This window comes from Pseudoalteromonas sp. A3 (genome assembly GCF_025942345.1).
In the GTDB taxonomy this organism is placed as follows: Bacteria; Pseudomonadota; Gammaproteobacteria; order Enterobacterales; family Alteromonadaceae; genus Pseudoalteromonas; species Pseudoalteromonas atlantica.
Map to the genome: position 1 here is coordinate 57672 of NZ_JAPCKL010000013.1, position 57671 is coordinate 115342.

A 57671-nucleotide genomic window follows, 5' to 3' on the forward strand; every position below is an offset into this window, starting at 1 on the left:
AAATCCTTCATTATGAGTATGCATATGAGATGCGGCCTTTTTAACAACATTCAAGGGCAATTTTGAATGCTCGCTCAAAATATACTTAGGGAGTACCAAAACAGATCTGAATTACAAAATTAAATAACCTGAACTCTGGTTAAGAGATTTACTAACATATTTTATCATGATGATAGTTAAGCTTATTTTCTCTAGCCAGAGATTTTCAGTAAATTCAACGCAGTTAGCGCTTAAAATAGCTGCTAGTGATAGATTTATTATCCAGAGTTCAGGTTAAATAATAATTTTTCAACACACTGTCACATAACTCGATATACTTGTAACAGTAAAATTCAAATTTGAAGCAATAAAGAGTGAGCCAATTATGACAACTGCAAATGCGACTGAAGAACAAACCGTAATTTTAGGGCTAGGGGCAAAAAAACGACTCGCTTTTATGTTTGAAACCGTACAACAGTACAAACAAGTATGGATTTTAAACGACGATGATGGCTGCGTAATGCTTGCCAACGAAGATGACGACTGTGTACCAGTATGGCCAACCCGCGATTTTGCACAAGCTTGGGCCACGGGCGAATGGGAAGGCTGTACACCAAAAGCCATTCCGACTAAAGATTGGTTTAGCCGCTGGACACCCGGCCTTGAAGAAGACGACTTACTGATTGCGGTGTTCCCTACCGAAGAGGACGACGGCACGGTGCTTTTTCCTGATGAATTTGAAAGCCAGTTAAAAATTCCTAAAAAAAGAAAGTACTAAGTAGCCAGCATCACGTTATTTAGTTTATAAACGCGGCCTAAAATAGCCGCGTTTTTTATATCTGCTTTCTAAAATTTAAATAAGCCTCGGTTATAGCCTTGGCATCTTCTATTTGTGGGTAGTGCCCAAGTTCAACAAACCCTTGTACGCGCGCATTAGGTATTGTTTTTTTATAGTGCTCAAGCATGTGTTTACCCGATATTGGGTCTTGCTCACCTGCAATAAACGTAAGTGGTATATCGCTATTCATCATTGCCCCAACCCAGCGCTGTTCGTTTTGTTTTCGCTGTGTAATATATTTAATTAGCTTGGGCATCACACGTAAACCCTTGTTATAAATTAACAACGCCCAAAGGGTATCAATTACCATAGGGGCTGGTGGCGTGTTTTTGCCAAAAATAGTGATTAAATTTTTAGCAAACTTTTGTTTGCTCATTAGCTTAGGTACTAGCCAACCAAGTTTTGAAAGTAGCAGCTTTTGGATAAATAAAGGTTTATGTATGTGTGGAAATAACCCGCCATTTAAAAAGCATACACTGTGTATGCGTATGTCGCTTTGAGCAGCAACTTGCCTTGCTAATAGCTCTTGAGCCACGGTATCACCATAATCATGAGCTAATAGGTGTACATTGGTAATATCTAAACGCTTTAAAAATTGCGTGTATAAATCCGCTTGCTCTGTAATGTTATAAGCCGCATTTATTGGTTTATCCGAAAGGCCAAAACCCAGCATATCAAGTGTAATTAAAAAGTAGTGTTTTTTGAGCTCATCCCACATACCTTCCCAGTCCCAGCTTGCACTAGGAAAGCCGTGTATCAAAAGGAGAGCGGGGTTATTAGCATCCCCCGCTGTTTGAGTAAAAATTTGCTTGGCATTTATATCAATAAACTGCCCGTTTGATTGCCACTGTGAAAGCGTATACATAGGCTGCTACCCATTAACTTTTATTATTGTAATGGTTAGTTTTATCACATTGAGCTTTAATAAAAAGCCGATATTGAACGTAAATATCGGCTTTTGGGTAAAATTTAGTTTTTAAGCTTTAAGTGTTATCGCGCCATAAGTATTGGCAAGGTGGTGTTTGCTAGCATGTAGTTAGTCATACCACCAAAAATTTGCTCATGGATTCGCCTGTGAGTAAATGCGCCCATCACCACTAGATCAGCGTTATGCATTTGCGCTACCGACATAAACGCTTTAGCGGTCGATTGCCTGCCATTATTAAATGTTACAAACTCACTTTTAATATCGTGCTGAGCTAAATATTTAACCACTTCATGGCCGTTTGGCATTTTATCGGCGCTACTTGCGCTGGTGCAAATAACAACCTTTTTAGCCTGTTTTAAAAGCGGTAAACTGTAAGTGAGCGCACGCGATACCTCGGTGCTGGCGTTCCAGCCAATCACCACTGTTTTTATATCAAAGTGGGTCATTTGCCGTGGTACCAGTAATATAGGTTTACCACTTCGCATTACCGATGCCTCAAAGGTCGAGGTTGATTTACCACTTTTAGACTGCGGAATAATAATTAAATCAGCAACTTTGCCTTGCTCTGCAATTATTTCGCTGCGCACACCTATATTAATATGCCATGAAGCGCTTGGGTGCGTGGGATGCTCTGCGCTGTCGTCAGTGTATTTAACTTGCTGCTGGGCACATAAACTAACAAATTCGGTTTTTAAATTTGCCGATTCGGTTGTTGCAAAGCGCCCTGCTACAGAGTCTAACTCTTTTACCAATTTAGTTGGTAAGCCAAGCTGCCCTGTTGGCAAAAAGCGTTTTGGGTCTAAGTGCGTGTGATAAACATCAAGGTGCGCATTAAAATACTTAGCAACGGCTAAGCCCCCTTTTAAGCGCTCTGTTACATGCCCACTTGTAGAAAGCGGCATTAAAATAAGCTTAGGTGAAATCATAATTATATCCTTCTTAAGCCAGTGCCTTTTAGAGCGAATGTAAACCGTGCTAAGCGCTGCTTGTTTTGCTTAGCACGGCGGCGTTTACAGCTGCGTAAAGCTTGCCACTTCTTGTAGGTAACCGCTTGGTAAATCTAATACCATAAAGTGCGATAAAGTGAGTAAAAATGCCAACGCACACACTGTCAGTGTTAATGTTCTAGCAATTGATATACGTGCTTTTACAAGTAAAAATATTATGAAAAACAACGCTATCGAAATCACATAGCCCAGTAAAAAACACCCAGCTAATAAGCCACACAGCCAAAATACATAATGCCAAAGGCCAGTCACGCTTGAGTCGTTTACATACCCCGCAGAGACCTCATTATCGTAATTTACAGCATCGTCTACTTTATTAAGCAGCAGCTTGATCAGCACAACTGCAGAGAGTATTAACATGAACGAGCACACCACGGCAGGAAATACTCCTCCTAAAAATGTGCGTTGGAACGAGTCATACAAACCGTATGCAAACACTAAACAAACAAAGCCAGAAAACGCGATTTGTGGTTTAAGATTAGTTGGTTTTACCTCAGCATTAGCCGTGTTTTTATTGGCTTTTTCTTTTTTAGCTGCCTTAATAGAGTGGCGTGCTGCAAAGAAAATAGAAAGCGCGGTTAATGCACCAATAATAATCACACCCGGTTTTAATAAAAACTCTATGCCGTCAAACTGAATAGCTTGATAAAGGTAAGTTTCCATGCCGCTTGCCAGTACAAAGCCAATTAAAAATGCCGGACGCGGCCATCCAAAGCGCTTCATTAATACGCCTAAAATACCAATGCCAATAAGTGCGACTAAATCTCCTAAATCACGGGTTGCCTGAAACGCCGCAAAAAAGATCACCATAACCATAAATGGTGCCATGAGCGTGTAAGGAATAGTTGTTACCTTTGCTACCCATTTAGAAATTAGTAAACACGCGCCCGCGCCAATTACATTAGCAAGTGCCAGTGACCATACAATGGTGTAAGTAACATCAAGGTCAGTGGTGATCATCGCAGGGCCTGGCTCTAAACCAATTAATACCATACCACCTAAAAATACAGCCATGCTGCCAGAACCTGGAATACCAAATAATAAGGTCGGAATTAAGCCACCGCCTTCTTTGGCATTATTTGATGACTCAGGGGCAATAACACCGCGTATGTCGCCTTTACCAAAGTTTTCGGTGTCTTTAGAGGTTTGTACTGCATGACCATAAGAGATCCAATCAACTACGCTGCCACCTAGGCCAGGTAGTGCGCCAACAACACAGCCAATGGCAGCACAGCGCGTAGCTAGCCATTTATTTTTAACAACATCTTTTACGCCTTCAAACCATCCACTACCCAGCTCAGAAGCTTCTGAAATAGAGCGGTTTTGACGCAGTAAATCGATAATTTCAGGTAATGCAAATATACCTAAACCAACAACCACTAACGGAATACCATCCATAAGGTAACCGTTATCAAATACCATGCGGTACTCACCGGTTGCAGGAGCACCGCCAAGTGAGCCTAAACATAAACCTAAGCCACATGCGCTTAAGCCTTTTACTAGGCTATTACCGGCCAATACACCCACCATGCTTAAACCTAGCAAAGTAAGCATAAATAATTCGGCCGAGCCAAACGCTAAAATAACGGGGCGGGCAATCAATACAAACAGCGTTAAAATAATGGCACCAAAAAGACCACCAAATAATGACGAAGCAAACGCTGCTGAAAGCGCACGCGCTGCTTGACCCTTTTTAGACAGTGGGAAGCCGTCAAGCACTGTGGCTTGTGAGCCACTGGAGCCTGGAATACCCATTAATACAGAGGTGAAGGTGTCAGAGGTTGGAATAACCGCGACTAGGCCAATAAGCATAGCAAGCGCTGAAATTGGGTCCATACCATATAAAAATGGCAGTAATAACGATAAACCCGCTATGCCGCCTAAACCCGGAAAAATACCAATCAGCAAGCCTAAAAAAACGCCGCCGCATAAATACATTAAGTGTGTGGGGGTAAGAATAGTTTGTAGCGCAATTAAAAATGCATCTAACATACTGCTCTCCTTAGATTCAAAAAGTGGCTCACTAAATGCGAGCCACTGTGTGTACAACAAATCAACATGGTTTTTTAAAAACGCGCGTTGTAGTTTTCGGTTAGGTAATTTCTTACCCATTGTTTGTCAGTTTCAGAAATTGTCAGTGCTGAGCTCAGTGTGTTTACTGCATCTTCGTTTACAAGTTGTGGGTATTGGCCAAGTACTAATTCAGACTCTTCTTTAAAGTTGTCTTGATCAATGACGCGCTGTGCTGCATTGCGCCACTCTGCAATAACGTCATCTGGGGTGCCTTTAGGTAAAAACAGTCCTTTTTGCGCGGCAAAACCGGCTACAAAAAAGGTTTTCCATACGTTGTATTCAACGCCTGTTGGCTTTTTACCATGGATCATTTCGTATACTTCGCCTACGTGTGGTAAGTCAGGAAACGTTGGGTCGCGTACAATTTTGCCTTCTTTATTAAGTACGCCAAACGACATAAGCGGAATCGCTTTACCTTCATCAACTAGCGGCTGTACTTTTTTTAAGTAGGCAGAGGTAGTTTGAAAGTCGATATCTACCTCGCCACGTTCAAACGATAAACGCGCACTACCACGGCCCTTCATACCAAAAATGGCGTGAATGTCTAAATCAAGCATGTCGAAGGCTAATAACCCAACCAGGTCCATTGACGCAGCGCGTTGGCTACCAAATTTAAGTTTTTGACCCTGCAATTTGGCAAGCTCTGATGCGTTTTTAATACCCAGCTCTGGGCGCACATATACCACCGCACCTGTCGGTGTGGCCATAATTACGTTCCAACGTTTTACTTCGTATCTAACGCGTGAGTCGCCAAGTAAGTAAGGGATTTGTGTAGAGGCAGAAGTACTAAATACATTTAAGCCATTTGCTTTAGCGCGGCGCTCAAAGCGGTTAGCGCCTTTGGTAGAGCCACCACCTGGAATGTTTTTAACCACAACCACAGGTTTACCATTTAAATGCTGAGAAAAACGCGGACCAAAAAAACGTGCCCATGTGTCAGAGCCGCCACCTTCTTTAAAAGGCACAACCCACTCTACTCGCTCACCATCAAAGCTTACTTCGTCGTTATTGTTTGCATAAGCTGAGCTGATACAAGTGCTTGCTGCTAACACAACAAGCATTGCTTTTAGTCGATTAGGTGCAAAAGTACTTAATTTAATCTTCATAATTTGACCTCTGTTATTCGCTGCAATTATTTAAATAGGTCCTAATAACGTCATTGCATCTATTACGTAGATGAAAGTATTTCGTTAAAAGAAGTTAACAACAGCTAGACTAATAGCCGAAACTGTCATCTACCTGTCATCGACGCCAAACTATCCATTAATTTAAAGTTATTTATAAGGCATTGTTTTTAAATAAAAATAAATTTAGTTTTATTTATTTAAAGCATAAAAAAGCGATAACAGACAATCTGCTATCGCATTTTCGGTTGGTTTACTAAGGCTTAACACCAATTCGCTTAATTAAGTGAGCTATTTTGCCCATTGGTATAAGTTAAGCTATTTTGCTTTCATCCCATACTTTTGCAGGTATGTGTACTTCACCTTTAAATAACATTCTGGCTGTGCGCATTAACCCCGCCGATTTTATATCTAGCGTGTCGTTTTCAAAGCGCCCCTCAAGGAGTAAATCTATTTTACCGCTTGGGTGTTCAACCACTATATTTTGCTGCTCTGAGCTTTGTGGCGTAATTAAGTCGTACGCTACACTGCCTGGCAACATGCAACTAACACTCACGCAAATTGCCCCCGTTACAGAATGGCTGATATGGCAATTTTGCGGCACAAAGTAGCGCGAAGTTATCGTACCGCCAAATTGCGGCACCGACAGTAAGCCGACTTTAGGAATGACTTTTCCGGTTGCATCGCCAAGGCCCATTTTTAGTGACGCCTGCAGGCGAATGCTTTCTATTTTTTGCAGTAACTCTGTATTTGCATCAAGCTCTTGTTTAGTTTCAGAGCCTTTTACACCCAGTGATGGTGCAGGTATTAGTACCATTGGCATGGCAGCATCGACACAACTTACTTCTACGTCATCAAAGGTATCGCGTACAGAGCCTGTAGGCAGTAATTCACCGGTTTTAGTGCCACACACATCAAAAAACTTAAGTAAAATAGGTGCCCCAGAGCCTGGTACGCCATCAATAGTGGCATCGCCTTCGTACTCAACAAATCCGTTAGGCGTTTGTACAACAACTTCAATAAGGGTATTGGTATTTACATTTTTAACCCGTACCGTTGTTTCACCGTCGTTTGCAGTAACCAATCCGTATTCAATTGCCAGTGGTGCTGCACCAGATAAAATATTGCCACACGAAGGGGTTATATCGACTTCATTTTGCTCAATAGCAACTTGCGCAAATAGGTAATCAATGTCTGCATCGGGGTCGGTTGAGCGTGAAATAATGGCCGCTTTACTGGTTAGTGAGTTTCCTCCACCTACGCCGTTTACTTGCAGCGGGTCGCCTGAGCCCATTGCTGCAGTTAAAATTTCTTTGCGTTTATCCCACTCTCTCGGTAAATCGTTGGCTAAAAAATAAGTCCCGCGAGACGTTCCGCCGCGCATAATGACACAAGGTATTTTTTTTTGAATAGTCATAATAATCCAGCTTCTAAATCAATTTAAATGAGCAGTAACGGGTTAGTTATTACTTAAAATAACCACGCACTCTTGCACTTGCTCTTGCTTACTTTGCAAAGATTGAGGGGCAAAATTAGTATTACTTATTGCACTAGCAGCCGTGGCTGTTTGGTGGCTATTTGCACGAAAGTGAATGGCTCTCGGCGTAGGTTTTAACTGAGGTGTAGCGTGTGTTGAGTTCATCGTTTCGCCCTTTCAATGCAATTAAAAACAAGTAACGTCGTTATCAAAACGTTGCCCTTTTTTAAGAGTAAGGAGCCAAACTGTCACTAACCTGTCACGAAATAAAAATTGATTAAAAAATAACTTTTAAAAATTAAAAAACGCGCAGCATTTTCATGCTGCGCGTTAAAAGCCAATCGAAGGGGCGTTTAAAACTTAATAGTGTAATCTACATATACACGGTGATCTGCTCTGTCTCCTTTTACACCATCAACACTGCCGGTTTCATCTGTGGTGTAATCTAAAAATAACCAACGTAGGCTTAAGCCTTTTACAGCCGCTACTTTGTAGCGTGTATCAATGGCCCAATATTTTTCATCGGCTGTGCCACCTGCTTTACCTAAGCTTGAATTTTCTGCATCGCTGCCGCTGGTGTAATAAAACTTTGTGGTTAAACCCGGTGCCACTGCTTTTAGATCAACACCTAAGCGAGCCTGCCAAGTTGACTCATTTTGGTTTGTTAAATCGGCACCAATTAATGAGCGCGTGGGAAACGGGTTAGTCCCGTGATCGCCACTAAAGTTATCTTCAATCCAAGCATCGTTCACCTTGGTAAATGCGGCGCCTAGTGTCCAAATATCTTTTTTCCAATTGGCATCTAGGTAATAGGCAAAACCATCGTTTTCACTTTTAGTAACGCCTGAAACCGCACCTATTGCATCTTCATCATCTAAATCGCCACCCTCTGCGCCGGTTACAAATAAATCGCCATCGTCTTGTGAGGTAAATACGCCACTTGAAAGGGTTAACTTACTTTGATCGAGCTTAATAGCGTAACTGCCTTTAAGTCCAAGCTTTGATAAGTAGTCATGGGAGTTTAAATACTCCGCGTCTATTTTTAGCGCGTCTTTTTTGTAGCTTGCGCCCACACCCCAAATAACACTAATTGCGCCGTTATCTGACTGGTCGGTAGAAAAACCTTCCCACTTGTCGTCGTGGCGGCGGCTCCATTTATCGTAGGCGTAGCCATATACTTTGGTATTACCAAACTTGTAGTCACCAAATACACCTCTAAAAGTATTGGGAATTGCGCGGCTACCCGAGCTTTTTAACAACATGCTTTTGGTTTTTTGCCCGCCTATTTTTACATGGCCATTGTCGCCAAGTTTAACGTCGATAAAATATTGACCAAATTTAGAAAAACTATCGTCAACGCCGCCTTTTTCATCCCCTGCGGGTAAAATATTATTTTGTGCGCTGCCGGTTGAGTTGTAATTAAGTACCGTATAAGTAGAGACACCCATGCTAATTAAGTCATTAAAATAGCCCGATTGATAATTGAGCTCTATGCCTTGTGCAAACGTTGAGTCGTCGCTGGCGTCGTTATCGTAATCGCGGTCAAAGTAAATTGACCTTAGCTTAATATTAAATTCGTCTTGCTCTGTAAGCCCATTAAAAGAAGCGTACGAAGGAATAGAAACACAAGTTAATACTGCGCCTGTTACTGCAAATATTTTAGAGAACCGTTGAGCCATAGTTGTCTCCGCTACCTTGTTTAATTAAATTTATAGTTGTGTGTAGTGTGTATCAGTTTATTCATGTTGCAATTTACACGGCAAACCTGTCACAAACCTGTCACAAGATAATTACATTTTAGGCAATTGTATTTTTTAGCTATTAAATTAAAACTATAGCTTATCTTGCTATAAACGAAGGCATTTGCGTATTGTAAACGTTGCAGTAATTGTTTAGTGTCTTGCACAACTTAAAATTATATTTTTTAATTGCGACTTTGCGGGTGTGCTTAATGAGAATTTTAGCAGTTGAAGACGACGAAGTGTTAGGAGAAGCAATTTGCCAACGTTTCACCAAAATGGGCCAAGGTATAGACCTTGTAACCAGTGGTGATGTGGCTAATTCGCTGTTAAAACGCCATGAGTACGACCTTATTTTACTTGATTTAAACTTGCCCAATTTAAACGGTGAGCAAATATTAAAAAAGCTCAGGGCTCGCTCATCAAATACGCCTGTATTAATTTTAACGGCACGTGCCCAAGTAGAGCACCGCATAGAATTACTCGACTTAGGCGCCGACGATTACCTCACTAAACCCTTTGATTTTGGCGAATTAGAAGCCCGTTGCCGCGCCCTACTTAGGCGTAACCAAGGCCTAGGTAAAGACATTATAAGTTATGGCAACCTCGATTTTGACCGAAAATCATGCACGGTCACTATTGCTAAAGAACTTATTGACTTAAAACAACGAGAATTTAGGTTACTAGAAATATTTTTAACACATCAAGGCAAAGTGCTTAACAAAGATGAGTTACTCGATCACTTATATTCGTTTGACGACTCCCCCAGCCCCAACGCCATAGAAACCTACGTAGCAAGGCTTCGTAAAAAGCTGGTAAATAGCAGTGTTGATATAAAAACACTGCGTGGTTTAGGCTATCTTTTAGCAGAGCCTAATGAGTAGCAAAACCCTCCCCTCAATTCGCCGGCAGCTGCTTACAATAACCATTGCTTTAATGGTTATAATTACACTTATAACCTATTTTATGGCTAATAATTACAGTAAAAACGCCGCCCAAATTTCATACGATAGGCTACTTGCCAGTGCTGCTTTACAAATTTTTGAAAATACCCACATTGATTACCACGAAATTATTGTTGATTTACCCAGCGCTACATTCGAAACTCTCTCGATGGCCTCAAATGACAGATTGGTGTATCAAATAACGCAAAATCAAGGGGAACACTTAACCGGCTACAATGGCTTATATCAACACATTTTGCAAAAAGCCGACACTCAGTGGCAACGTGCAGAATATGACCCACGAGATAACCTACTAATACAATTTTGGGAAGGTGATTACAAAGGCGAAAATTACCGCTTTATTTTACTCTCAGATAAGCTTTATGAAGTGGGCGAATCGTTTGATGTAAATATTTTAATAGGCCAAACCACCCAAGCTCGCGATCAGCTCGCCTATGAAATGAATTTAAATGTGATACAAATGGTTATTTTAACGTTTGTAATAGCTATTGTGCTTATATTACTGGGAGTGAATCAAATTTTGCGCCCTATTTACAGCATAAATAAAAAAATACGTCGGCGCTCCCCTACTGACCTACGCCCTATTGATATGTCGGTTCCTAAAGAAATGGCCGATTTAATTTCAACTATTAACCATTTTATATCGCAATTAGAAGTTTCGCTTAATCATTTAAAACGCTTTACTGGCGAAGTGGCCCATCAAATAAGAACGCCCCTTGCAGGCCTTAAAAGCCAAGCGCAAAATGCCATTGAAGAAAGCGATGAAAAAATAAGAACAGAGCAGTTAAATCGTGTTTTATATTCAACAGATTTACTCGACAGCACCGTTACGCAACTGTTAAACCAAGCCACTCTTGCGCACCGCTTTCATAGCCAACCTTTAATAACGCTTTCGTTGCCGGAGCTGGTAAAGTCTGTGTGTAGAGATGTTGCGGTATCGGCGATTCAACGCGGCGTGATCATCACATATCAAGGTGACGATAATTTAATGATCAATGGCGATTCGTTTGCACTTAGCCAAATGCTACGCAACATTTTAGAAAACGCGATCAAGTTTAGCCCGCAACACAAAGAAGTTAATGTCTCTACCGAGCTTCACAGTACAGACAGTGGTTACATAGCCCGATTATGCGTGGCTGATCAAGGCGTAGGTGTACCCGATGCGCAAAAACAACATGTGTTTGAGCGGTTTTACAAAAGTAAAGGCGACCCACGTGCCGGCAGTGGCCTAGGCTTAAGCATTGCTAAAGAGGTAGCAGAGCATCATAACGCTGCTATTAAGCTGCTTGATAACAGCCCGTCGGGGCTTATTTTTGAAATAAACTTTCCGTTAATGCTAACCGAGGACGAACATTGAAACTTTTATCGCTGATTTATATTGCCGTTGTTTTAACGTGCCTTGTAGGCTCGCCATTCGTTGCTGCAAAAAAACCTTTAGTATTTCCGGCACAAAGCGAAAATAAATCCGTACTTAAAATATATGGCGGCGCTGACAAAATGGAAATTGCCCCTTTTTTATCGGCCTTTCAAAAAAAATACCCTTTTGTACAAATTGACTACTACGAGCTGAGTACTTTTGAAGTGTATAGCGAATTTTTAGCCGACGTTAAAAACCCGCCCGACGTATTATTAAGTTCAGCAATGAACTTGCAAGTAAAGTTAGTTAACGACGGTTACGCACAACCTTACAGCTCTGAGCAAACAAATAAGCTTCCTGCATGGGCTAAATGGCGAAATGAAGTATTTGGCTTTACCTATGAAACAGCGGTAATTGCATTTAATAAAGAATTTTTAGGCGAAGAGGCCGCACCAAGTAGCCGCAACGAGTTATTAGAGCTAATTCGTAGGCGCAGTGAGCAAATTAAAGGCCGCATTGGCATTTACGATATTACCCAAGTGGGCATAGGTTATTTGCTGTGGGCTCATGACCGCGAGCAAAGCTCAAGCTATGGCCGAATGCTTGAATCGTTTGGCTATCACAGTACGCGTGTATTTAGACGCAGCGCCGACATACTCAAGGCACTTTCAACGGGCGAGCTCACTGTTGGCTATAACATATTAAGCTCTTATGCGCGCACATGGGCGGCGCAGCACCCTAATATTATTGTGGTGCAACCTAAAGACTACACCTCGGTTATTATGCGCAGCGCCATTATTCCTAAACATGCTAAAAATGTCATTGGCGCACAGCTGTTTATTGATTACTTAGTGTCGGTACAAGGGCAAACAGACATGGCCAACTTTACTAATTTTGAGCCAATAAATAACGAAGTAAGAATTAAACAAAAACATTTACTTGATATATCAGAAGGTCAGCTGCGCCCCGTCCCCCTTGGTATAGAAATATTAGTGATAGACGATCAGATGAAGCGCCAAATAATCATTCAAGAATGGGAAAACGCGTTATTTGAGTACCAATAAATTCGGGACTTATACCATGTCATGTATTTAATGGAGCGACTTTAAGGGTAGATTGAGATTACCCACTAAATACATGTCTATTAGCGTATAACTAAGGTTTGGGCAGCAGGCATTAAAAAACCCAGTTATTGATATTCAATAACTGGGTTCAAGAATGATGGTGGAGGAAGAGGGATTCGAACCCTCGTTAGGGATTAACCTAAACACACTTTCCAGGCGTGCGCCTTCAGCCACTCAGCCATTCCTCCACGGTGTTGCTTAGCAACAGCGCGTTATAGTATGAAATAGGTTACACAGGTGCAAGGTCTTTTTAAATTTGTGCTGTCAAGTGTCTAATAATCAATCAGCAATTTACTTTAGGCATAAAAAAACGGTTAAACCTCAGGGTTTAACCGTTTTTATGCATTAGGCTAATTACTTCGCCATGCTAGCTGTAAAGTCTAACATGCGATTAAGTGACTTGAGCGCGCCTTCGCGTAAGTCCATATCTACAAACACTTCTTTACCACGAGGGTCTATCAGGGCTTCTTCAATCGCTTTTAAGCCATTCATTGCCATCCACGGGCAATGTGCACAACTTTTACATGACGCGCCTTCACCCGCTGTTGGGGCTGCAAAAAACTCTTTTTCTGGGCATAGCTGCTGCATTTTGTAAAAAATACCGCGGTCTGTCGCTACAATAAACTTATCGTTATCCATTGTTTGCGCAGCTTTTATTAGTTGACTGGTTGAGCCAACCGCATCTGCCAGTGCCACTATTTCTGCAGGTGACTCTGGGTGCACCAATACACCCGCATCTGGGTGCAGGGCTTTCATATCTTTAAGCGCTTTTGTTTTAAATTCATCGTGTACGATACATGCGCCGTTCCACATGATCATATCGGCGCCAGTATTTTTTTGAATGTAGCTACCAAGGTGTTTATCTGGGCCCCAAATAATTTTTTCACCTTGCTCATCTAGGTGCTCTACAATTTCAAGCGCGCACGATGAGGTTACAATCCAATCTGCACGGGCTTTAACCGCTGTAGAGGTGTTTGCATACACTACAACTTTACGATCAGGGTGCTGATCGCAAAACGCTGAAAACTCGTCAATAGGGCAACCAATATCTAACGAACAGGTTGCTTCTAGCGTTGGCATAACAACTGTTTTGTTTGGCGTTAAAATTTTAGCGGTTTCACCCATAAAACGTACGCCTGCAACGATGATCATGTCTGCATCGTGGCGAGCACCAAAACGTGCCATTTCTAATGAGTCGGCAACACAGCCCCCTGTTTCTTCGGCAAGTGCCTGAATTTCAGGATCTGTGTAGTAATGGGCTACCAGCACTGCATTTTTATCTTGCAGTAGTTGTTTAATACGTGCTTTATATTCGCCTTGCTCGTCTTTAGTTAACGGCGCTGGCTTAGGAGGAAAGATATAACCTTCAGGCATAATAGTTTGAGCTAGACTCATGTTCTCGACCACTTCATCTACAGTGCATTAATTACGGCAAATTATACGAGAATACACGGGTAAATAACAGCTATCTGGGCATGCTGTTTATAAATAAAAATAAGAAACTGATTTAAATAAAATAAGGGAAGAGTTGAGATTTTTTAGAAGTGGTGGGTCATGATGGACTTGAACCATCGACCAATGGATTAAAAGTCCACTGCTCTACCAACTGAGCTAATGACCCGCTCTAAATTCTGTGTAGAATTAACACGCTGCGTAAATCCGCCGATTAAACCAAACTTTATCTAAATAAAGAATGGTGGGTCATGATGGACTTGAACCATCGACCAATGGATTAAAAGTCCACTGCTCTACCAACTGAGCTAATGACCCGCTCTGTGTGCTTACTATTTAAGTGAGCTGCGTAAATCCGCCGATTGAACCAATCTTTACCTTAATAAAGAATGGTGGGTCATGATGGACTTGAACCATCGACCAATGGATTAAAAGTCCACTGCTCTACCAACTGAGCTAATGACCCGCTCTGTGTGCTTACTATTTAAGTGAGCTGCGTAAATCCGCCGATTGAACCAATCTTTACCTAAATAAAGAATGGTGGGTCATGATGGACTTGAACCATCGACCAATGGATTAAAAGTCCACTGCTCTACCAACTGAGCTAATGACCCGCTCTTTTTGCCGCATTTTGAGTGGGGTAACCATTCGTTTGCTGCGGGCGCTTATAATACTTATTTATAAAATGAGTGCAACCGAAAATGTCTCTTTTTTTCAGTTTTTATGCCTAGGTGAGCAAAATTAAAGCGTTTGTGCTCAAACTACATGCAAATACAAGATTCGCCGAGTATTTCTATGTAGTTTGAGCTTTAAATACACCGCTTAAATGCGTCCTAATTAGCTAGACGCTCGGTTGCAAGTTTTGCAGCAGTTGTACTTGGATATTGGTTAATTAGATCACCCAATATTTTTTGTGCCTCTTGATTCAGGCCTTGCTCTTGTAAAAGCGTGCCTAACTTTAACATGGCATCTGGTCGTTTATTTGAGTTTGGAAACTCATTAACCACAACTTTAAAATGCTCACTTGCTTTTACACCATCATTTTTAATAGTCAGCAACTGCCCAAGCCAATAATGTGCATTAGAGGCATACACAGAATTAGGATAGGTTGTTAAAAATGTTTGAAACTCAGGAATAGCTTGGTCGTAGCGTTTATCTTTCATTATTAGCGCTACTGCACGCTCATACGCTTCGTTTTCAGATAAGTCACTGCTATAGGTTTGTGCGTCGCTCGATTGCGTGTAATCGGTTGCAGGCGCAGCAGCGGGTTGTGTATACGCTTGGCTTACGCGGTTTTCTATTTCTTGATAAAGCTCACGCTGGCGCTGAAGTACTTTTTCAAGTTTATAACTTTGCTCTTCAGTAACACCGCGAATTTGGCTTACTTCATCTTGAAGTAGATTAAGTTGTTGCTGTAATTCAACTTGTAATAAGTTTCGCGACTGCATCATGTTTTCTAGTGACGCTAAACGCTTCTCTATGCTCGACTGTGAACTTGCAGCTTCTGAAACAGGAGCGGGAGCAGCCAAAACTTGGGTGCTCCCGCTCAATATCATGGCTGCCAAAATAATTTTCGGCTTCATAATATCTCTTATCTTAGTAAACTAGTACCGCACGGCGGTTTTTAGCGAAAGCTGACTCAGTGCGAGATTTAACCATTGGTTTCTCTTCACCGTAGCTAACTACTGACATTTGGCTAGCAGAAACACCTAAGCTTTGTAGGTATTTTTCTACAGCTTGGCCACGGTGCTCACCTAGTGCAATGTTGTACTCAGGTGTACCGCGCTCATCAGCGTGACCTTCAATTAATACTTTTACTGAAGGGTTCTGAACTAAAAACTCAGCATGTGCACGAAGTAATTCTGCGTACTTGTTCTCAACAGTTGCTTTGTCGAAGTCAAAGTAAATAATTTGCTCTTGACGAAGCGCTTCATACTTTTGACGAAGTTGCTCTTCTGCTTGTTGTTCAGGTGAAATTGTTGCTACTTCAACTGTATCCGTGTTTGTTGATTGCTCAACTGCACTTTGATTTGATTGGTTAGCTGCGCCTTCATCAATATCTGAAGATGAGCTACAAGCGGCTAATGTCATTACTGGCACAGCGATTAGCAGGCCTTTAAGTACTTTGTTAAGTTGCATTGAGTAGATTCCTATTTTTGAGTAAACCAGCAAATATTACTGTAAATATGGCGACCAAGCTGGTGCCTTTACTTGTCCGTCTAGCACGGGTAAACGTGCTTTAAAGCGACCGTCCATCGATACCAGCGCGAGTACCTGTTTATTATTATGAAGCGTGCTATAAATGATCATCGAACCGTTTGGCGCTATGCTCGGTGATTCATCAAGGCGAGTTCGCGTTAATACTTGAAACGCGCCTGTAGCCAGCTCTTTCTTAGCAAGATGGTACTGCCCGTTGGTACGGTTAACCATCACTAATTCTTTACTGTCTGGCGTTATAGAACCCGCTAGGTTCATATCGCCGTCGAAGGTCAATCGTTGTGACCTACCAGTTCTTAAATTTAACTTATAAATCTGGGCATTACCACCCCTTTCAGATGTAAACACAATATCCTGGCCATTTGGATACCAAGATGGTTCAGTATCTATACTACGGTGGCGTGTAAGGCGTGTTTCTTTACGGGTTGCTAAATCTAAAACGTAAACTTCGGTTGCACCTGTTTTATCTTTAGAAAGCACCAATAACATTTTTTTGCCATCTGGTGAAAACTGCGGTGCACCGTTAATACCGCGGTAACTAGTGATCAGCTCACGCTTACCTGAGTATAGGTCTTGAATGTAAATTTGGCTTTGGCGGTTTTCAAACGTTACATACGCAAGCTTAGTACCATCTGGTGACCAAGCTGGCGACATTAACGGCTCTTTTGAGCGCAATAATACTTGCTCGTTAAAGCCATCGTAATCGGCAACCACTAATTGGTATGGCTTAGCTTGGTCTTCACGTACGATTACATAAGCAATTTTAGTTAAAAACGCGCCTTTTTCACCGGTTAGCTTTTCATATACTACATCGCTTATGCGGTGTGAATAACGGCGAAAGCCACTTTCACCAATTACGCTTTCGCGTGCTTCTAAAATATGATCTTGGCTTTTTACTAGTTTACCGCTGCTCATCATTTGAGTTTGGCCACCGGTAATTTGCCCACGAATAACATCAACTAATTCGTAGCGTACTAAGTAACGCCCATCAGTTTGTTGCTCTACCTCGCCTACTACAACCGCTTCTACACCTTGGTTTACCCATGCCGCGTAGTCAATGTCGCCGTCTTTATTAGGAAGCTGTGGCATTTGTGCTACATCTACCGGTTTAAATTTACCACTGCGCATTAAATCGGCAGCAATTACATCGCTCAATTTTTGTGGAATTGGGCCAACACCGTTGTATTTAAAAGGCACGATGGCAATAGGACGTGCGCCGTCTACACCTTCAGTTATTACAATTTCAAGTGCCGCATTTGCCACACCCTGAAATCCTAATAATATAACTACAAAGGCTACTTTAATTTTGCTGAACATATCATTCCTTTAAAATTCTGGCTTGATTGTTAAATTAATATTCTTAAGTTGCTCGAATACGTCTTTGTCTTTAGATACAGGTAATGTATCGGCCATGCGCACAGCTCTAAGTGCAGCTTCACACACTAGCTTATCACCCCCTAACGATTTAACTTGCGTTACTAAACCATTAAACCCAAGACGAATATTTACTCGACACTGTTGGTTTTTCATTTTTTCATCAATCAGTAAGTTTTGCTGAATGCGCGCCATAATTAAAGCACGGTACTTATCAACTTCGCTCACTACTTGCTGTTGGCGTATTTTACTACGTGCAGCCTGCTCTTTAGCAAGTTGTTCTTGTAACATTTGCTCTTGCAGTGCTTGCTGACGTTTACGCTCGGCTTCTTTTGCACGTTCTTTAGCTTCTGCTTCACGCTTTTTACGCTCTGCTTCGGCTTTTTTTAGTGCCTCTTCTTCTGCTTTGCGTTTATCTGCAGCAGCTTTAGCGGCGTTTTCAGCCTCTTGCTTTTGCTTTTCGGCTTGTTTTGCTTTAGCACGCTCTTTTTGTTCAATTTCGCGCGCTTTTTTAGCTTCAGCCTCAGCTTGTGCTTTTTCTTTCTCTTTTGCTTTGCGCTGTTGCTCTAGCTTTTTAATATTACGCGCTTCGGCTTCACGCTGTTTACGCGCATTGGCGGCTCTGCGTTCTAAGTCGCGAATGCGTTTATCTTCAGCGCGTTTTTTAGCATCTTCTTTTTTTTGTAGCTCAGCAATTTTTTGCTCAACTTGTTTTTGATCAACAGTGACCGCCGAAACCGCATTATCAGGCTCAGGAATAGCCGAATTAAGAGTCACTTCCATTACTTTAGGTGCCGGTGGGTGTATATTTGCAGTTGCCCACAAAAAGCCCCCTAAACCTAAATGTAAAAGTACTGACTTGATTATAGAACTATTCATGTTACTACTGTGTCCCCTCAAAGGATTCTGTCATTAAACCCACAGATGGTACGCCAGCATTCTTTAAAAAGTCCATTAATAACAACACTTCTTGGTAAGAAACCTTACCAGAGCCTTTAATCATTACTGGTACATCAGGGTTTTTCATTAGCTGAAGCTTAATAACCGCGGCCACATCAAGTGCTTCCATTGGCTCCTCTGGATCAGTGCCTATGCTTACATAGTACTTACCTGCCGAGTCAATTGAGGCAATAATAGGCGGCGTGTCTTTAGTATCAACTAAATCCGACTCTTCCATTTTTGGTAAATCAACTTTTACACCGTGAGTAATAAGCGGTGCTGTTGCCATAAATATAATTAGCAATACCAACATTACATCAATGTAAGGTACTACATTAATTTCTGCGACCGGACGGCGCTTCTTACGCTGATACATTCGCTTTAGCCTCTATTTGGGTAGCTGCTTGACGGTGTAAAATATTGGCAAATTCTTCCATAAAGTTGATGTAGTGTGATTCTAGTTTTTCAACTTTATTAGCAAAGCGGTTATACGCAATAACAGCCGGAATAGCCGCAAATAAGCCCATTGCCGTTGCAATAAGTGCCTCAGCAATACCTGGCGCTACCATTTGTAATGTTGCTTGCTTCACTTCACCAAGTGCAATAAAGGCATTCATAATACCCCACACCGTACCGAATAAGCCGATATATGGGCTAATTGAACCCACTGTCGCTAAAAACGATAAGCTCGATTCTAGTTTTTCAATTTCACGTGACAGTGCCACACGCATAGAGCGATGCGTACCTTCCATTACAATGCCAGCACTTTGAAAGGTGTTCTTTTTATGGCGTGCAAACTCTTTAAAGCCTGATGTAAATAACGCTTCAATACCATGAGATTGACCGCTACGTGATGAGATTTCGTTGTATAGTTTGCTTAAGTCGATACCTGACCAAAATTTTTGTTCGAATTTTTTTGCATCAGACAAGGCGTCGCTAATTGCTTTTTTGCGCTGAAAAATAATTGCCCATGACATAACAGACATTGCTACTAGCGCTAGCATTACTAACTGCACAAGCAAACTGGCTTCTAGAATTAGATCTAAAAAATTAAGCCCTGATCCCACGTTAAACTCCTAAATAATTTCAAAAAACGTCAATTTGGTTATTTTGTGTAAATAAGACCATTGTAACGGCCATAAGTTGCATCTAGTGTATCGAGTCAAGGGTTTACTGACAACGATATTGCTATGAATTGGCAACAAAAAACGTTAAACATACGCTTAATCGCTTGTTTGTTTCTAAAACGCGACTACCGCGTTTAGTAAAAAACAACTTAATACTACAAAAGTGCGTAAATATACGCAGTAAACTTAATAAAACGCACCGTTTATTCATAAAAAGTGCATAAGCACGCAAAAGTAATTCACGCCACTTTGCATGTACTAATATAACTAATACTGTAACAATACAGCTCAGACCAGTTATTTATTAATTTTCAGCCACTTATAAAGTTAACGAATAATTAACGTACAAGATTCGAACAACAAAAAAATTCATCAGATTAGTTTTTCTTATCTGAAATTTTAAATTTTCTAGTTTGAACAAAAAATGCTTATTCCGTATTATTCTCCCATACCGAGCTTACGCACTGAATGAAACATTTTTCATTAAGCCAAGTTCTTAGTAATAGGATTTTTAATCGTATTACATTGTTTTACTCTTTTTGGATAAAACCTGATTAAGTAAAACGTAGTTCCCTGGATTACTTCCTTCAACTTGTTGTTTGCCCGCATTATATGCGGGCTTTTTTTTGCCTAAATTTTACCGCTAACTTGGCATACAACCGGTATAAATTACACAATCTGTTTAATTGCCAACGGTGTATTTACTATCTTTTTTTACCAGTTTGTATCATTAAATTATCTACTTTCAGTAAAAAGCATGTTTATAACAAGGTAAAACTTATTAACACAATTAGCGCCACGCCTAATCTCTTATGTTGATACTGTTTTAAAGCTAACTGGTTTTAATGGTACGCAGCATAGCCACGCCAGTCTTAACGTTAAGTGAATTACAAAACGATTTTAATTTATTGGTTACATTTGCAACAAAGTGGATGAAAGCTGAGTAAGTTTTAAAAAATCATACTAATTTTCTTAATTAAGTGAGCTATGTTGAGGCTGGAAAAACGTGTTGATAACTAGGCAAAAAATTCGCTATTTAGTTGTTCTTGGCAATTGCTCCTGCATTGCTCTACCTTATGCTTGCAGCCGTAAATGAGAGCTTTTAACGCAGGTAGCGATACGTTTGCCTCGCAACATGATTAAGTGTTATTGCAAATTGGTATTACATTTAACAGAGGAAGTAGCCCGCTACATTTTCTGTAACAGGCTAAAGAGGGGTTAATCTTGTTTGGGGAGTAAACCAAAGTGATGATACGCATTGTCTGACACAATTCGCCCGCGTGGTGTGCGCTGTATAAAACCTTGTTGAATTAAAAACGGCTCTATTACATCTTCAATGGTTTCTTTTTCTTCGCCTATGGCGGCGGCTAAATTATCAAGCCCTACAGGCCCACCCATAAATTTTTCGATAATGGCAAGTAAGTATTTACGGTCCATGTAATCAAACCCGCTTTTATCTACGTCAATCATATCAAGGGCAAGCTCGGCAACTGAGGCATTTACTGTACCATCTGATTTTACTTGCGTGTAATCGCGCACACGACGTAATAAGCGGTTTGCTATACGCGGTGTGCCTCGTGAGCGTTTTGCAATTTCGGTAGCGCCATCGTCGCACATTTGTAAATCTAGGTAATGTGCAGAGCGCCCCACTATATGCGATAAGTCAGCTACCGAGTAAAACTCTAAGCGCTGAACTATACCAAAACGGTCTCTAAGTGGTGAGGTAAGTGAGCCTGCGCGTGTTGTCGCGCCAATAAGCGTAAACGGCGGTAAGTCTAATTTAATAGAGCGTGCAGCGGGGCCTTCACCAATCATAATATCGAGTTGGTAATCTTCCATTGCGGGGTAAAGTATTTCTTCAACTTGTGGGCTGAGTCTGTGTATTTCATCAATAAACAGCACATCGCCTTCTTCAAGGTTGGTAAGTAATGCAGCAAGGTCGCCGGCTTTTTCAAGTACTGGGCCTGAAGTGGTTTTAATACTTACATTAAGCTCATTGGCAACAATATTAGCAAGCGTGGTTTTACCTAAGCCCGGCGGGCCAAATATTAATAGATGATCGAGCGCTTCACCGCGGCTGCGCGCTGCCTCTATAAATATTTCCATTTGCTGCTTAACATGCGGCTGACCTTTGTAGTCGGCTAAAAGCTTGGGCCTTATTGCGCGGTCTATGGTGTCTTCGTTGGTTTTTTCGCTCGCGTCAATTAAACGATCAGCTTCAATCATGGGTTACTCACAACATTGATTTTAAAGATTCTTTAATAAGAACCTCAGTAGACATATCGGGTTTACTCACCGATTTTACTGCTTTTTGCGCCTGTGGCAATTTATAACCAAGCGCAACAAGTGCCGATACGGCATCGTCTGCGGCATTATTGGCAATTGTTGCATCGCTAGGAGGCTCTATAACGGCATTATCGCTATATGGCGTAAATAAATCGTTACCCCAATCTTTTAAGCGGTCTTTCATTTCAAGCACTAAACGCTCAGCGGTTTTTTTACCCACACCCGGTAATTTAACCAATGTTGTGGCATCTTCGTTGTTTACGCAACTAACAAATTGTTGCGCCGACATGCCCGACAATATTGCTAGGCCTAGTTTAGGACCCACACCATTTGCTTTTAATAGTTCTCTAAAAAGCGCGCGCTCGGTTTTATTATTAAAGCCAAATAATAGTTGTGCGTCTTCGCGTACTACAAAGTGTGTGTACACTATGGCGTTTTCGCCAATATTGGGTAAGTCGTAAAAACAGGTCATGGGCATTTGTACTTCGTAGCCTACGCCGCTTACTTCTAATAAAATTTCAGGCGGTTGCTTTTCAACTAAAGTGCCATTTAAACGGCCAATCATATTTATTTCCTTAAACGTCCTCTAACGGTTTTGCTTGCGCTACCCGCTAGTTTTATTAAATTTTGTTCTGAGTGCGCATGGCAAATTGCAATAGCAAGCGCATCGGCCGCATCGGCTTGCGGTGTGCCAGGTAATTTTAAAATATTTTTTACCATGTGTTGCACTTGAGACTTATCGGCGCCGCCATTACCTACCACGGCTTGTTTAATTTGCCGGGCTGAGTATTCAAATACGGGTAAGTCGGCCATAGAGGCTCCCACTATGGCGGCTCCTCGGGCTTGGCCAAGTTTTAGCGCGGCATCCGGGTTATGCGCCATAAATACTTTTTCTATGGCAAAGGTTTCGGGGGAGAACTGCTCTATTATTTGCGTGATCCCTTGGTAGATCATTTTTAATCGTATGGGGAACTCATGCTCGGCTAATTTAATGCACCCGCTTCCTAAATAGGTAAATTTAGCGCCTTGATGCGCAACCACACCATAACCGGTTAAACGCGAACCTGGGTCTATCCCTAAAATAATGGCCAAACAGCACACTCATTATTGTTATTTTTCAATAACGGTAATAATGCCAGAGCACTGTATAAATTACCAGTGGCGAGTAAAAACAAAAACGCCCGCAACTTAGTGCGGGCGTTTAGCGTTAAAAGTATAGCTTAGGCTAAAGCACGTACTAAACCTTGGGTATTTTGTTTAAGTTTACGGGCAATCATAAAGTAGCCAAGTGCGGCTACAAATACCCCGCCCGACACAGGCCCTATTAGCCAAATTGCCGGGTGCAATTTACCGGCTAAGTCAAACATTTGCTGCTGAACAATCAATAAGGCTATATCACTAAATAATGCAGCTACAAACCCGGCTAAGCCACCTAATAGCAAAAACTCATAAAGCGTCGCATTTTTTATTAGCCGCCCTTTGGCGCCTAACGTTCGCAGTATTACTATTTCCTGCATTCGCTCGCCAAGGCTCGCTTGCACCTGAGATATAAGCACTAATGCGCCACACAACACCACAATAGCAAGCACAAAGCCAATAGCTAACGACACCTGCTCAATGGTTGATTGTATTTGCTTAACAAAGTTATCTACATCGATGGCGGTAATGGTTGGATAACTGCGCAGTAACTGGCTAAACGCTTTCTTTTGTTCTGGCTCTATACGCACAGATGAAATATACGTAGCCGGAAAACCTTTTAGCACATCGGGGCTTAAAATAATAAAAAAGTTAGGTTTTAGCGTAGCCCAATTTACTTTACGCACACTGGTAATTTTGGCGTCAAATGATTGCGCACCAATTAAGAATGTTAAAGTGTCGCCTATTTCTACGTCTAGGCGCTCCAACATAGACTCCTCAACCGATGCCTCACCCACTGCGCCTTCGCCAAACCACTGCCCTTGCACAATTTCGTTTTGGGCTGGCACATTATCAAGCCAGGTTAGATTAAGCTCACGGCCAATGCCTGAACGCGCTTCTTCATCTTTTTTCTCGTTATCTTGCAACGACACTTTACGCGCAACAAGCTCGCCATTTATCGCATTTACTCGCCCACGAATGGTTGGATAAAAATCCGAAACTAAAATATCGTTCTCTGCTAGGTAATTATTTACAGGCTCAAGTTCGTTTTGCGTAATATTAACTAAAAATGCATTAGGCGCATCGGCGGGTAATTGAGACTGCCAATCTGAGATCATGTCATTTTTAAGCACAATCAAAAACAATAGCAATTTTATCGCCAATGAAAAGCTAATAAGCTGCACCGCATTTACGTTGGCACGCTTTTGTATAGAGGCAATGGCTAACGACCAACTGTTGCCTGGTTTTAAGCCTAATTTACGGCCACCGCCAAATATTAATTTTGAAATAACAAATAAAACCGCAATCAAAGCAAGCGTAGAGACAAATAAAATAAGCGTTATTTTAATGTTATTACTAAATAACCACATTAATAAAAACACCGTAAGCGCGCTTAAACCTAAGTGCACACGGCTTACGGCTAGTCTGTCGCCTAAATTACGGCGCAATACTCTAAGCGGTGGAATATCAAATAAATCAAGCAGTGGCTTAATAGAGAACATAACTGCACATATAACGCCTGTGCTAATGGCCACCAGCCAAGGTTTAAATCCGGCGGCAGGTAAGCTCATATCCATGCTTTTTGCTAAATAACCAGTGGCTATTTCTTGTAAGCCGTAGCCTATGGCTAAACCCACAATAACCGCTAAAGCACACACCATGAGTAAGTGCATAAAATATATTTTACGAATTAATGCACGGCTTCCGCCAAGTGTTTTCATCATTGCTACGGGGTCGTATTGGCGCTCACAATAACGCTTTGCCGACACAGCAATAGCAACCGTAGCCAAAATAATGCCCAGCAAACCGGCCAGTAATAAAAAACTTTCTGCACGGTTTAAGCTATTTGATATGGGTGATTGCCTATCTTTTACGCCATACCAACGTTGATTTTCAGCCATTTGCGGCTTTAACCATTCATAAAACCGCGTTATATCTGATTCATCGCCTGCATAGAGTTGGCGGTAATTTACTCGGCTGCCAGGTTGAATAACCTCAGTTTTTGCTACATCAGCAATATTTATAAGCACTCTGCGGCTGCTCGAAAATACATTAAACGGCGCATCTGGCTCTTCAACCACCACTTTTTCTACATTAAATACTGCTGCGCCTAGCTCTACTTGGCTGCCAATATCAATATTTAAGCTGTAAAAAACCGATTCACTTAGCCATACATTGCCAGGCTTTGGGCCGCCCTGCGCTACTTGTGTTTCGCCAAGCAATGATGATTTAACTTTTAACTCGCCTTTTAACGGGTATTCGTTAGACGCCGCTTTTACCGAGGTAAATTGCATCTCGTCGTTGGCAAATAACATGGTATCAAAGTAGATCATTTGCGCAGTTTGTAAGTTTTCTTGTTTGGCTTTGCTAATAAACGCCGTGTCTAGCTCATGAGCACTTGCCAATACTCTATCTGCGGCAATAAACGCGCTACTTTTTTGCGCTATGCTTTGTGCTATTCGCTCAGTGACCATAGACAGTGTAAGCACCGTTAACACCGCCAGCGCAATGGCGGCACTAATTACCGTAAGTTCGCCGCGGCGAAATTCACGCGCAAATAATTTAAGTGCTAACTTAGCCCACATTCGCTACGTCCTCTTTTGAGTTTTTAACTAAGCAGCCCGCTTCAATTTGTACTATATGCTGGCACTTTTGCGCGAGTGCTTCATCGTGAGTTACTAAAATTAGCGTTGTGCCGTGCTGCTGGTTTAAATCAAATAATAGTGACTCCACCATTTTGCCGTTTTTACTGTCTAAATTTGCAGAAGGCTCATCGGCAAATAAAATTTTGGGTGTACCAATAAAAGCGCGGGCAATGGCTACACGTTGCTGCTCACCACCAGAGAGTTGCGATGGGTAATGATCAATACGATGGCTCAGCCCCACTTTTTCTAATAGGGCAAGAGCTTGCTCTTTGGCATCGCTTTCGCCAGCAAGCTCTGCCGGCAGCATCACGTTTTCAAGTGCGGTTAAGCTTTGTACCAACATAAAAGATTGAAATACAAAACCTACTTTTTCAGCACGCAATGCCGCGCGTTGCTCTTCATCTAATTTATGTAGCGGCTCGCCATCAAGGGTAATTTCACCACTGCTGGCGGTATCTAGCCCCGCTAATAAACTTAATAACGTGGATTTTCCTGAGCCAGAGGTGCCAACAATAGCAACTGACTCGCCATGCTTGACATTAAAGCTGATGTCGCTGAGGATGGGCAACTCACCTTCGAAGGTAGAAACTACTTTAGACAAACCATTTACTTGAATAATATTTAATTGAGAAAGCACTGACATATGACTCATTCAATCCTACGTTTTGTATTCGTTTTATTTTTAGTTATCAAACCACTTAGTGCGGCGGCCGACAACACGATTTTAATACTTGGAGACAGTTTAAGTGCAGCCTATGGGCTTAAACAAGAGCAAGGCTGGGTTAAATTGTTACAAGATAAATACGATGCAGAGCAGCGTAATATAGAGCTAATTAATGCCAGTATTAGTGGCGAAACTACCGGTGGCGCTTTACGCAGGCTAGATGCCTTACTGGCGCAATACCAACCAAGCCATGTACTTATTGAGCTTGGTGCTAATGATGGTTTACGTGGTTTTCCGGTAACAAAAATGCAGGCCAACTTAACGGATTTAATCGAAAAAAGCCAAGCTGAAAATGCCATGGTCGCGTTAATGGAAATTTATATTCCCCCTAATTACGGGCCGCGTTACAGTAAAATGTTCACTGACAGTTTTACACAAGTAAGTGAAAAAACAAATGCTCATTTACTTAACTTTTTTATGCTTAATGTGGCAGATAAGCCAAACTTAATGCAAAGAGATCAATTACATCCAAATAAAGAAGCACAACCGCTGATACGCGATGGAATGTATGACTCGATCAATCAATGGCTAAATAAAGATTAGGGCGTGTTGTTTGGTGGCTTAACATGCGCTGCACGGCATGTGCTTACTAAGGGCGATACGCCCTTAGTTTAAAGTTTTTTAGCTCATTTGCACAATAAACACGCAAACAAACAATCACTTATTGATTTTTAATAAAATATACGTACTATTGCAAACAACGTCGGTATGTAGCGCAGCTTGGTAGCGCACTGTCATGGGGTGTCAGGGGTCGCAGGTTCAAATCCTGCCATACCGACCATCTTCCCCTTTAATATCTTTCACTTACACAAAAATCAATTTCCTCATAAACTCCATTTGTATTATTAATTTTCAAAATGACTTTTAGTTTAAATTTTAGGTATGAGAATTATTAATACTTAACGTAGCCTTCAAGAGTTCTTTGCTATTTTTTCTAATGCTTTTCTTAAAAATGTTCAGCAGTGAGTAACGCATTGTTTTTGTCCAAGTACGTAGCAATCGCCATTGCGTTGACTTTCATGCGGCAAGAAGTCATAAACGCCGATTAGGAACGCACAACACATAACCTTCATTATTCTTCCACTCACGCTCAACTGTGTAATAAAACAGCTCACCATTTACATACAGTTCGCCAAAAGAACCAAAGATACCAGCGGGAGTTGGAAAACGTTTGAATAAAGTTTCATATTAGACCTTTATTGCAGGCATAAAAAAACCTCAATAAGCGGGTTCAATAAATTGAATAATATCTATTCGAAACCAAGTAAAAAGGTCTCTGTAAATTCGCGTTGTTGGATAGAGGTAAATTGCACGACTAATTGCGCACTTTGCAATGTGTCATGCACTTTTACATACTGAAAATAATCTTTTGCTTTAAGACTTAGGACTTCATGTTCGGTACTTGCAGCTAAAACCGCAGGGTGGCTATACCTATTTTCCATATCACCATGGAGTTTCACTAATTCATTCAAGAAACCAGCTAAGGAGAACTCCTTACCATCCAAAAGAACGTTTACACTAAAATCAAGAGCTGGCCCTGTCCCATAGTTATTTACAAAAATCGCATAGGAAAAATTATTGTTATGTCCAGATTCAAATTTTGTTACTATCGGTGTTATTGAATTTATGTACTGAGCTTTGTTAGATTTCAGACCTGAATACGCAAAAATAAATGTAATTAATGTAGCTGTAAGTGCTATTAAATCACTCAACTTAACTTCAAATGAAAAGCTTTGGCCTAAGATTACACCTGTACAGACACATAGCACAACAGCAGCAATTATCATTAAATCTGGTTTTCGCATAAAAATCCCTCATCTTTATGGGGAAGCAATATTACCACGGCAACTCTAAATACAAAATATGGGCACAAAAAATCCGCAAGCAACAAAACTAAGCGGATTTATTCAGCAAAAAGAATGGGGGCATTACGAACGATTAAGGCCATGCTCCACAAATACCAAGCCCATAAAAACCCGCTTAATTTGTGGGCTTTATCACTTTAAAATGATTAAGCTTCTTTCTGTTGGTAAATAGAAGTTACCTTCATTATCGTAATGATGATACAAATCCACGATATTGATACTATCGCCCTGATCAAACCATTGAAAATGAAGCACCCAATCAGAGGTTTTATACTTACTATGGTTTTGCTCATACTCAGGAATACCAATGTGGTAATGCCATAGGTGATTGTTTAGAGCAAAATTATAATCATCTTGATCCATATAGTTACCACTAAAAGAGCTAGAAATCTTGCCTTCGTAAAGACTAAAATCACCTAACCCATGCTCGGTAAAAACATCTGTAAAATCGAGAACTTTGTTTTGCTGGTCTTCGGGGAAATATTGAAATTGACTAGCGAAGTCGTCACTAAACGTCCATGTATACGTCAATACTACTTCGCTCTGGATAGGATCAATTGTCTGACTTGCTCACGAGACAAACCAGCAGGTACAGTGTTAACCTTACCTGCAATGGCTTTTTCCATTCTTTCTCTATTGAACACTTTGTTTTCTTGCTTATGTTGTACTTTAGCTAACATATAACGCTCCTCAGATACCAATAAGGCACTACTGCGATCTTAGGATATCGCATTTGCAATGTCTAGTGTTATTTTTAACCAAAAATTAGAGAATATCTAACTTTCCCTTTAATTAAGGGTAAAAAATGGCTTATCTATTTACATACACTGAAACAGAAAAACCAAAATATAAAGACTCATGGATCACTAATGAGCAGCAAGAAATATTTGAAATAACACGCTTTTACGATGAAATGGAGGCACTGGAATACCTTGATGATGTAATAGGAGGCAATGGCCTTACAACTGACTTAATGAGTTTTACAGATATGGGGCGCAAAGACTCACCAATACAACTCACTTTATTTGATTACGTCCCCATGATTGAAGCTCTAGAAAGTTGGCATGAATTAATAGACAAAAATACAAAGTAGATATGTTCTTAGCCTACTCATCAACTTGACAGTAGGCTATTTAGCTTCTTTAGCATCCATTAAATTAGATTGAGCGATAACAGCTTTTTGGAATTCTGCATCAATTTTTTTAGTGCAAATACCCATGTCTTCGGCCTCTTTACGCCTTTTAGTTAAATATCCAATTCGCTTGTCTAACTTATTGTTCGCATGCATCAATGCAGGGCTTTGGATATTCAACATCGCTAGCAACCAGTCGCCTATATACACAATTACAGTTATAACTAAAGGAGTACAAACTGTTAAAACATTTAAAAAATCTGACTCTGAGTAGCAATATTGAAAAATTGCTAACGCAACGGTATTACCGCCAGCAATAAAGGCTCCTATTTTTTTTGTATTATCTTTCAGAAGCCCCCCCTTGCTAATAAAAGCTTGTTTACTAACTCTTCATCATCTTTCAAATCTATCCGCTCAAATCGAATAGTGCCATTTTCATCTGTTATTTCGATGGTTAAATACTTAGGAGGAAAAAATTTAGCTGTTAACCATCTACCTATGTTATAAAACACATACCCGCAGTAAGGTAGACATAATAAAATGCCTACCATCGCGATTAGTTGTATATATGCTTCAGTTTCACTCATTATCTTTTATGATCTTCGCTTCTGGCCTAGTTCTATGCCGCAAAATACGTTTTACTTCTTTGCTATAAATTGGGCTATTACCTGTTCTGTGCTTTTTAGTCGTCTTAATAATGGCGCTGAATAAATCATCTTTTACAAAGTTTTGTTCATTACCTTTAATTCTAGCTAAAAATCCTTCATCTGACATTTTAGCTGTAACCACATCACCATCAGGCAATCGTACTTGCCAACCACTCGAACCTTCAAAGTTAATTTTTACAAATCGAATATCTTTAGTTTCTTCGGTTTCAGTAATTTCATCTACTACAGTTTTAGCCGGTGTTTTGAAATTTTGAACATCATCGCTCTCATAAATCAATTCATTACCATCTTGATCGGTAATCTTAAATTTAGCGTCTGTAGTGCCTTCTAAAGGTGCTTTAATAACTGTATCTAAGTCTTTGCGAAGCTCTCTATTTAATACTAATTTAGCGACATCATCGTCTAATTCCAATGATTCATCATCACTAAAATGTAGTTTTGTTTTCCCTGATTCGGTCTTTTCTGTCAGCTTAATTGTACGTGATTTAATCTCTGCAATTGCACCTAATACAGTGGCCGATGCTGCTACTGAACCACCTGCAAAACCTAACAGAGTTAATGGGTTTATGCCAGCTGCATTGAGATACGTTACAAATTCAACAACAAACGACCCTTCAGAATGAGCTTTTACATCCAGCTCTAAGTCTGACTCTTCACCATTCAATGATTTGTCGGCATTTTTAAGCGCTTTTGATGTACTAATAATTGCGGCGCCAAGTTTTTCAGCGTCAATGGTATGGTCTTTGGTTTCAGACGTATCATAAGATATTTCAAACACGTACTTAGTTTTATTATTATTCTTATCCAAAATTGCGCCTCAAGGTGTTAAGCAGACGCGGCATTATAGAGTAAAAATAACTAAATACTACACGTCCGTATGTAATAACTTTTGAACAATATATAATTATTAATGCTGCAATACAAGCGATCACTCTATGCGTTAAGTGCAAGTTCAGCACAAGATTTGTGTAACCTGAGACTCCTGATAAACTCATATTCTACGCATTAATTTTTTCAAACAACCTAGGAAGCATTAACCTTAACAACACTAAGCTTTAGACACATCAAACCAACAATACGATGTACTTTGATTATTTGACTAGGGTCTGTTGATCTTTCAAGGTTAAATTTGCAGCAGTCTGTTTGGTATTTAGGCAAGGCAGAGCCTATGTAGTGTTGTTATTCCCCATAAATGGGCGATAACGTAGCATTAATGCCAAACAGGCGCTGCCCAAAGGGTTCTTCCTAGGGTCTATTTACTCTTTGTTGCTCGGTTTTTACTTAGCCCACTAGGTTACAAACCTCGCGCCGCAATTAAATAGCCCCTAGTTTGAACAAATTTTAATCCGCAAAGAACAACAGACCCTAGTATTTCAACTAAAAAATTTTTACTATGAATAATAGTTACATAAAAAACTCTCATGGATAGAAATGAACACCTTTAATAATTTACTAAAAACACACCAAGACTCAGAAGAAATAGATTTTGATGTCATCTGGAAAGAGGGCACATTTGTATTCGACTCGAATGTACTTCTAGATTTGTACAGACTGCCTGAATCAGCCAGTGCAGACTTAATAAAGGTGCTTAACTCAAAAGATTTTAATCCACGAGTTTGGATTGGTTTTCAAGTGATATTGGAATTTCTTAATAATAGACACTCTACAATAGGTGATCAAAAAGGAAGGTTTAATGAAGTTAAAAAGTTAGTTGGTGATTCTATAATGAAGTTTGATGAAGCTATAGCCGATTTAAAAACCTCACTAAAAAAACTCAAACTTAACGAGAGGCACTCAGTTATAGAACCAGATAAATTTATAACTGATGAAAATATCACTAAAAGTAAGACTTTTTTACAAGAATTTATAAATGAACTTAACGACTTAGAAATAAAGCATCCCGATGTACATCAAAAAGATAAATTCAAAGATGTTGTTCTCAATATTTTTGAAGGAAAAATAGGTGAAGCTTTTACTAAAGATGAGCTTAATGATATTTATGAAACAGCCGAGGACCGTTATCAAAAAAAAATCCCACCAGGATACCTAGATTTTAAAAAAGATGGCTCTTACTTTGTTGGCGAACTAGAATTCATTAGAAAGTATGGTGACTTGTTGCTATGGAGAGAAATAATAAAAAAAGCTGAATCTGATGGTATTGAACATCTGGTCTTAGTTACTGGGGATGTGAAGGAAGATTGGTGGCTCAAAAAACGAGGTAAAAACTTAAACGCCAGACTAGAACTACTAAATGAGATCTACTCTAGTTTACCGAACCTAAAGTCTTTTTATTTATACGACACATCAAGCTTTTTGAAAAATGCAAAGTCACAGCTAAATTTAGATATTAGTGAAGCAACGATAGAACAAGCTAATGAATTAGTAAGCGAAAATAGTATACCAAAAAGCGACTCTAAACATTCAGTAAACCTATACAATGCAATAGCCGCTACTAAAGACTTCTTTGACACCTTAAAAACATCTATACATCCTGCTATTAAGACAATTCCTCATGTGAATTCAGATATAAATATTATTTGTGCAGCTTTCGCTGAAATATTCCAAAACGTTGAATATCATAGTTTAGATAAAAAATTGACCATAACGCCTTCAGAAGATCTTCTGTATATTAATATTAATTTTACTAATAATGTAGATAAAGGTGCGGAAGAATATTTTACAAAAAACAGGTTCGGTGAAAAGATTGATCTAGCTACGGATGACCCATCCCTCTATCGAGGTTTTGGTTTACCGGAAGTAAGAAATAGCCTTTTAAAATATGGAATACGCACAAAATATCAATTTGAAAATAATAAATTTTCATTACAGTTAAAATTCCCAAAAACGATTTGCTACCAACAATAAAACCCCTTTAAACAGATGCCAATATGAACATCTATTTATATTGGCTTCACTGACATTTTGAAAACTCAGCACACGGTTTATGTAGCCTAATACTCCTTGTTACCACTCCTTCCAAACAGAATACATCTTCAGGTGATATATAAACTGGTACGTAGTCATCTGGTGCCGACATTAGCAAACGCTTTTCTTTATGAATTACTTTACAAACAAAGCTGCCATTGTAAGTCACCATCGAATATCCCTACCTCCTGCATAGACTGCCCCGATGCTACCCCCATAAAAGTAGCATCTGGATGTTTGATGAGTAACTGGTCTAAAGATAACCCCAGCTCTTTATATTGCGTTGCCGGTGATTCAAAACCACTAATCCCCGCTTCTATAAAAATAGGAATAACAAACATACATACACCAAAATAAAATACTGTTTGTTTATACAGCATAAATCTAATGAGCGAGTTTGGAAAGGCAAACTAACTTACTAAGGAAAGTGAGGCTTTTGATTAAGATTTTCTAATGAGTTGTTTATATTGAATTTTACTGATAACGTAAAAAATCGATTTGTAACAAGCGCCCTAACCGCTTGATTTTATTGAATTGTAAAAATGATAAAATTTGCAAAATCAACTGTATATAAAATCAGTTGATTGAATTTATAATTCATAAATTACAATAACTTAACTCATTATAGCGTCACATCATGGGGTGTCAGGGGTCGCAGGTTCAAATCCTGCCATACCGACCATTTAACCTCCTCTTTATTTCTTTTTCACTGTCATTTTTCTGTATTAACTTGTATACATAGCATTAAATACTCAGTGTTTAAGGATGACTTATGAAAAAACGTATTGTGTTTCCTCTGCTTTTATCTCTTTTTATTTCAAGCTTTGCGTTTGCTCAGGGTAGTTTTCGACTTAAAAACGGAAATCTATTAAGTGTGGGTAAAACTAAATCTGACATTGTAGCTGTAGTGGGCGCACCACTTTATAAAGATGCGCTTAATGAAGCTGTTGATATTGGTAATGGCGACAAATTAGTTAAAACAGAAGAGTTTACTTATAAACTAAAAGGCTCAATTGGTGGGATGTATATTGTATTGATCCGTTTTGAAAATAATATTGTGACCAGTATTAGTTCAAAACAAGTCGACAGGCTTTAAATATTTTAGAGTTAGTTTTAAGCAGTTAAAAGCGCCATACGGCGCTTTTTAGTTTTTATTAGTGTGTACGCCCTACGCCGTTACGCACCATATCTTTACCGTTTTCAAATACCTCGGCTGTTATGCCACGCGCCAGTAATAACTGTTGTTTGTCGTCAAATACTGCAACAAAATGGCTGCCGTCTTTATTGCTTGTAGCCATACCTACACCCGATACACCTTTTAAGCCTAAGCCGCCGTTTTCTACCATTACTAAAAAGTTCTCTAGCTCTGCTAGGTTGTCGATTATGTCGTGCTCGTTATTCATAAATTGCTCTTTGTAAAATCTGCTTGGTTAATGCCTATTTGCAAAACGTAACCACTAAATTAAGCGAATAGGTATAAATTACTTGGGCGCTATTTTATAGCCGATTAAAATAAACATAAACCTTTGTATCGGGTTATTAAGTATATTTAGTACTAGCGCTTAAGGTTAAAAGCGCTCTACATTCAGTGACAAATTACTTAATGCGCAACCATACGGCTGGGTATTAATGCGGTAATAATCCGTATTTTTTGTGGCAGTTAAATTTATTAAAAGGTCATCTTGTTGCCCTACCGCACTTTGCTCTTGGCTTAGGCACATAGCTTGCGTAAGCGAGCGTAGTTTTGAATCGGTTAAAATATTGGCAAAACGCTGCACCGGTAAAGGCGGTATTTTAACAGGCGCTAATGCTTGGCTAATGGTGCGCTCGCTAAGTTCAAACCCGGCATTAGTAATATCTATTACACTGCGAGCAGGCCAGTACGAGTAGTTATAGCTGCTTGCTTTTTGCTGCGTACTTAAATGCGCAACGCCACTTTGCCCTATTACGGTCATTAAATTTCCTTTGTTGGATTTAATAACAACAAGGGCTGTGTTTTCATCAATACCAAAACCGTGCTTAATATCACCGTTTTTTTGCTTTGCGGCATTTAATGTACTGGCTAAGTTTAGCGTTTGATTTTGCTCACTAAAGCGGGTACTCAGTGGCCCATAGGTAAACGAGTTTAACCCGTTAAGTGCATTAGGCTGTGGAGCAAGCTTTTCTTTTAATACCGCTTCGCTTTGGTGCTGTGAGAGATAGACGTTTTCACTTTGTATTTTGCTTCCTGCACCTAGCCCTACAATAACAGGGCGAGTTTTAAGCGCGTTCGTCCAGGGGTAGGCAGTATTATTTTCATCATACAGTGCTTTTAAAGCATTTTTAGCCGTGCCGTCGCTAAATAAAACACCGGTACTGGTGTTTATTAAATTAACTAACGCCTCAACCCCATTATTACAAAGTGTTTGCTCAGCCTTTATGAGCTCGGGGTATACATTGCTGCGATTATACAGGTTCATTTGTGAGTGACGCAGCGCCGGTAAATCACTACAGGTATTGTTAGTAATTGCTTTAGCAAGTGCAGGTGTAAGCGGCAACCATTGGCTGGTTACACCTTTTGGTAAAAGTGTTTTAAGCGCCTCTACCTGTGCGTATGGGTCGCGCTGGGCTGCGCTAATAATTAATAAGGTAGGTGTTGGGTTAGCAACCTTTAAGCTCCCCGCTATAAATTGCAATATGTCGTTGCTTGGTGGCTCAGCTTTTGGGGTGGTGTTTGCATGAGGTTGTTCGAGCATATCAAACACAAAGTTAAACTCTTGCTTTGTTAGGCTATTAAGTTGCTCGTTGTTTATATCCCGCCATTGCCAAAGCAGCTCACTTTTAGAGACTGCGTTTGCATTTTTGCTACTAAGGGCACGTAAGGTATTTAAAACATTTGCTTGGTTATTTGTATTGTTAGTCGGCCAATTTAATTTTATTTGCTCAATATTAGTATTGGTTACCTTAAACACGCTTTGTGACTTTGAGTTATTTTGCGTATTGCAACTTTGCGCCGCATTAGCACTGCAACTATTAATTGTACTACCGGCTAAAATAAGGGTTTGATCTTGCTGCTGGGCAGCCCCTTTAAATGAAAATAAAGTAAATAAAACGAATATAAAGCTCACTCGCTTAGTAAAAAAAGCACGGGTACGCATAACGCTCTCAAAAATGATCTAAATAGGCGTTAAGTTTAACAGCATGTAATGGCAGGCTAAATAGTAAATGTGGGTCTCGATGATTGCGACACATGGCATTAGTGTATAAAGCAATTTTGACTGCTAGTTAAAAAAGCGCGATGTGCGTTTTACGCAGCCAATACTCTTACATTTAACCATTAATCTTACTTATTATCCTTACTCTGTTTTACAAACAAATTAGAGGCTATATCAATAGGGTAATTATCATTTATTAGCTCGCTAATAAATTCAGAACACGCAGATGGCGGAGCAATTAAATAGCTTTTATGCTTAGCGCGCGTGATCCCTACGTACAATAAACGTCGCTCCTCTGAATGATTAAAGGTATCTTGTGCGGGCAATAATGCCTCAACAAGTAAATTGCCCGGATTATTGCTTGGAAAACCTAACTTGCCTTGCTCAAAACCTATAATAATACAGTAATCAGCCTCGAGTCCTTTTGAGCCATGCAGTGTCCAAAAATGCAGTGGGTTAGCAAAGTTGTTACCTGCTAAATGCTGCTCTACCTCATTAAGCATAAACCGATAACGGCTCAAGACGGCAATACTGGCTGTGTTATTATTTTTATTAATTGTGGCTATAGTTTGCTGCACTTTTAGTGCTACTGACTTTTTACCTTGGTGTAAATCATCAAGCAAAACAACTTGAGGGGTGCTTACTTGCGTATGTGTGGTGATATGCTTTTTATATTGTTCAGGGTTTTGCATTACAAAGCGCCCCGCTACCTCACTAATACTGTTGTTATATCTAAACGTTTTTTGCAATAACGTGAGTGAGTGACTGCCTATTAAATCGTTAAACTGCGTGGTGAGCGCCAAATTACCGCCTGAAAACCGATAAATAGCCTGCCAATCATCGCCAACCGCAGTAAAACAAGGTTGTGGACCACTCTTTATTAACGTATTTAAAAACGCCATGCGTGCGCATGAAATGTCTTGAAATTCATCAACTAAAATATGGCGCCAAGGTACACTTACCTCCCCCAATTTAACCGCCTGAGCTGCGCTTGCAATCATGTCGTCAAAATCAATAGCATCTTGCTCTTTTAATTTTTCGTAGTATGCACGCTGCATTGCCACCAATAATGTTGCATAACTTTTATGATTTATAATGCCACTTTTAGCTATTCGCGCTGCTATTTGAGAGTTAGACAGTTGCTCACCCCGTATTGCGCTTAGGCAGTTTAAGTATTTATTTATATTTTGCTTTAACAGCCCTGTTGCAGATAAACGCTCGTACACTGCCTGGTTATCTAAGGGGTTAATGTTCACTTTATGTTTTTGTAGTTGTGCATTTAAACGCTGCTCAAGCTGACCTTCTTGCCAGTTATAATGAAATGTTTGCACCAACGCATGACCCTGTTTTTTATGGTGCGCGCGTACATATTTAATATGCTCGCTATTGTGCAAGTTAGCCGCATGCTGCACTGAATTACCTTGCCTATCTGTCACAAAATGCGCCAAGTAAACCTGGTGCTGTGGCAAGTAAAAATCGGCGGTGTCATCATTTTGGTAAGTGTGTTCAATACCATGCATGTAAAGCCAGTTGGCAATTAATAAGAGCTGATAACTGCTTACTTTTAGCCCCGATAGGGTTTGATAGGTTTGTGCTTTTATTGTGGTTTTAGTTGCGGTTTTAGTTGCGGTTCTAGTTTCGGTATTGAGGCTATCAGTAGGTTCATACAGGTTCTCAACAAAGGTTTTACAAAAACGTGAGTCTGTTTTTAGGGTATTACTAAGCCACTGTGTAAACCATTTATTAAGCGCCATAGCATCGTTTGCAAAAGGCGATAAGCTACGTGTTTTATTAGCGCTTTGCAGTAACTTAAGCCCCAGCGCATGAAAGGTTAAAATAGTAGGCGGCGTAACGTTTAAATTTGCTTGTTGCGCCCTTAAATTAAAGCGTTGATTTAATTCGTTTGCTGCATTTTTATTATAAGCAAGTATCAATATTTGCTCGGGTTTTACACCACCATGAGCAATTAAATCCAGTGCCTTTGCAACCATTACTGAGGTTTTGCCAGTGCCTGCGGCCGCTAGCACTAAATTTTTGTCGTTATTGCGTATAACAGCAAGGCGTTGCTCGCGTGTAAGCGGGTTTGATTCAACCACATTATAAAAGTCGGCTCTTGCCGTTAGTGTTTTTTGCTCATAACTTTTACGTAGCTGCTCTGTGGCATGCGCTACTGTTGGTGAGCTACTTAAAATAGTTAAAAACTTAATATTAATGGCCGATAAATGCTGCTGCCATAGAACAGGTAAAGCGCCGTACTGCTGTGCCAGTGAAAACACCGCCGATTTTAATAACGGCACGTTTGAGTCGCGAAGATACTCGTTTGTTGCATAACGTTTTACAAGCGTTTTTGCTGTATTCACTTTTTCTTCTAGGTGATTGGCAAACTCGCTGTTTAGCTGCTCACTAAGCGTTTGAGCCTGCTGTTTATTTAAAAAGCTAATTACCGTTTTTTTATTATGGTTGAGGGTTATTTTCCCGCTAAATAGGCCTTTTTTAAATTGGGTAAAATTAGTAAAGTCGCTAATTAAATAGGCGCGTGAGGTATTATTTTTAAAAAGTATAACGAGTGAACTTTGCTTAATAGTAACGGTGCTAATACGCGTAAAAAAACGTCCTAACCAGCTTGGAGTGGCAATAAACTGCGCCATAAAACCTTGAATAAACTAAAATTAAAAATAAATTTTATCACAGTTTAAACGCCAAGGCGCGCCCCGCCTTAAAAGTGGCTGCGTGGTTAACCAAAGCATGTACAAGCAGGCCTTATAAAAAGCCAAAAGGCTGTGTACATTGGGTGTTTAAACTGCGGTAAACTGCTCCTAAAACAATCAACTCGTCTTAAGTATTTACTCTAAACAGGTGTTTATATTAGTTTAATTTCTCAGCTTAAATATTGAACAAATTACTGTATTAGTTTAATGTGAAGCTTTTATTAAACGAGAAATAATATGGATTTAACTAAGGAAGAGTTAAGTTTTATTTCGTCTGTTGTAGGCAGTAACAAGGACAATACAAACGATAACTCGCAGCTTAGCTTAAAAACGGCTTTGCCAGATACACTAAAAGGTTTGTTGTCTCACGCTAAATTAACCATGTTAGCTGAGGTGGGCCATTATCAGTTGTGGTTTCCGCTTGAGTTTAAGCTCAACGATGACGGCTACTTAAACCCCGTACTGAGTGCGCCTGAGGTAATTGATACCGAAGGTGTAGACAGAAGCTGGCGTTATTCAGACCTGCATTTACAAAGCGAGCGCTTTTATGTGCTTTCGCTCTCAAGCAGTGGCGTGCTATTAAAGCCGCGCGATCATCGCTATAGCCTTACCCACGCGCAACATATTACGTTTAAACTACCCAATAAGAAAAAAGTCACTCTGCTTATAGATTTAGTCCGTAAAACTAATTTAGGCTATGCCGCAAAAATTGTCAGTATCAAAAGTGGTAAAGAGGCATTACGTGAGTATTTATTTGAAAAACATAAACGTGAAAACGCCACCTTGTACGAAAACACGGCAGGTGTAACCGAGCATTTCTAGTTGCAGGCTTGTAATTGCAGCGATAAGCTAACGCCTTTATAAAGCGACAAGTTAAAGGCACACAATGAGCAACACTTTATACCCAATTGGTACCCCTAATAAACCATGGAACGACAGTGATAAAGCAGCATGGTTACAACTTCAACAAAAAAAGCGCGATTATAACCAGCTCGTAGTAAGTAAAATTACCCAGCCTAATGAGTTTTTAGATGTAGAGCAGTACGGCGAATTAAATTATTCGCCACTTAGCTTTGCACTTTATTTATTTAAAAGTAAAAATTGGCAAAGTGATCGCCCTACCGTGTTAATTACTGGCGGTGTGCACGGCTACGAAACAAGTGGCGTTATGGGTGCGCTGGCATTTGCTCAAACCGCTGTTGCATCTTATACAACGCGTTTTAACTTTATTATTGCACCTTGTATTAGCCCGTGGGGTTTTGAAACTATAAACCGCTGGAACCCAGAAGCTATTGATCCAAACCGCTCTTTTTACGATAACAGCCCTGCCCAAGAATCTGCAGCTATTATGAAATATGTAGCCTCGCTTAACACTGAGTTAGTTGCGCATATTGATCTGCACGAAACCACAGACACAGACAACAGTGAATTTAGACCCGCTTTGGCGGCGCGCGATGGTAAAATTAACACCAACTGGAACATACCAGATGGTTTTTATTTAGTGGCTGATAGCAAAAAGCCAGCACCTGATTTTCAAAAAGCCATTTTAAATAGTGTTGAAAAGGTAACGCACATAGCCCCCAGTGACGAAAACAATCAATTAATTGGTGTACCGCAGGAGCAATTTGGCGTTATAAATTACGCCGCTCGCGAATTGGGCTTATGCATGGGCTTTACCAATGCCCCTTATGTAACTACAACCGAAGTATACCCAGATAGCCCAACTGCCTCAGATGAGCAGTGTACTCAAGCGCAAGTTGCTGTTATTACCGGCGCGTTAGATTATTTAAAGTCACTTTAGTGGCTTTTAATACCCATGTGCAATAATACTTAATCATTTTGCGGGGCTAAACGTGTCGCTACCTAGGTTAAAAAATGCTCATTTACGACTGCATGGATGCAGAAGGTAGAGCAATGCAGGAGCAATTGCCAAGAACAACTAAATAGCGAATTTTTTGCCAAGCTATCAACATGTTTTCTAGCCTCAAGATAGCTAACTTAATTAAGCAAATTGGTATAAGTTATAAACTAATTTAAATTAGGAACCTACGATGAAGTATAAAAATAAGCATGCCGAGGTAACTTTATCCGTTGAGGGCAATATCATTATTGCCCAATTTAGCGGAAATTTAGACCTAGAGCTATTGGCCAACTTTAAAACTGCCCTTTTTGATACTGTGGCTGAATTTGAAGGTAAGCAATGGGGTTACATAAGCGACTCATCGTGTGTACTTGCAGCTACGCCCGATGCAGAGCAAGAAATGGTCGCCATAAGCACACAAATGCAGCACACTAATTGCTTGATAAGTGCATTTGTACTCACCTCCCCTATTGCTATAAGCCAAATGCAGCGAATAATGCAAAACGCTAAACGCGATGTAGATTTTAACCAATGTTTATTTGATAACCTAGATGCTGCAAAACGTTTTATTTCATCGCAATTAAATAATGGCGTGAGCTAATTTTAGCCCAAGCCATTGCTAGTTTTTATAAAACTGACTTGTTTTAGTAATCGCTATGTCAGGGTTTTCTACGGCGGTAATCACAAAGCTAACTGGGGTCACTTTTGTTGCTATGTCGTAGCCATCGGCGGTGACTGTAACCGGAATTTTTTTCATCACTCCTGGCAATACCAAAATAGAGCTTGGCGAACTAAGTGTGGCCACAGGTAGGCCTTCAATGGCTACGCCGTAGTGCAATGGCTGCTGGGTTTTATTGATAATAGTGAGTGTGTATGGGTTTTCTACCAAACCTTCATAATTTACACGATATAAAGCGTTTCTGTCGCGCAGTACCGATGCCTCTATTGGCGTACGTTGCAATACCCACGCAATCATAGAAATAAGTAATACCCCTGTTAATAAACCATACCCCACTAATTTAAGCCTAAATGGATTGGTTTTTTTACCTTCTAGCTGTTTTTCGCTGGCGTATTTAATTAACCCTTTTTGATAGCCAAATTTATCCATAGTGTCGTCACAGGCATCTATACATAAGCCACAATTTATACACTCGTATTGCAAGCCATTACGTATATCTATGCCCGCGGGGCATACCTCTACACATAAATTACAATCAACGCAGTCGCCTAAATTAAGGGCTTTAGGATCAGCTTTGCGTTTACGAGGGCCTCGGTTTTCGCCGCGCTTTGCATCGTAGCTCACTACCAATGTATCTTTATCAAACATCACCGATTGAAAGCGAGAATACGGACACGCCACATTACACATTTTTTCGCGTAAAAAGCCGGCATTTCCATAAGTACAAAATGCAAATAAAAACACCCAAAAGCTGGTAATGCCCGACCACTGTAAGGTAAACATTTCAAGGTATAAACTTTTAGCGGGTATAAAATACGCCATAAACGACGTTGCAGTAAGCAGCGATATAACAAGCCACGCAGCATGTTTTGTTATTTTTTTACGCCACTTTAATGCACTCCATGGCGATTTATCTAACTTTATACGCTGATTACGAGTACCTTCTATACGTTGCTCAACCCAACTAAACATTAACATCCAGATTGTTTGGGGGCAGGTATAACCACACCACACGCGGCCAAGCCAATTCGTGACAAAAAACAAAGCAAACGCGCCTACCATAAATAGCAGCGCTAAAATCATAAAGTCTTGCGGCAGTAAGGTTAAACCAAAAATAGTAAACTTTTGCGTGGCTACATCAAGTAGTACGGCTTGCTCACCTTTGTATTGAATCCAAGGAATGGCAATAAACATAAGCATAAGTAACCAACCAAGGTTACGGCGTATTTGTTGGTAAAAGCCTTTTTGCTCACGAATATAAATAGGCCCTGGTGTGTTATAGGGCTTGATGATCATATCTTCTTCTTTAATATCAAACTTCATAGTAGCTACTTAATAGTGACGGTATTAATGCTACTTTTGCAACTTTCAGACCAAGCTGAAAGCCTAACTAACCAATTGATATTAAATATATTTATAAATTACCGGAAAAATTGATCCGCGATATTTAACGACTAGCGCGATATATCACGTACTTTTGCTTATTCCTAGTTTGCGCATTTTTGAGCGTAAAGTGCTCTCGGGCAGGCCTAATTTGCAAGCAGCGCCTTTATCGCCAGATATTTGCCACTGTGATAATTCAAGCACCGCAATTATGTGCTGTTTTTGCGCCTCTGCAAGCGTAAGTGATGTATTTACAGCTGTGCTTGCATCGCCATGCAATGGCTGACTCAGTTTAAGGACAGTATGTTTAGTTAAAATAGCTTCGCGCTCTAGTACGTTTTGTAACTCGCGAATATTACCAGGCCAATCATAAGCTTGTAGTTGGCTAATCGCTTTTTTACTCACCCCTTTTATTTGCTTTGCTAAGCGTTTATTTAGTTGAGTAATTAAATTGGTACATAAATAAGGAATGTCTTCTTTGCGCTCTTTAAGCGCTGGCACTTTAATAGGAAACACATTAAGGCGGTAATATAAATCAATTCGAAAGGTGCCTTTTTGCACCATTTGCCATAAGTCGCGATTAGTTGCTGCCAATACTCTAATATTTACCTTAAGCGTAGTACTACCGCCAACCCGTTCAAACTCTTGCTCTTGTAATACCCGTAGCAATTTACTTTGCGCTTCTAATGGCAGCTCAGCAACTTCGTCTAAAAACAGTGTGCCTTTGTCGGCCAGTTCAAAGCGGCCTTTACGTCGCTCGTTTGCACCGGTAAACGCACCGCGCTCGTGGCCAAATAATTCAGACTCTAACAAGCTTGGCGTAAACGCTGCGCAGTTCACTTTTATAAAAGCTTGATTACTGCGTTTACTTAACCGGTGTAAGTTACGCGCCACCAGCTCTTTGCCTGTTCCATTTTCACCTAAAATTAATACTGTGCTGTCGGTTTCGCTAACGAGTTTAATTTGCGCCAACATAGCTTGAAAAACATGGCTTTGGCCAACTAAACCTGAGTCTTGCCAGTCTTCGTTAAGTTCTGCAATTAGGTAGTTATTTTCATCTTGCAGCTGCTCACTTAAATGCTTAACTTGCTCAAGCGCTTGCTTAAGTTCGTTTTGGGTTTGCTGCTGCGCCGATATATCGCGAAATACCGCGACCGCACCAATTAACTCACCTTGCCTGTAAACGGGGGTTGATGTGTATTCTACTGCAAACGAGGTGCCGTCTTTACGCCAAAATACTTCGTTTTTAACCTCGCGGCGTTTGCCATCAAACATGGTGCAATATATTTGGCATTCATCGGCTGGATAAGGAGAGCCGTCGGCGTGGCTGTGATGATGATACTGGTGTATTTTTTTGCCCAACAATTCTTGGGCTTTCCAGCCTGTCATACGTTCAGCGGCTGGGTTAACAAACACCGCATTGCCCGATAAATCAAAGCCGTAAATGCCCTCTCCTACCGCATTAAGTAAAAGTTTGGGGTCATTTAAAAATTGTTTTATCATTGCATCATCCTCGCGAAATATCACGATTATTATGCCATAAAGTGACGCGCTAAACAGTTAAATAAAGTGGCCTTTAATATAAGGCTTAAATAAAGCGTTAATATCTAGTTTTGCATTTAACTTTGCCGCAATTAAATAAAGCCCAGCTAGCTTACGATGAATAAACAACGCATCAACCGGCGGTGTATGCCATTGTTGCGACTGTGCGCTCAGCTCTAGCCCTGCATTTTTAATATTCGTTGCTAAGGGGCTGTTTTTAAAATCAAACTCGCCAGTGGTTCTTAGCGGCTCACACGCCATTAAAAACAAATCAATAACATGGCTTTTGTAAGAATCTAGTAGGGTATCTTTAAAATAACCTATTTCACGTGCTGCGCTTAACACGCCCGCCCTATTGTTTTCAGTGCCTGCAATAAATAGTGACAGGTAAGCCTTGCTCAATTTACTCGAGATCTCTCGGGTTGCCCCAAAGTCAAATAACACAATTTGCTTGCTCTGGGTCTGATAATGAAAATTAGCAAAGTTAGGGTCGGTTTGAATTAGCTTAAACTCAAACATTTCTTTAAAAAATAAATCTATGAGCCTAGCTGCAATGTTATTTTGCTCACCTTGGGGTAAATTGCTAAGCGCTTCTATAGGCGTTGCTTGTACATACTCCATTGCCAAAATGCGTTTAGTGTTGTGAACACCATATACTTTAGGCACTTTAAAATTAACGTGCTGGCTTAGCAACTCACCGTATCTTTTAAGGTAGTGTGCTTCGCGTTCATAATCAGCCTCGGCAAGTAGCTGCGCTTTAGCCTCATTTATGAGTGGCTGTATAACAAGCTCTTTAGGGATTAACCGCGCAATGTTTAATAGTGCAATAACATTGTCTACATCGCTATGTACACTTTGCGCTATACCTGGGTATTGAATTTTTACCGCCAGTTTTTCACCATTTTCTTGATAAGCTAAGTGCACTTGGCCAATAGACGCCGCTGCAAATGGCCTAAGTTCAATATGCGAAAAACGATTAAGCCAGTCTTCACCCCATTCACTTTTAAATACCTTAACTAATTGATTGTGCGGCATTGGGTTTGCATCAGCGCGAAGCAATGCGAGTAATTGAGTAAGTTCAGGACTTAATAGCTCGCCAGCATCCATAGAAAGTAATTGCCCTAGTTTCATGGCAGCACCACGAAGGTGTGCTAGCTGAACAGCTAGTTTTTCTATGTTTTTAGGTTGTAAGAGTAAAGCTTTATTATTCCAACCATTACCCGAGAGCGCACTTTTAGTGCCATCTATAAGCATGTTGGTTGCAACACCACCGGCTAAGGAGCCAAGCTTTGCAAATCGAGAGAGTCTTGAGGTAGGTATGCTGCGCGAAGCTGCCATTATAAAAACCTAATTAGCCTGAGAAACAGGCTAATTAATACGTACATTTTACTTTGCTCGATCTAATTAACCAAACGTTTGGGTAATAAAACTATCGTAAGCAGTGTGCTGTACATTAAAGGCGTGGTACTAATTTAATTGCCCCTTCAACCACTTTCATATCAAGGGGTAATTTGCTTAGCAGCATCATTTTAGGGTCATCCATATTTAACGTATAAACAGGGTTGAGGGCTAAAAAAGCATTAATTACTTCCATCGCTTCATTATCAAGCGCCGCTAAATTACCTTTAAAGCCACCAGCATCCACACTCGAATCTAGTAGTTTAACATTGCGTAAAAACACGGCTTTTTTTTCACTGTCGTAAAACGGGCTGCCTTCAATTTGCAGCTTTAAGCGTACTGGGTATTTTAATGCAAATGCATTTATTTCTGCACTTGAGTCTGCACCAAGTACTACTACATCACGGTTATCTGGACCAATATTTACACTTAAATCGTTTACATCAAACTGCACTGGCAGCCCCATTAAGCTCACCTTTTCGCTTAACTTAGGCAACTGTTTACCTAGCACACTTTCTACTTCTGAGCTGGTAAATGAGTAAACAGACAAGCCTTGTGTAGAATTACATGCGCTTAAAAATAGTGTGGTTAAAAACAGTAATAAAATTCTCATGCTAACCTTTATCCTCGTTGTAATTATAAAAAAGCCGCTTAAACAGCGGCTTTTATTATGCAATACCTGTATTTAATACAAGTTAATTACATATTATGCTGTAAAAATAGTTTTAATTTTAGCTAGTGTGTCAGGCTCAACTGAACCCTTACTGAGCGCTAATAGCTGCTTTAAATAATAGTTTAAATCAGCATGCTCACCACGGTGTTTATCATCAAGCATGGCTACTTGCTCTGCCATTCTAAGCGCTGCATTTTGCGAGCTTACATTGGCAAGAATTTCCATTCTTGTAATAAGCTGTTCACTACTAAGCGACGTCGCTAACGGAGCTTGAAATTGGCTTGGCACTACATCGTTGTTTTCAAGTGCAGTGATCAGCGCTTCAAATTGCGCATGCTGCGCTTGGCTTGTAAGTAAAGCTAGCTTTTCGTCAATAGCACTTAATAATGCTGCCACTTTTGACGCAAGCGATTTATATTGCGCGTAGCCTTTTACTTTGGTTTCTAGGTCATGCAATTGGGCTTTTTGATTAACTTGCTCAAGGGCACTTTCTAGCTCAGCCAGTTCTATTGCAGCTTGTTTATCTGTTTCGTTTTGAGCCAGCTTTTGCTGCTCAAACTCACTGCTACGTTTGCTAAAGGTTTCATCGTTATACTGGCGAAACTTTTGCCACAGCGCATTTTCGGCTTTTAAACCTGCAAAACCTATACTTTGCCATTGCTGTTGTAATTGCTTTAACTCTTGGCATGCTGCAGCTAAATCTTCACTTTGCGAAAGCGCTGAGGCGCGCTCCACTAAGGCATTTTTTTGTGCTGCGTTACCTTTATGGTATGCATTTAATATAGCAAGTACGCTCTGCTGCTGTGTTTTAAAGCTTTCGTTTAATACGCGGTATGTTTTAGGGTCAACTTTACCTACGCTACGCCACGCTTTATTTAAACGGTTGTATTGGCTTTCAAACTGCTTCCAATCAAAGCTTTCAATAGCGGTGTCTTGCTCGCTTAGTGCTTGCATATCGTTTATCAGTACTTCACGCTGGGCTTTTGCCGCTTCGCGCGCCACTTCTTGCTCGGCAAAGTAACTACGACACGGTGCAAACAACAGCTCTATGTTGCTATCAAACTGCTCACCTTGTTGTTTTTCTTGCTCTGTATCTAAACGGCCAAGCTCGTTCCAACGCTTACGAAACGCTTTAACTTGCTCAGCGCGATGTTGTGGGTCGTCACACGGTTGGTCGACTAAACCTGCCACTTCTTCAAGTAAGGCTTCGCGTTTTGGCGCGGCTGCGTATTTTTGCCAATCTTTTGCTTCTGCAAGTTGTGCTTCTAAATCGGCTTTTAAGTTTACGAGTGGCTGCTGAAATTGCGGTGTTAACTTATCAAACAACTCTTCAAAGCCTTTAAATACACCAAAAGCAACATTAAAGCGGCCTTGCTCAATAAGGCGTTTTACATCGCGTGCTTTACGTTTGGCTGTGCTTTGGTTTTTTTCAAGCGGTTTTGTCAGCTCACTCATTTGCGCTAAAAACTGCTTTTTATGCGTATTTAATTGCGATTTAAAGTTTTGCTGCAATGCCCCATCAACCACATTTAAATGGCTACGAGTTTGTTTAAATGCGTTATTAAAACAAGTTAAAACATCATCGTAATCAGCTAGCTGCTGCGCAGGCTCAATTGCTTTAAGCTGTTCAAAAGCAATTTTATACTGTGCAATTGCGCTACTAAGCTCTGGTAGTTTAGCCACCTGATTGAATAGTTTTTCAAGCTTTGTAATAACTTGCTTAGTTTGTGCGTTATCGCCGTGTTGGGCATCGGTTAACGTTTGCTTAGCTTGCGCTACTTTAGCCTCTAACCAATCTTGCTGAATTTGCTCTGGGGTTTCTAAGCCTAATTGCAACGCGTTTTCTATTTCTTCGCTCAATGCCTCAAGTGTTGCCAGAGCTAATAATTGGCGTTGTTGCTCGGCTAAACGCTGCTGTTGTTGCTCGTGCTGAGCTTTTAACGTAGCAATATGCGCATCGAGTTTATCGGTAATGCTGATGTATTTTTTATCTAGCTCTTTAACATGCTCTTCGCTTAACCATTTAAGTTCAAGTGCTTGCCACTGCACCATTAATTCGCCGGCTTGTGGGTTTACTATGGCGTAATCGTTTTTATCTCGCAGGGCATTTAGCTTTGCTAAAATAACGCGTGTTGCGCTCTCTACCTGAGCGGGCATTTCAATCGCTAAGCGTTCGTTTTCAACGTGTTGCTCAAGCTGCTGCTTAGCATCGCCTTTAGCGTGCTTTACTAATGGTTTAATAAGTTGATGCGTTATAACGAGCTCTACAAGTTGGCTTTGAAGCTCTTCGCTGCCCTCTTTAAACGCTTTTTCAATTAATTTAGGATTAGCTAAGCGCTTTAAAAGTTTAACGCGTACTTGCAGTTCTTTCTCTGCAAAGGCGAGTTTTTCTAGTGTTTTAACCGGTGCAAAACGGTCTATATACTCACTTTTAATTTGCGTGCTCAGTGCGCTTTCGTTGTTTAGCACTGCGTTTGAAATTTGTATTTCGGCTACATCTTTTAGCGCGTGATCTTGTTTATAGGCTTTCCACCACAGTGGTAAGTTATTTACTTTTTGTAATGCTTTGCGGCGTATTTCGGCTGAGTTATCTTCCAGCGCTAATGTGCTTAAAATTGATGCGTCGCGCTCTACATCAAGTTTTTCGATTGCGTCTAGACGAACTTGCTGCTTTGGGTGTTTCCACTTAGGTGTAAAAAGGTGTTTAAAGATCATGTTCACTAAACCTAGCTATTTCGTTTTCTGATTTAAATTCTTTTTGTAGTTGTGCTTTTGTCTTTTGGATCATTTCGCCATTAGCGCCAATGGTAAATTGCTCGTTTGATTGCGCTATTTTAGCTTGGTAAAGCATAACAAGTTGCACCGTTTGTTGCTTTTGCTCATCAGAGAGCGGCGTGCCATCGGGCCATTTGCCGGTTGAAGCACCGTACTGTAAACGCTCAAATAATTCTGGGGTTATATTTTGTACAAGGTTGTCAATATTCATGTCATCTTTTCTTTTTTAGAGTCACTAAAATAACGCGGTTTACTAAATACCAAATACAGCCAACACCAATCGCTACTGTATACGCGTACCATTGCAGGGTTTCTTTTGCGGGTTGTAAAAAGTATAAGCAAAAAAAGCCACCTAAAAATAGTATGAGCGCCAAGAAAGAATGGTTCATAAACATTTGCTGTTTTTTAATTCGCTGTTCGCGCTGAAGCTGTTGTACCTGCTCAGAGTTAAGCGCGCCAATGTTACTATTGCAATGCGGACACTGCTGATGTTTATCTGAAATTGATTTTGCACATTTGGGGCAATGAATAATCGCCATACTACTCTCCATACTACGCATAAAAAAAGCGCCTTGCGGCGCCTTTTATTGTACTTGTTTTATTGCTCGTTGTCTTTTTTGAATTTAACCCAGTAGTCATCTACGGATTGTTTCATTTCTTTGCGCAATAACATAATGCCAAATAAGTTAGGCAAGGTCATAACGACAATTGCAACGGCTGCTAATTTCCATACTAAAGTGGTATCGGCAAACGAAGCCCAAAAGAACGCGGCAACATAAAATACGCGATACGGCATAACTGAGCGATTACCAAGTAAGTAAATCATGGCACGGTCACCATAGTACGACCACGCTATGGCAGTAGAAAATGCGAATAACAATAAGCCTATCGATACTATGTATTGACCGCTATCGCCAAAAAAGCCTCGGGTAAACGCTTTGGTTGTCAGCTCTGCTGAGTGCACTAACGATTTACCAATTAAACTAATGCTGTCGTCGGTTGGCATACCGTTTTTAACTTCAACAATCCCTGTGTACTTATGTTTGTCGGTAATACCAAAACGTATGTCTTCACCAATTGAGCGTGAATGTAATACGGTAAAGCCATTACTTGTTGGCTCGCCATTAACTACATCAATGTTGCCGTTGAATAGCTCTACCTTGCTATCGTTACCGTTTAGGTAATTGTATAGCTCTTGGCGCTGCGCTTCGTTGGTTTCTGAGTAGTCACCTTTAATAATGCTCATTGACGATCGTTCAAAATGTGTTTCGAATTTTTCATTCCACACACCCGACGATAAAATAACTAAGCCTGTTAATGTACAAATAATAATGGTATCGATAAACGGCTCTAAAATTGACACCATGCCTTCAGACACAGGTTCATCCGCTTTTGCCGATGCGTGGGCAATGGGTGCAGAACCTTGACCGGCCTCATTTGAGAACAAGCCACGGTTTACACCTCTGTTAAATGCATACGCAAAAGAGGCACCTAAAAAGCCACCGGCTGCAGCAGAGCCTGTAAATGCATCAACAAATATTGACGCAAACGAAGGGCCGATGTTTTCAATGTTATAAAAAATAACACCTAACGCACCTATGATATAAATCACGGCCATAATGGGCACAACACGTGATGTAATAGCAGCAATACGACGAATACCACCTAAAATAACCAACGCAAGTAAAATAGATAACACAGCACCGGTTGCCATAGGTGCAAAACCAAATGTGGCTTCCATACCCTGCGCTATGTTGTTAATTTGTGGCAAACTGCCCGTACCAAAAGAGCTAATTACAGTGGCAACAGCAAATAAAATAGCAAGCCACTTCATGTTTAGGCGTTTATCCATGTAATACATAGGGCCACCCGCCATGGTGCCATCTTGGGTTTTTTCGCGGTATTTATGCGAAAGCGTAACTTCTACAAATTTGGTGGTCATACCAAAAAATGCCGTCATCCACATCCAAAATAATGCCGCGGGGCCACCAATAGAAATAGCCAAGGCTACCCCACCAATGTTACCTGTACCTACCGTACCAGAGAGCGCAGTAGCCAGTGCTTGAAAATGTGTTGTGTCACCCTCGGTGCCTTTTTTATCAAATTTGCCTGTAACTACTTTACACGCATGTTTGAAATAACGAATTTGTGGGAACTTTAAATAAATAGTAAAAAATAGACCGACTCCTAGCAGCACGTAGGGAAACCAAACTGCGCCCCCTAACATGCCATCTAGGCTATCTAAAAGTTGTCCGAATGCATCCACGCTAAATACCTCTTATTATTTTATTTGAGACTGTTGATTGTTTATTACTTACTCAGAGCTAGGTAATACGATAACTAAGCTATTGCGCACTTTTATTATTTGTTAATTTTGTAATAAAAAAGGGCAACATTTTAATGTTGCCCTTACCTTATACTAATTTATCTTAATTTATCAACGACATTTACGATTGCCGCTAAAGTATCTTGACCAAATTGATACGAGCGGCGGTCTGACCAGCCGTAATCTGGGTCTGGTAAGTCGTTATTGTCTTTAAAAGGCATCTCAATTGTGTAAGTAAGTGCTTTAAATTCTTCTGCCGTTGCAGATGAGCCAACTGTTAAATTAGCTTTGCCCGGCTCGTCTTTATCGTAACCGTGCTCATCTTGAAACTCTGGCGTTATAGTAAGTAGCGCTGCTTTAAAGCTATCTTCTAAGTCTTTTAAGCGGTCATCGTAGCTTGGAATACCTTCACTGCCTGCCACAAAGTTATAAGGAATAGCTTCATCACCGTGTATATCTAAATGCATATCGAGGCCAGTTTCGCGCATTTTATTCAGTACTAAATACACTTCTGGGCTATTTTCCATGCTAGGCGTTTGCCATTCACGGTTTAAGTTAACACCTTTTGCATTAGTACGAAGGTGTCCACGTACGCTGCCATCTGGGTTCATGTTTGGTACTACATAAAATACAGCTTTTGATAAAAGAGCAGCGGCATGCGGGTCTTCATCATCTAGTAGTTTGTGTAATAGCCCTTCTACAAACCATTCTGCCATAGTTTCGCCTGGGTGTTGGCGCGCTGTGATCCAGATTGTTTTTTTATCTTCACTAGGCTGACCAATTTTAAGCACGCTCATATCACGGCCATCAAGTGTTTCACCTAATGTTTGTAATTGGCAAAGCTCTTCGCTTTGCGCCCAGGCTAATAAATCTAAATGACGGTCGTAGCTATATGGCGCAAAGTAAGCAAAATATACACTGGGGCATTCAGGCTCTAGTTCAAAGGTAAGCGTGCCATTTTCGTAATTTGAAGGCACACGGAACCATGTTTGACGGTCGTATGAGGCAACAGCTTGGTAGCCTTCCCATCCATCTGGGTAGGCAGAGTTTTCTAAATTATTAATGTTTAACTTATGCAGTTGATAAGGCGTTGTTTCTAGACGAAAGTGAAACCACTGGTAAAATTCAGACTGGTGATCGTTGTTTATCTCTAATTGAATATTTAACGGATCGTTGGCTTCGATAACCTTTATGTTACCACTATCAAAATTGCTGCTGATTTTCATGAAAAAACCTTAAGGTAGAATAAGTTTATCTGCTTTGTTAGGCACGTTGATATTTTGGATTAAATTGACTCTATTTTTGGACACTAAATTACAAAAAAGAGCGGCCTAAAAGTGCAGAACTGACACTATTTAAAAACCTGTACTGTGGATAATTAAACTATCTCAAGCAGATTGCAGGTTAAATAGTAAAATGCATTATTGAATGAAATCAAATAAGCATTTCAATAATTAAAGCCTACCACACAGGGTACACTTTAAAAATATAACGCGACTAAAAAAGCCAGCAAAAAAGCTGGCTTAGTATAATTGCGTTTAAATTAGCGAGGTAAGCTTGGGAAAGCAACTTCAGCCATATCACGCATACAACGAACTACTTGGCAGCTGTAGCCAAATTCATTGTCGTACCATACGTATAAAACAACGCGGTTACCTTCAACAATTGTTGCTTGCGAGTCTACAACACCTGCGTAGCGGCTACCGACTAAATCGGTAGATACGATTTCGGTTGATGCGGTGTAATCAATTTGGTCACGCAGTTCTGAATGCAGTGCTGTTTCGCGTAAAAACGCATTTAGCTCTTCAACAGAGGTGCTGCTATTAAGGTTTAAGTTTAATATAGCAAGCGACACATTAGGTGTAGGCACACGAATCGCATTACCTGTTAGCTTACCTTCAAGCTCAGGAAGCGCTTTAGATACCGCTTTAGCTGCGCCTGTCTCGGTAATTACCATATTAAGTGCAGCAGCACGTCCACGACGCTCTGCTTTGTGGTAGTTATCAATAAGGTTTTGATCGTTTGTGTAAGAGTGTACGGTTTCTACGTGGCCGTTATTAATACCAAACTTATCGTTTAATGCTTTAAGGGTTGGCGTAATCGCATTGGTGGTACAGCTTGCTGCACACACGATTTTATCTTCAGGCTTAATGTCTTGGTTATTTACACCATAAACAATGTTTTTAATGTTGCCTTTAGCCGGTGCTGTTAATAGTACTTTTGCAGCCCCTTTAGACTCTAAGTGCTGACCAAGGCCTGCTTCGTCTTTCCAAATACCAGTGTTATCAACTACGAGTGCATTTTCGATACCGTAAGCGGTGTAATCAACTTCACTTGGCGAGTTAGCATAAATCACTTGGATGTAGCTGCCATTCGCTTTAATTGCATTACGCTGCGTATCAATTGTGATTGAGCCATTAAATGGACCATGAATTGAATCGCGACGCAGTAAGCTTGCACGTTTCTCAAGGTCGCCTTCTTTACCGCCACGTACAACAATTGCGCGTAAACGTAAGTCGGCATAAGGGCCTGATTTTTCGATTAGTAAACGTGCTAACAAACGCCCTATACGACCAAAGCCATACAATACAACATCACGCGGCTCTTTGGCTGGTGAGTCTGCAATTTCGGCTAATTCGTCTTTAACAAATTCATCAACTGTGCGGCCATTAGCAGCATCGCTGTACAAATAGCTATAAGCAAGTTTACCAATATCAATACGTGCTGAGTTTAGCTCCATTTTACTAATGGCTTCTAAAAACGGAAAGCTTTCGCGTAAACGTAATTTAGTGCCTTCAAATTGCGCTACAGTTTTGTGTGATTTGATAATATCGATAGTACTGGCATTAACGAGAGGACGGCCATATACAGCGATTTCTATACCACGGTTACGATAAAGCTTACCAATGATAGGTTGCATGCTTTCAGCGTAATCTTGGCGTTCTTGCCAACTATTTGTATATTCTAATTCGTGAGATGAGGTCATTTTATTTACCTAATTTAATCATTTTGAACGGATAGCCTTTAAAAATGCATTAGATTTTGAGAGTAATGCACTTCAGGCAGGGCTATTCTAAGTTAATCTAAAGTTATTCTCTACTGTTAGCGCACAAATGATTGCGCTAGAATAGTAATGTATATATTCATTTGAGGTTAAGGGATGGTTTTAAGAGCAAGCGCAATACTAACAATGCTAGCGTTAACAGGATGCGAAGAACCACTGACTCTCGCTCAGGTATGTAAAGAAACACCTGGCTTTTGTAGTGATTTAAATAAAGATAGCCATTGTAAAAATGAGCGCTCTGAGGTTATTTTAAAACGCTATATAGAATATAAAAAACCCACAGATGAAAACAAATACCAATTGCTTAAGGGATTTGAGTCGTATAATCAATGTATTACTTTAGCCGCAAAAATAGAACATATTAAACTAAAGTCTAAAACAACATCGCGTATTGAAGGTCAGCTTACTAGCATTAAAGAGATGACCCGACTTTATCAAGACACAAAAAACACTAACCACCCAGGTTTGCTTTACTATCATTGGTCACGTAACAATGAGCAAAGTGCGCTGACTCGTTTACTTGCAATGGAAAATGATGAAAGCGTAACCAACAGTGCAGAAATGCAGTTTTATCTAGCTTCTTATTACATTAAGTTTGACGATGAAAAAACAATTGATTTGCTATATAAAACGCTTGAGCTAAATAAACAAGGGCAACAGCCAAACCCTGAAGTGTATACCTCGTTAATCAGCTTATTTTATAAACATGATAAATATAAGCACGCTTACATTTTTTCGAAAGTGGCGCAAAGCGCTGGCATTGAGAATATAGATTTACTACCCATTGAGCACCAACTGATGAGCGATGGTAAAAGTTTAGATGCGCTTGATGCCCTTGCTCAACAAACGTATGAACAAATACAAAACGGTGAGTTTGTATCGCCGCGAGAATTTTAGGTAAGCAAAACCCCCTGGCAATAAATGTGTTTTAAAACATGATGCCAGATGGTTTTTTAAATAAAAAAGGCAGCTTACGCTGCCCTTTTTTATTTTGCTTTGCTTGTGCCCACTTCTACACGGGTTTTAAGCTTTTGACCTGGTCTAAAGGTCACCACGCGGCGCGCCGAAATAGGAATGTCTTCTCCTGTTTTCGGGTTACGGCCTGGTCTTTCTTTTTTATCACGAAGATCAAAGTTACCAAATCCAGAGAGCTTAACCTGCTCGCCTTTTTCAAGCGCTGAGCGGATTTCTTCAAAAAACGCTTCAACTAAATCTTTGGCATCTTTTTTATTGATCCCGAGCTTTTCAAATAGGTGTTCAGCTATGTCGGCTTTAGTAAGCGCCATATCTAGTCCCTCAACGATGCATTAAACTTTTCGGCCAATGTGGCCACCACGTTATCAACTACCAGATTGATATCTTTCTCTTCGAGTGTTCTATCAACCGCCTGCAGTGTTAGAGCAATCGCCAAACTCTTATAATTTGGCTCAATACCTTTGCCCTTATACACATCGAATAAGTTTAGGTCAACCAATTGATTTCCGCCAACTTTTTCTATTGTGCTTAAAATATCACCTGAATTAACGCTATCAGCCACTAAAATCGCGATGTCGCGGCGGTTTGAAGGGAATTTTGAAACCCCTACAGCTTGCGGTAAATTTCTTTTTTCTATTGCAGACATTTCTATTTCAAATACAAAAGTTGCGTTATTGATATCTAACGATTTTTGCACTTGAGGGTGAAGAGCACCAAAAAATCCTACCTTTTTACCTTCAACATAAATAACTGCTGATTGGCCTGGGTGTAAACCGTCTGACTGCTCTGCTTTAATTTCAAAACGGCTTGTATCGTTGGTGATTGCTAATAAGGCTTCAACATCACCTTTTAAGTCGTAAAAATCAACGTTGCGTTTTTGCTCAACCCAATGCTCGCCGTGTGCAAGGCCAGTGATCACACCGCCAATGACAGGGACTTGCTGCAGGCCATTTTCTGCGCTGTCGTCGCTGATAAATTTAAGACCATGCTCAAATAAACGAATACGTGGTTGTTGACGGTTTTGATTATACGCAACCGATGCTAAAAGCCCTGGCATTAAGCTTACACGCATAGCCGACATTTCAATTGAAATTGGGTGCGGCAGTATAAGCGGATTACTTTGTGGGTGTATAATAGCTTGTGCTTTAGGGTCTACAAAGCTGTACGTAATTGCTTCTTGGTAGCCACGTGTCACTAACGTATTGCGAAACTTACTTAGCGCAATTGTTGACTCGTCATGTGTAGTCATTTTTAATTTTGCGGTTGGCGCAACATTTGGAATACTGTTGTAACCATAAACACGAGCAACTTCTTCAATTAAGTCTTCTTCAATACGAATATCGAAGCGGTAGCTTGGAATATCAGCGCTCCAGCTGTCGTTTTCAAACTTAACGTCTAAGCCTAAACGAGTCAGAATATCAGTCACTTTCGCATCGTCAATATGATGACCAATTACACGGTCTAAACGCGCACGACGTAGGCGTACTTCTGTCACTTTTGGCAGTTTATCAGCAGCCACAGCTTCTACGACAGGTCCTGCTTCACCGCCAACAATATCAAGTAATAAAGCAGTTGCGCGCTCCATTGCATCGTGTTGCAGGGTAAAATCTACGCCACGCTCATAGCGGTGTGATGCATCGGTATGTAAGCCGTAACTACGGGCTTGACCTGCAATTGCGACTGGGTTAAAAAACGCGCTTTCTAATAAAATATCAGACGTTTTTTCTGTAACACCTGATTGCTCACCGCCAAAAATACCGGCAATCGCAAGTGCTTTATTATGATCGGCTATCACAAGTGTTGATTCGTTCAGTTTTGCAGTATTGCCATCAAGCAATACTAACTCTTCGCCTGCATTGGCGCTGCGAACCTTAATGCCGCCTTCAATTGCATTTAAATCAAATGCATGCATTGGGTGGCCAAGTTCTAGTAATACATAGTTAGTAACATCAACAACAGGGTCAATTGAGCGAATACCACTACGGCGAAGC

52 protein-coding genes, 6 tRNA genes and 1 pseudogene (1 of these 59 only partly in view) are annotated in these 57671 nt (G+C 40.4%); 13 read left to right on the top strand and 46 right to left on the bottom strand.

What is annotated here, in order from left to right:
- Positions 1-364: 364 nt before the first annotated feature.
- Positions 365-757, top strand: coding sequence for a DUF2750 domain-containing protein (locus tag OIZ54_RS17360; RefSeq protein WP_004588808.1), 393 nt, complete (start codon positions 365-367; stop codon positions 755-757).
- A gap of 55 nt (positions 758-812) precedes the next feature.
- On the opposite strand, the gene OIZ54_RS17365 is transcribed toward OIZ54_RS17360, so the two are convergent.
- The 7 genes from OIZ54_RS17365 to OIZ54_RS17395 all read right to left on the bottom strand — a co-directional run bounded on the left by OIZ54_RS17365 (position 813) and on the right by OIZ54_RS17395 (position 9105).
- A complete protein-coding gene (locus OIZ54_RS17365) occupies positions 813-1682 on the bottom strand; it encodes an alpha/beta fold hydrolase (RefSeq protein WP_264390926.1) in 870 nt (289 codons plus the stop codon).
- 125 nt (positions 1683-1807) lie between these two features.
- Complete coding sequence (locus OIZ54_RS17370; RefSeq protein ID WP_024032571.1) at positions 1808-2671, bottom strand: universal stress protein; 864 nt, start codon at positions 2669-2671, stop codon at positions 1808-1810.
- Positions 2672-2755: 84 nt separating this feature from the next.
- Positions 2756-4744, bottom strand: coding sequence for a tripartite tricarboxylate transporter permease (locus tag OIZ54_RS17375; protein ID WP_126006571.1), 1989 nt, complete (start codon positions 4742-4744; stop codon positions 2756-2758).
- A 74-nt stretch (positions 4745-4818) separates the two neighbouring features.
- Positions 4819-5931, bottom strand: a complete 1113-nt coding sequence (locus tag OIZ54_RS17380) for a Bug family tripartite tricarboxylate transporter substrate binding protein (RefSeq protein ID WP_024032569.1) — start codon at positions 5929-5931, stop codon at positions 4819-4821.
- A gap of 331 nt (positions 5932-6262) precedes the next feature.
- Complete coding sequence (locus tag OIZ54_RS17385) at positions 6263-7366, bottom strand: 4-oxalomesaconate tautomerase (RefSeq protein WP_264390927.1); 1104 nt, start codon at positions 7364-7366, stop codon at positions 6263-6265.
- Between the two features lie 42 nt (positions 7367-7408).
- Positions 7409-7591: a hypothetical protein gene (locus tag OIZ54_RS17390; protein WP_264390928.1), complete on the bottom strand. Its 183-nt coding sequence runs from the start codon at positions 7589-7591 to the stop codon at positions 7409-7411.
- 188 nt (positions 7592-7779) lie between these two features.
- Positions 7780-9105: an OprD family porin gene (locus OIZ54_RS17395; protein ID WP_264390929.1), complete on the bottom strand. Its 1326-nt coding sequence runs from the start codon at positions 9103-9105 to the stop codon at positions 7780-7782.
- 272 nt (positions 9106-9377) lie between these two features.
- On the opposite strand from OIZ54_RS17395, the gene OIZ54_RS17400 reads away from it, so the two are divergent.
- From OIZ54_RS17400 to OIZ54_RS17410, 3 genes are read left to right on the top strand one after another with little or no spacing between them, the layout of a single operon-like run.
- Positions 9378-10049, top strand: a complete 672-nt coding sequence (locus OIZ54_RS17400) for a response regulator transcription factor (protein WP_029774040.1) — start codon at positions 9378-9380, stop codon at positions 10047-10049.
- Complete coding sequence (locus tag OIZ54_RS17405; protein WP_264390930.1) at positions 10042-11487, top strand: sensor histidine kinase; 1446 nt, start codon at positions 10042-10044, stop codon at positions 11485-11487. The genes OIZ54_RS17400 and OIZ54_RS17405 overlap by 8 nt, the downstream gene beginning before the upstream one ends.
- Positions 11484-12551 carry an ABC transporter substrate-binding protein gene (locus tag OIZ54_RS17410; protein ID WP_264390931.1) on the top strand — a complete coding sequence of 356 codons (1068 nt, stop codon included), beginning with the start codon at positions 11484-11486 and terminating at the stop codon, positions 12549-12551. The genes OIZ54_RS17405 and OIZ54_RS17410 overlap by 4 nt, the downstream gene beginning before the upstream one ends.
- A gap of 158 nt (positions 12552-12709) precedes the next feature.
- On the opposite strand, the gene OIZ54_RS17415 is transcribed toward OIZ54_RS17410, so the two are convergent.
- The 17 genes from OIZ54_RS17415 to OIZ54_RS17495 all read right to left on the bottom strand — a co-directional run bounded on the left by OIZ54_RS17415 (position 12710) and on the right by OIZ54_RS17495 (position 26431).
- Positions 12710-12799 (bottom strand) — tRNA-Ser (locus tag OIZ54_RS17415).
- Between the two features lie 166 nt (positions 12800-12965).
- Positions 12966-14006: a quinolinate synthase NadA gene (gene nadA / locus OIZ54_RS17420; RefSeq protein WP_004589501.1), complete on the bottom strand. Its 1041-nt coding sequence runs from the start codon at positions 14004-14006 to the stop codon at positions 12966-12968.
- 150 nt (positions 14007-14156) lie between these two features.
- Positions 14157-14232: transfer RNA gene (locus OIZ54_RS17425), tRNA-Lys, on the bottom strand.
- A gap of 73 nt (positions 14233-14305) precedes the next feature.
- Positions 14306-14381, bottom strand: a tRNA-Lys gene (locus tag OIZ54_RS17430).
- A 72-nt stretch (positions 14382-14453) separates the two neighbouring features.
- Positions 14454-14529, bottom strand: a tRNA-Lys gene (locus OIZ54_RS17435).
- Positions 14530-14601: 72 nt separating this feature from the next.
- Positions 14602-14677, bottom strand: a tRNA-Lys gene (locus OIZ54_RS17440).
- Between the two features lie 219 nt (positions 14678-14896).
- Positions 14897-15646, bottom strand: coding sequence for a tol-pal system protein YbgF (gene ybgF, locus OIZ54_RS17445; protein WP_004587278.1), 750 nt, complete (start codon positions 15644-15646; stop codon positions 14897-14899).
- Between the two features lie 13 nt (positions 15647-15659).
- Complete coding sequence (gene pal / locus OIZ54_RS17450) at positions 15660-16202, bottom strand: peptidoglycan-associated lipoprotein Pal (protein ID WP_004587277.1); 543 nt, start codon at positions 16200-16202, stop codon at positions 15660-15662.
- Between the two features lie 36 nt (positions 16203-16238).
- Entirely contained in the window at positions 16239-17597 is a 1359-nt protein-coding gene (gene tolB, locus OIZ54_RS17455; protein WP_248461289.1) for a Tol-Pal system beta propeller repeat protein TolB, read from the bottom strand.
- 9 nt (positions 17598-17606) lie between these two features.
- Positions 17607-18533 (bottom strand): cell envelope integrity protein TolA, encoded by a 927-nt coding sequence (tolA, locus tag OIZ54_RS17460; protein ID WP_024032176.1) that lies wholly within the window; start codon positions 18531-18533, stop codon positions 17607-17609.
- A 4-nt stretch (positions 18534-18537) separates the two neighbouring features.
- Complete coding sequence (gene tolR, locus OIZ54_RS17465; protein ID WP_004587274.1) at positions 18538-18969, bottom strand: protein TolR; 432 nt, start codon at positions 18967-18969, stop codon at positions 18538-18540.
- Positions 18956-19660 (bottom strand): protein TolQ, encoded by a 705-nt coding sequence (gene tolQ / locus OIZ54_RS17470; protein WP_004587273.1) that lies wholly within the window; start codon positions 19658-19660, stop codon positions 18956-18958. The genes tolR and tolQ overlap by 14 nt, the downstream gene beginning before the upstream one ends.
- A 1278-nt stretch (positions 19661-20938) precedes the next feature.
- Positions 20939-21946 (bottom strand): Holliday junction branch migration DNA helicase RuvB, encoded by a 1008-nt coding sequence (gene ruvB, locus OIZ54_RS17475; protein ID WP_004587272.1) that lies wholly within the window; start codon positions 21944-21946, stop codon positions 20939-20941.
- 7 nt (positions 21947-21953) lie between these two features.
- A complete protein-coding gene (gene ruvA, locus OIZ54_RS17480; RefSeq protein ID WP_004587271.1) occupies positions 21954-22571 on the bottom strand; it encodes a Holliday junction branch migration protein RuvA in 618 nt (205 codons plus the stop codon).
- Between the two features lie 2 nt (positions 22572-22573).
- Positions 22574-23098 carry a crossover junction endodeoxyribonuclease RuvC gene (gene ruvC / locus OIZ54_RS17485; RefSeq protein ID WP_004587270.1) on the bottom strand — a complete coding sequence of 175 codons (525 nt, stop codon included), beginning with the start codon at positions 23096-23098 and terminating at the stop codon, positions 22574-22576.
- A 128-nt stretch (positions 23099-23226) separates the two neighbouring features.
- The gene (locus OIZ54_RS17490) at positions 23227-25728 is read right to left on the bottom strand and encodes an ABC transporter permease (protein WP_264390935.1); all 2502 of its coding nucleotides are present in this window, start codon (positions 25726-25728) and stop codon (positions 23227-23229) included.
- Positions 25718-26431 (bottom strand): ABC transporter ATP-binding protein, encoded by a 714-nt coding sequence (locus OIZ54_RS17495; protein WP_264390945.1) that lies wholly within the window; start codon positions 26429-26431, stop codon positions 25718-25720. The genes OIZ54_RS17490 and OIZ54_RS17495 overlap by 11 nt, the downstream gene beginning before the upstream one ends.
- Between OIZ54_RS17495 and OIZ54_RS17500 the strand changes: the two genes are divergently transcribed.
- The gene (locus OIZ54_RS17500; RefSeq protein ID WP_264390936.1) at positions 26432-27055 is read left to right on the top strand and encodes an arylesterase; all 624 of its coding nucleotides are present in this window, start codon (positions 26432-26434) and stop codon (positions 27053-27055) included. It abuts the gene before it with no gap.
- A gap of 161 nt (positions 27056-27216) precedes the next feature.
- A tRNA-Pro gene (locus OIZ54_RS17505) sits at positions 27217-27293 on the top strand.
- A 469-nt stretch (positions 27294-27762) separates the two neighbouring features.
- Here OIZ54_RS17505 and OIZ54_RS17510 read toward each other — a convergent pair.
- The 3 genes from OIZ54_RS17510 to OIZ54_RS17520 all read right to left on the bottom strand — a co-directional run bounded on the left by OIZ54_RS17510 (position 27763) and on the right by OIZ54_RS17520 (position 29057).
- The gene (locus OIZ54_RS17510; protein ID WP_154945977.1) at positions 27763-28317 is read right to left on the bottom strand and encodes a hypothetical protein; all 555 of its coding nucleotides are present in this window, start codon (positions 28315-28317) and stop codon (positions 27763-27765) included.
- 192 nt (positions 28318-28509) lie between these two features.
- Positions 28510-28908, bottom strand: coding sequence for a hypothetical protein (locus tag OIZ54_RS17515; RefSeq protein ID WP_154945976.1), 399 nt, complete (start codon positions 28906-28908; stop codon positions 28510-28512).
- 2 nt (positions 28909-28910) lie between these two features.
- A complete protein-coding gene (locus OIZ54_RS17520) occupies positions 28911-29057 on the bottom strand; it encodes a hypothetical protein (protein WP_186807309.1) in 147 nt (48 codons plus the stop codon).
- A gap of 125 nt (positions 29058-29182) precedes the next feature.
- Here OIZ54_RS17520 and OIZ54_RS17525 point away from each other — a divergent pair, with 125 nt between their 5' ends.
- On the top strand, positions 29183-29470 hold the full coding sequence (locus tag OIZ54_RS17525; protein ID WP_154945975.1) for a hypothetical protein: 288 nt from the start codon (positions 29183-29185) through the stop codon (positions 29468-29470).
- Positions 29471-29506: 36 nt separating this feature from the next.
- Here OIZ54_RS17525 and OIZ54_RS17530 read toward each other — a convergent pair whose 3' ends face one another.
- The 3 genes from OIZ54_RS17530 to OIZ54_RS17540 form a co-directional block, all read right to left on the bottom strand.
- Positions 29507-29692 carry a hypothetical protein gene (locus OIZ54_RS17530; protein WP_016899764.1) on the bottom strand — a complete coding sequence of 62 codons (186 nt, stop codon included), beginning with the start codon at positions 29690-29692 and terminating at the stop codon, positions 29507-29509.
- Positions 29693-29856: 164 nt separating this feature from the next.
- On the bottom strand, positions 29857-30096 hold the full coding sequence (locus tag OIZ54_RS17535) for a hypothetical protein (RefSeq protein WP_154945974.1): 240 nt from the start codon (positions 30094-30096) through the stop codon (positions 29857-29859).
- Entirely contained in the window at positions 30089-30985 is an 897-nt protein-coding gene (locus tag OIZ54_RS17540) for a hypothetical protein (protein WP_154945973.1), read from the bottom strand. Before OIZ54_RS17540 ends, OIZ54_RS17535 begins: the two co-directional genes overlap by 8 nt.
- A gap of 623 nt (positions 30986-31608) precedes the next feature.
- On the opposite strand from OIZ54_RS17540, the gene OIZ54_RS17545 reads away from it, so the two are divergent.
- Positions 31609-33042 (top strand): PIN-like domain-containing protein, encoded by a 1434-nt coding sequence (locus OIZ54_RS17545; RefSeq protein ID WP_264390937.1) that lies wholly within the window; start codon positions 31609-31611, stop codon positions 33040-33042.
- Between the two features lie 46 nt (positions 33043-33088).
- On the opposite strand, the pseudogene OIZ54_RS17550 reads toward OIZ54_RS17545, so the two are convergent.
- A pseudogene (locus OIZ54_RS17550) lies at positions 33089-33443 on the bottom strand (LexA family protein).
- A 431-nt stretch (positions 33444-33874) separates the two neighbouring features.
- Between OIZ54_RS17550 and OIZ54_RS17555 the strand changes: the two are divergent.
- Positions 33875-34198 (top strand): DUF2845 domain-containing protein, encoded by a 324-nt coding sequence (locus tag OIZ54_RS17555; protein WP_154945820.1) that lies wholly within the window; start codon positions 33875-33877, stop codon positions 34196-34198.
- Between the two features lie 58 nt (positions 34199-34256).
- Here OIZ54_RS17555 and OIZ54_RS17560 read toward each other — a convergent pair whose 3' ends face one another.
- From OIZ54_RS17560 to OIZ54_RS17570, 3 genes are all read right to left on the bottom strand, one after another.
- Positions 34257-34505, bottom strand: coding sequence for a hypothetical protein (locus tag OIZ54_RS17560; protein WP_004587250.1), 249 nt, complete (start codon positions 34503-34505; stop codon positions 34257-34259).
- Positions 34506-34670: 165 nt separating this feature from the next.
- The gene (locus tag OIZ54_RS17565; protein WP_264390938.1) at positions 34671-36239 is read right to left on the bottom strand and encodes a cyanophycinase; all 1569 of its coding nucleotides are present in this window, start codon (positions 36237-36239) and stop codon (positions 34671-34673) included.
- A 185-nt stretch (positions 36240-36424) separates the two neighbouring features.
- Positions 36425-38944, bottom strand: coding sequence for a UvrD-helicase domain-containing protein (locus OIZ54_RS17570; protein ID WP_264390940.1), 2520 nt, complete (start codon positions 38942-38944; stop codon positions 36425-36427).
- Positions 38945-39241: 297 nt separating this feature from the next.
- Here OIZ54_RS17570 and OIZ54_RS17575 point away from each other — a divergent pair, with 297 nt between their 5' ends.
- From OIZ54_RS17575 to OIZ54_RS17585, 3 genes are all read left to right on the top strand, one after another.
- Complete coding sequence (locus tag OIZ54_RS17575) at positions 39242-39826, top strand: hypothetical protein (protein WP_024032189.1); 585 nt, start codon at positions 39242-39244, stop codon at positions 39824-39826.
- Positions 39827-39890: 64 nt separating this feature from the next.
- Entirely contained in the window at positions 39891-40805 is a 915-nt protein-coding gene (locus OIZ54_RS17580) for a M14 family metallocarboxypeptidase (protein ID WP_154945823.1), read from the top strand.
- A 250-nt stretch (positions 40806-41055) separates the two neighbouring features.
- The gene (locus OIZ54_RS17585) at positions 41056-41466 is read left to right on the top strand and encodes a hypothetical protein (protein WP_055255319.1); all 411 of its coding nucleotides are present in this window, start codon (positions 41056-41058) and stop codon (positions 41464-41466) included.
- Between the two features lie 18 nt (positions 41467-41484).
- Here the strand turns inward: OIZ54_RS17585 and ccoG are convergent, their stop codons facing one another.
- From ccoG to OIZ54_RS17635, 10 genes are all read right to left on the bottom strand, one after another.
- Complete coding sequence (ccoG, locus tag OIZ54_RS17590; protein ID WP_264390942.1) at positions 41485-42867, bottom strand: cytochrome c oxidase accessory protein CcoG; 1383 nt, start codon at positions 42865-42867, stop codon at positions 41485-41487.
- Positions 42868-43011: 144 nt separating this feature from the next.
- Positions 43012-44430, bottom strand: coding sequence for a sigma-54 interaction domain-containing protein (locus tag OIZ54_RS17595; RefSeq protein ID WP_154945825.1), 1419 nt, complete (start codon positions 44428-44430; stop codon positions 43012-43014).
- A 57-nt stretch (positions 44431-44487) separates the two neighbouring features.
- The gene (locus OIZ54_RS17600; RefSeq protein WP_154945826.1) at positions 44488-45807 is read right to left on the bottom strand and encodes an ABC1 kinase family protein; all 1320 of its coding nucleotides are present in this window, start codon (positions 45805-45807) and stop codon (positions 44488-44490) included.
- A gap of 115 nt (positions 45808-45922) precedes the next feature.
- A complete protein-coding gene (locus tag OIZ54_RS17605) occupies positions 45923-46480 on the bottom strand; it encodes a DUF1439 domain-containing protein (RefSeq protein ID WP_154945827.1) in 558 nt (185 codons plus the stop codon).
- 93 nt (positions 46481-46573) lie between these two features.
- Positions 46574-49255, bottom strand: coding sequence for a DUF349 domain-containing protein (locus OIZ54_RS17610; RefSeq protein WP_154945828.1), 2682 nt, complete (start codon positions 49253-49255; stop codon positions 46574-46576).
- Positions 49245-49526 carry a YeaC family protein gene (locus tag OIZ54_RS17615; protein WP_004587239.1) on the bottom strand — a complete coding sequence of 94 codons (282 nt, stop codon included), beginning with the start codon at positions 49524-49526 and terminating at the stop codon, positions 49245-49247. The genes OIZ54_RS17610 and OIZ54_RS17615 overlap by 11 nt, the downstream gene beginning before the upstream one ends.
- A 1-nt stretch (position 49527) precedes the next feature.
- Entirely contained in the window at positions 49528-49854 is a 327-nt protein-coding gene (locus tag OIZ54_RS17620; RefSeq protein ID WP_004587238.1) for a hypothetical protein, read from the bottom strand.
- Positions 49855-49913: 59 nt separating this feature from the next.
- Entirely contained in the window at positions 49914-51581 is a 1668-nt protein-coding gene (locus tag OIZ54_RS17625) for an alanine/glycine:cation symporter family protein (protein WP_004587237.1), read from the bottom strand.
- 158 nt (positions 51582-51739) lie between these two features.
- Positions 51740-52867, bottom strand: a complete 1128-nt coding sequence (locus OIZ54_RS17630; protein WP_004587236.1) for a M14-type cytosolic carboxypeptidase — start codon at positions 52865-52867, stop codon at positions 51740-51742.
- A 317-nt stretch (positions 52868-53184) separates the two neighbouring features.
- A complete protein-coding gene (locus tag OIZ54_RS17635) occupies positions 53185-54627 on the bottom strand; it encodes a glyceraldehyde-3-phosphate dehydrogenase (protein ID WP_004587235.1) in 1443 nt (480 codons plus the stop codon).
- 174 nt (positions 54628-54801) lie between these two features.
- Between OIZ54_RS17635 and OIZ54_RS17640 the strand changes: the two genes are divergently transcribed.
- The gene (locus OIZ54_RS17640; RefSeq protein ID WP_054983637.1) at positions 54802-55602 is read left to right on the top strand and encodes a DUF2989 domain-containing protein; all 801 of its coding nucleotides are present in this window, start codon (positions 54802-54804) and stop codon (positions 55600-55602) included.
- An 89-nt stretch (positions 55603-55691) separates the two neighbouring features.
- Here OIZ54_RS17640 and ihfA read toward each other — a convergent pair whose 3' ends face one another.
- Both ihfA and pheT read right to left on the bottom strand, forming a co-directional pair.
- Positions 55692-55991: an integration host factor subunit alpha gene (gene ihfA / locus OIZ54_RS17645; RefSeq protein WP_002960690.1), complete on the bottom strand. Its 300-nt coding sequence runs from the start codon at positions 55989-55991 to the stop codon at positions 55692-55694.
- 2 nt (positions 55992-55993) lie between these two features.
- Positions 55994-57671, bottom strand: the 3' portion of a protein-coding gene (gene pheT, locus OIZ54_RS17650; protein ID WP_054983636.1) for a phenylalanine--tRNA ligase subunit beta. 710 nt of this gene lie beyond the right edge of the window; 1678 of the gene's 2388 nt are visible here — the last part of the coding sequence; the start codon falls outside the window, past its right edge — the gene reads right to left on this strand; the stop codon is at positions 55994-55996.

Excerpts from the sequence above, each read along its gene's own strand:
- OIZ54_RS17500 (WP_264390936.1), top strand. The coding sequence starts at position 26,432 with ATGACTCATTCAATCCTACGTTTTGTATTCGTTTTATTTTTAGTTATC.
- OIZ54_RS17600 (WP_154945826.1), bottom strand. The coding sequence starts at position 45,807 with ATGGCAGCTTCGCGCAGCATACCTACCTCAAGACTCTCTCGATTTGCA.
- OIZ54_RS17360 (WP_004588808.1), top strand. The coding sequence starts at position 365 with ATGACAACTGCAAATGCGACTGAAGAACAAACCGTAATTTTAGGGCTA.
- OIZ54_RS17520 (WP_186807309.1), bottom strand. The coding sequence starts at position 29,057 with ATGTTAGCTAAAGTACAACATAAGCAAGAAAACAAAGTGTTCAATAGA.
- OIZ54_RS17385 (WP_264390927.1), bottom strand. The coding sequence starts at position 7,366 with ATGACTATTCAAAAAAAAATACCTTGTGTCATTATGCGCGGCGGAACG.
- OIZ54_RS17405 (WP_264390930.1), top strand. The coding sequence starts at position 10,042 with ATGAGTAGCAAAACCCTCCCCTCAATTCGCCGGCAGCTGCTTACAATA.
- OIZ54_RS17620 (WP_004587238.1), bottom strand. The coding sequence starts at position 49,854 with ATGGCGATTATTCATTGCCCCAAATGTGCAAAATCAATTTCAGATAAA.
- OIZ54_RS17395 (WP_264390929.1), bottom strand. The coding sequence starts at position 9,105 with ATGGCTCAACGGTTCTCTAAAATATTTGCAGTAACAGGCGCAGTATTA.
- pal (WP_004587277.1), bottom strand. The coding sequence starts at position 16,202 with ATGCAACTTAACAAAGTACTTAAAGGCCTGCTAATCGCTGTGCCAGTA.
- OIZ54_RS17635 (WP_004587235.1), bottom strand. The coding sequence starts at position 54,627 with ATGACCTCATCTCACGAATTAGAATATACAAATAGTTGGCAAGAACGC.
- OIZ54_RS17490 (WP_264390935.1), bottom strand. The coding sequence starts at position 25,728 with ATGTGGGCTAAGTTAGCACTTAAATTATTTGCGCGTGAATTTCGCCGC.
- OIZ54_RS17545 (WP_264390937.1), top strand. The coding sequence starts at position 31,609 with ATGAACACCTTTAATAATTTACTAAAAACACACCAAGACTCAGAAGAA.
- ybgF (WP_004587278.1), bottom strand. The coding sequence starts at position 15,646 with ATGAAGCCGAAAATTATTTTGGCAGCCATGATATTGAGCGGGAGCACC.
- OIZ54_RS17640 (WP_054983637.1), top strand. The coding sequence starts at position 54,802 with ATGGTTTTAAGAGCAAGCGCAATACTAACAATGCTAGCGTTAACAGGA.
- OIZ54_RS17370 (WP_024032571.1), bottom strand. The coding sequence starts at position 2,671 with ATGATTTCACCTAAGCTTATTTTAATGCCGCTTTCTACAAGTGGGCAT.
- OIZ54_RS17495 (WP_264390945.1), bottom strand. The coding sequence starts at position 26,431 with ATGTCAGTGCTTTCTCAATTAAATATTATTCAAGTAAATGGTTTGTCT.
- tolA (WP_024032176.1), bottom strand. The coding sequence starts at position 18,533 with ATGAATAGTTCTATAATCAAGTCAGTACTTTTACATTTAGGTTTAGGG.
- OIZ54_RS17530 (WP_016899764.1), bottom strand. The coding sequence starts at position 29,692 with ATGTTGAATATCCAAAGCCCTGCATTGATGCATGCGAACAATAAGTTA.
- OIZ54_RS17555 (WP_154945820.1), top strand. The coding sequence starts at position 33,875 with ATGAAAAAACGTATTGTGTTTCCTCTGCTTTTATCTCTTTTTATTTCA.
- OIZ54_RS17595 (WP_154945825.1), bottom strand. The coding sequence starts at position 44,430 with ATGATAAAACAATTTTTAAATGACCCCAAACTTTTACTTAATGCGGTA.
- OIZ54_RS17580 (WP_154945823.1), top strand. The coding sequence starts at position 39,891 with ATGAGCAACACTTTATACCCAATTGGTACCCCTAATAAACCATGGAAC.
- nadA (WP_004589501.1), bottom strand. The coding sequence starts at position 14,006 with ATGAGTCTAGCTCAAACTATTATGCCTGAAGGTTATATCTTTCCTCCT.
- OIZ54_RS17630 (WP_004587236.1), bottom strand. The coding sequence starts at position 52,867 with ATGAAAATCAGCAGCAATTTTGATAGTGGTAACATAAAGGTTATCGAA.
- OIZ54_RS17570 (WP_264390940.1), bottom strand. The coding sequence starts at position 38,944 with ATGGCGCAGTTTATTGCCACTCCAAGCTGGTTAGGACGTTTTTTTACG.
- tolB (WP_248461289.1), bottom strand. The coding sequence starts at position 17,597 with ATGTTCAGCAAAATTAAAGTAGCCTTTGTAGTTATATTATTAGGATTT.
- OIZ54_RS17380 (WP_024032569.1), bottom strand. The coding sequence starts at position 5,931 with ATGAAGATTAAATTAAGTACTTTTGCACCTAATCGACTAAAAGCAATG.
- OIZ54_RS17565 (WP_264390938.1), bottom strand. The coding sequence starts at position 36,239 with ATGCGTACCCGTGCTTTTTTTACTAAGCGAGTGAGCTTTATATTCGTT.
- ccoG (WP_264390942.1), bottom strand. The coding sequence starts at position 42,867 with ATGAAGTTTGATATTAAAGAAGAAGATATGATCATCAAGCCCTATAAC.
- OIZ54_RS17615 (WP_004587239.1), bottom strand. The coding sequence starts at position 49,526 with ATGAATATTGACAACCTTGTACAAAATATAACCCCAGAATTATTTGAG.
- OIZ54_RS17605 (WP_154945827.1), bottom strand. The coding sequence starts at position 46,480 with ATGAGAATTTTATTACTGTTTTTAACCACACTATTTTTAAGCGCATGT.
- OIZ54_RS17560 (WP_004587250.1), bottom strand. The coding sequence starts at position 34,505 with ATGAATAACGAGCACGACATAATCGACAACCTAGCAGAGCTAGAGAAC.
- OIZ54_RS17510 (WP_154945977.1), bottom strand. The coding sequence starts at position 28,317 with ATGCGAAAACCAGATTTAATGATAATTGCTGCTGTTGTGCTATGTGTC.
- OIZ54_RS17535 (WP_154945974.1), bottom strand. The coding sequence starts at position 30,096 with ATGAGTGAAACTGAAGCATATATACAACTAATCGCGATGGTAGGCATT.
- OIZ54_RS17610 (WP_154945828.1), bottom strand. The coding sequence starts at position 49,255 with ATGATCTTTAAACACCTTTTTACACCTAAGTGGAAACACCCAAAGCAG.
- OIZ54_RS17365 (WP_264390926.1), bottom strand. The coding sequence starts at position 1,682 with ATGTATACGCTTTCACAGTGGCAATCAAACGGGCAGTTTATTGATATA.
- ruvB (WP_004587272.1), bottom strand. The coding sequence starts at position 21,946 with ATGATTGAAGCTGATCGTTTAATTGACGCGAGCGAAAAAACCAACGAA.
- ihfA (WP_002960690.1), bottom strand. The coding sequence starts at position 55,991 with ATGGCGCTTACTAAAGCCGACATAGCTGAACACCTATTTGAAAAGCTC.
- OIZ54_RS17400 (WP_029774040.1), top strand. The coding sequence starts at position 9,378 with ATGAGAATTTTAGCAGTTGAAGACGACGAAGTGTTAGGAGAAGCAATT.
- tolR (WP_004587274.1), bottom strand. The coding sequence starts at position 18,969 with ATGTATCAGCGTAAGAAGCGCCGTCCGGTCGCAGAAATTAATGTAGTA.
- OIZ54_RS17375 (WP_126006571.1), bottom strand. The coding sequence starts at position 4,744 with ATGTTAGATGCATTTTTAATTGCGCTACAAACTATTCTTACCCCCACA.
- OIZ54_RS17585 (WP_055255319.1), top strand. The coding sequence starts at position 41,056 with ATGAAGTATAAAAATAAGCATGCCGAGGTAACTTTATCCGTTGAGGGC.
- OIZ54_RS17390 (WP_264390928.1), bottom strand. The coding sequence starts at position 7,591 with ATGAACTCAACACACGCTACACCTCAGTTAAAACCTACGCCGAGAGCC.
- ruvA (WP_004587271.1), bottom strand. The coding sequence starts at position 22,571 with ATGATTGGCCGTTTAAATGGCACTTTAGTTGAAAAGCAACCGCCTGAA.
- OIZ54_RS17525 (WP_154945975.1), top strand. The coding sequence starts at position 29,183 with ATGGCTTATCTATTTACATACACTGAAACAGAAAAACCAAAATATAAA.
- OIZ54_RS17575 (WP_024032189.1), top strand. The coding sequence starts at position 39,242 with ATGGATTTAACTAAGGAAGAGTTAAGTTTTATTTCGTCTGTTGTAGGC.